The sequence below is a fragment of the Nonomuraea sp. SYSU D8015 genome, from assembly GCF_008065375.1.
In the GTDB taxonomy this organism is placed as follows: domain Bacteria; phylum Actinomycetota; class Actinomycetes; order Streptosporangiales; family Streptosporangiaceae; genus Nonomuraea.
Window position 1 is genome coordinate 112,711 of record NZ_VJYI01000011.1, and the last position, 57,671, is coordinate 170,381.

The window sequence follows — 57,671 nt, forward strand, 5'->3', positions numbered from 1 at the left end:
CCGTCGGCGATCTTCGCCCGCGGCTACTACACCCGCACCACGCTGGTCGCCTACGACTGGGACGGCAGGAGGCTGAAGGAGGTCTGGTACGTCGACAGCGGCCACGCGCCGATGGCCAACCCGTTCAACGCCTCGCCCCACGGCGTCCCCGGGAGCAACCCGAAATATGCCGACATCACCACCCAGGGCTTCCACTCGATGAGCGTGGCCGACGTGGACGGCGACGGGCGGCAGGAGATCGTGTACGGCGCCGCCACCATCGACGACGACGGCGACGTGCTGTACTCCTCCTTCGACGTGGCCCCGCCGCAGAGCAACGTCCCGGGGCAGAACGTCCGGCTCGGCCACGGTGACGCCATGCACGTCGGCGACCTCGACCCGGACCGGCCGGGCCTGGAGATCTGGACCGTGCACGAGGGCGGGGCCTGGGCGCCGTACGGCTGGGCCATGCGGGACGCCGCCACCGGAAAGGTGCTCTTCGGCGGCTACAGCGGCAGGGACACCGGCCGCGGCATGGTCGGCGACATCGACCCCGCGATCCGCGGCATCGAGGCATGGTCCTCCATGCCGCCCAACCAGGAGATCGTCTCCGGCCTCTGGTCGGCCCGCGGCGATCACCTGGGCCGGACCACGCCCGGCACCAACCAGAGCATCCGCTGGGCGGCCGACATGACCACCCAGATGATCAACGGCACCGCCACGACCGTGCTGCAGACCCCGACGATCGACGACTGGAAGCGCGGCACCGTGCTCACCGCCGACGGCACGCTGACGAACAACTGGACGAAGGGCAACCCGAGCCTGGTGGCCGACGTGTTCGGCGACTGGCGGGAGGAACTGCTGGTGCGCACGGCCGACAGCACGGCGATCCGGATCTTCCTCAGCACGGAGGTCACGAACCGCAAGCTGTACACGCTGATGCACGACCCGCAGTACCGGGTGGACGTGGCCAGGCAGCAGACGGGCTACAACCAGCCGGCGTACCCGAGCTTCTACCTCGCCTCGGACATGGACTGGTCGCGGGTGCCGGTGCCCCGCATCCGGACGCCCCGCAGGTGAGCCGCCGGGGCCGACCGGCGGCGGATCAGCCGCCGGTCGACTCGCGCGCCACCACCGTGAAGCGGCTGATGAACTCCCGCGCGACCGGCCGCTTCTTGCCCTTCTCCGCCACCCGCCCGACCAGGAACCGCACGGCCGTGCTGGCCATGAGCGAATGGTCGGGGTCGATCGACGACAGGGAGGGCACGGTGTAGGCGCCCTCGGCGATGTTGTCGAACCCGATCACCTTGACGTCCTGCGGCACGCGCACCCCGCGGTCGGCGAAGCCGCGCAGCACCCCGATCGCGACCGTGTCGGTCACGCAGAACACGCCGTCGACCTCGGCCCCGGAGTCGCTCAGCCGCCGCGCGGCCGCGGCGCCCTCCTCCATCGTGAACGCCTCGATGTGGATGAGGAGCCGCGGGTCGAGGGGGATGCCCGCCTCCTCCAGCGCCTCCCGGTAGCCGTCGAAGCGCAGGCTGGAGACGTCGACCTCGTCGCCCAGCCGGCCTTCGACCAGCGCGATGCGGCGGCAGCCCCGCTCGATCAGGTGCGCGGTCGCCGCCCGCGCGCCCTCGACGTTGGGCATCGCGACGTGGTCGACCGGCCCGTCGAAGATGCGCTCCCCCAGGATGACCATGGGGTAGTCGACCTTGAGCAGGTCGGTGTCGGCCGGCCCGAGCCCGACCGTGCTGAGGATGAGCCCGTCGTAGAGCCGGTTGCGGGACAGCGCCAGGGCGTCGAGCTCGCCCTCGCGCGAGGCGCCGGTCTGCTCGATCGCCACCTTGAGGTCGTGCCGGGCCGCCGCCGCGATGATCGCGGCGGCGAGCTGCCCGTAGTAGGGGCGGTCGATCTCCGCGACGGCGAGCCCGATCGTCCCCGTACGGCCGGTGCGCAGGTTGCGGGCCGCCACGTTGACGCGGTAGTCGAGGTCGGCGATGGCCCGCAGCACGCGCTCGCGGGTCTCGCGCTTGACGTGGGGATGATCGTTGATCACGTGGGACACGGTCATGGCGGACACGCCCGCCGCCTTCGCCACGTCCTGGATCGTCACCATTCGTCGATCACCCGCACGGTCGGCATCCTCTCACGGCCTCAGCCCTTGACGCTTCCCTGCAGGAGCCCGTTGACGATGTGGCGCTGCATCGCGACGAAGAAGATCACCACGGGGATCAGCACGATCACGCTGAGTGTCATGAACGCCGGCCAGTCCACCGAGTATTGCCCGACGGCCTTGTAGACCTGCAGCACCAGGGTCTGCTTGTCGGGCGAGCTGATGAACACGTTCGGCGTGATGAAGTCGTTCCAGATCCACATGGTCTGGAACACGCCGACCGTGATGAGGATCGGCCGGATGAGCGGCAGCACGATCCGCCAGTAGATCTGCCAGGGCCCTGCGCCGTCGATGCGCGCGGCCTCGAAGATCGAGATCGGCAGCGACCGGAGGTATCCCTGGATGAGGAAGTAGCAGAAGATCGAGCCGGCCGCGTACAGGAAGACGAGCCCCTCCAGGGTGTCCACGAGCTCCAGCTCCACCAGGATCCGGTAGACCGGGATCAGCGTGGCCTGCCCGGGCACCAGGAACGCGATCACCAGCAGCACCGCGATCACCCGGTTGACCAGGGTGTGGCGCAGCAGCATCGCGTAGGCCGCCATCGACCCGATGACCAGCATGATCACGATGGACGCGACCGTGACGTAGAGAGTGTTGAGGAACGACTGCAGGATCGGCGTGTTCTCGAACACCCGGATGTAGTTGTCGAGGTAGAGGCTCGTCGGCGGCGCGAGCGGCGAGGACGAGGTCTCGGCTTGCGTCTTGAACGTGTTGACGACGATGTAGTAGAACGGCACGCCGACCACGGCCGCGGCCAGGATCATGAGCAGCGACAGGAGCGGCGAGGAGCGCTGTTTCCTCATGAGACGCGGTCCTCCAGACGGCGGGACAGGACGAGCTGGACCGCCACGATCGCCCCCACGACCAGCATGAAGACCACCGCGAGCGCGGAGGCCTGGCCGAACTTGGCCTGGGCGATGCCGCTCTGGATGATCGACTGGGTGATGGTGAAGGTCGCGTACCCGGGCCCGCCCTTGGTGAGGGTGTAGGGCAGGTCGTAGACCTTCAGCCCGCCGGTCATCAGCAGCAGCGAGCTGACGGTGATCGCCGGGGCGAGCAGCGGCAGCGTGATCCTGAAGAACGACTGGCGCGGCGAGGCGCCGTCGACCCTCGCGGCCTCGTAGTAGTCGCCGGGGATCGACTGCAGGTACGCGAGGTAGAGGATGGCGTGCCAGCCGGTGGAGGACCAGACGGCGACCACGATGACGGACAGCTGGGCGAGCGTGCCGTCCGACAGCCACGGCACGGGCCCGAACCCGCCGACCGCGTCCAGCAGCCAGTTGATGGCGCCGGACCCGAGGGGGGACAGGATGAACCCCCACACCAGGCCCAGGATCGCGATGCTGGGGATGGCCGGGAAGAAGAAGACCGCGCGCACCACGTTCCGGCCGAAGAAGCGCTTGTTGAGCAGCACGGCCAGCGGGATCGCCAGCACCGTGACGATCACGGTGGTGCCGATCGCGTACAGCAGCGTGAACCCCAGGCCCGCCAGCATGGACGGGTCGGTGAAGATCTTCCGGTAGTTCTCCAGCCCGACGAAGTTGACGTCCAGCGAGTAACCGTTGAAGTCGGTCACGCTGAAGTAGAGCGACTGCGCCAGCGGGATCGCGAACAACACCGCGAACACGATCCCGATCGGCACCAGGAACGCCTGCAGCCGCAGCCCTTCGAGCGTCTTCGGCGAGGTGAGCCAGGACAGGGCGCCCGTCAGCGCGGGCGCCCTTCTGCCAAGCGCGGTCATGTCAGCCCTGGGCCAGCCGGTTGTCGAGCGCGGCGGCCACGTCCGCCGGTTTGGCCTGGCCCTGCACCATCAGCTGGAGCTGGGCGACGGCCTCGGTGTTGAGCGCGTCCTGGACCCGCGGCCAGGCGACCTGCGGCAGGTAGAAGTTGCCGTCCTTGAGCGCCTGGAGGTTGGGCTCCAGCACCTTGTCGATCACGGGGGTGACGTCGGACGTGGTGGTCATGGCGGCCGTCTTCTGGTTGAACAGCGTGACGCCCTCCTTGCTGCCGAGGAAGGTCAGGAACGCCTCGGCCTCCTTCTCGTGCTCGGTCTTGGCGTTGATGGCCCAGCCGGGCGAGGCGGCGCCGCCCCAGAACGGCTTGCCGTCGGGAGTGGGCACGCCGGCGAAGACCATGTTCATCTTCGGCGCCTTCTCCCGCAGCGTCGTCACGTCCCACGGGCCCGCGGCGATCATCGCGACGCGGCCGTTGGCGAACTCGTCCACGACCTGCTCGCCTTTCAGGCCGACCACGTCCTTGCTCATCACGCCGCTGGTGAACAGCTGGTTGTAGGTGGTCAGCGGCCCGTTCCACAGGTCGCCGAACTTCTTCTGGCCCGCGAAGATCTGGGCGTCCACGTCGCCGCCCTGGCGCGCGTTCTCGTGGCCGACCAGGGCCGCGACGGTGAGCGGCATGCCCGTCACCGACTCCATGTACGGCGTGATGCCCGCCGACTTGAGCTTCTGGCACAGCGCCATGAAATCGTCCCACTTCGCAGGGAACTCCGTGACGCCCGCCTTGGTGAGGAGGTCCTTGTTGTAGAGGATGCCGGCCGACCACGACGAGATCGACATGCCGTAGGCCTTGCCGTCCACGGACCAGGTCTCGGTGTTGAACTTCGACATGTTCGCCATGAACGGCTTACCGGTCAGGTCCTTGACGAAGCCGCCCTGGACGAGGTTGGTCTTGTTCTCCGCGGCGATCACGAACACGTCCGCCCCGGTGCCCGAGACGAGCCTGGTCTGCAGCGCCGCGATGTACTCGGCCACGGGCGGGGCGTGCGAGAATTCGACGTCGATGCTGGGGTTCTTCTTCTCGAAGGCCTCGATGAGCGGCTTCATCGTCGCCTCGTCCTCCCAGGAGAAGAAGCTCAGCTTGGTCTTGCCGCCGCCGTCGCCGCTTCCCGACCCGCATCCGGTGAGGGTCAGGGCGGCGGCCGCCAGCACGGCAACTGAGCTCGTGAGCAGGGATTTCGTTCTGGGAAGGGACATCCTGCGTAGGGACACCGCTCACCTCTCAGGCACTCGTTCTTACCGTGGGGGGATGGGTGCGCGGATGGGGGTCCGCGCGGGGCTGACCGGTTCGAGATCGCCGTCGGGACGGTGAACGAGCCAGTCGAACATGATCTCTCGGTGGAATCCGTCTCCGCCGGGGATGGCGAAGCGGTGGTAGGCGATGATCCAGCGGTCGCCGTCGCCCGGGGCGCGCAGGATCGTGTGGTGGCCGGTGCCGACGATGCCGCGCCCGGGGCTCTTCTCCAGCAGGACGCCGCGGTCCTGCCAGGGGCCGAGCGGGCCGGGGCCGACGGCGTAGCGGACGCGGTAGTCGGGTTCGCGGGTGTCGTTCTCCGACCACGACAGGTAGTAGCGGTCGTGGTGGCGGTGGACCGTCGCCGCCTCGCGGAAGCCGGTCGGCACCCAGGAGACGACCTGATCGGGGTCGAAGGACATGAGGTCGTCGTGGAGGGGGACGCCGTGGGCGACGCCGTTGCCCCAGTAGAGGTACGTGACGCCGTCGTCGTCGGTGAACACCGACGGGTCGATGGCGACGCCGGGGAAGTCGCCCGCCGCGACCAGCGGCCGCCCGAGGTCCTCGAAGGGGCCGGTCGGCGTGTCCGCGCGGGCCACGCCGATGTTCTGCTCGGCGGTGAAGTAGAGGTAGAAGGCGCCGTGCCGCTCGACGATCGCCGGGGCCCAGGCGTGCCGGGCCGCCCATCGGACGTCCACGCCCAGCCGGAGGACCACGCCCTCGTCCCGCCAGTCGACGAGGTCGGACGAGGAGTACGCCGAGAAGCTCGTGGCTCCCCAGCCGGGGTGGCCGTCGGTCGTCGGGTACAGGTAGTAGCGCCCGCCCGCCACCACCAGGGACGGATCCGCCAGGTGCCGCCCTACCGGCGACGCCGGCTCGGCTATCACGCCGCCCATGTCGGGTTTCCATCCCTTCGCCGTGCTTGTATCGATAAAAACTTGTATCGATAAAAAACGGCGCATGTCAAGGTTGTGTTGCCGGACCTTCAACGGGGAGGATCGGGCCGGTGAGCTTCTCGTGACGATCGCAGGTCAGCTCGTCGCCGCGGATGCGGAGGCGGGCGGCGTGCACGGCAGACCGCCGCCGGTCGCCGTCCGGCCCGTCGACATGGGTGAAGTAGAAGATCAGGGCCTCCTCCCCCGTCACCACCACGTCCGCGTGGTGGCCGGGCGCCGGCCCGTCGAGGATCAGGCCCAGGGGTTCCCAGGTCTCCAGGTCGTCCGATCGGAGCACGCGCTGCCCGTGCCACTCGTCCACGATCATCCAGTGGCGGCCGCCGAGAGCGAAAACATTCGGTCCCTCGTGCGCGGAGACCGTCACCGCCGGGCCCCTGACCTTCCAGGTGTGGAGGTCGTCGCTGTCGGCGGCCCAGGTGTGGGAGCCGTCGGCCTCGTCCTTGTACCAGAGCCGGTGGCCGCCGCCCGGCAGCGCCGCCACGCAGGCGTCGATCACGTACGGGGAGGAGAGGTCGAGGGTGGAGCGGTAGGTCCAGCGGACCAGGTCGGGACTGGTGTAGTGGCGGATGCGGCGCTCGTGCGGGCGCCAGGCGTCGGGGACGCCGCGGATGACGCTGACGTACATGTGGTAGGTGGAGCCGTCGTCGACGATCTCCGGCGCCCAGTACGTGTGCCGGCCCCACTCCAGGTCGAGCCCCTCGATCGTGCCCCGGTACAGCCAGGTCACGCCGCCGTCGGCGGAGGAGGCCACGCCCAGATCGGTGCCGTGGATCCAGCTGACGTCCTCGCGGCGGGGAGCCGTCGCGCGCCTGCTGGTGTAGACGAGCCACCACGTGCGCTCGGCGCGGTTCCAGATCACGGTGGGATCGGTGGCGCCGTCGTGCATGGGGTCGCGGTAGAGCGGCCGGGGGACCTCTGTCATGACCGTCCTTTCCTGTTGATCGGTTTTGTAACGATACAGGCGAGGAGGGCGCCCCCGGCGGGGCGCCCTCCTCGTGGACGGACCTGACGTGGTACGGCTCGGTCAGCCGGCCTGGTTCTTCACCGACACCGTCTTGACCTGCGGCGGCTTGGCCGGGCTGGCGTCCTTCTCGGACCAGGCGCCGGTGGAGAAGGCGACGGGGTGGTTCTTCCTGCCGACGCCGTCACCCCACTTGGTGATGACGTACTGGACCTTGATGTGGCCCTCGCCGCCGACGCCGTCCACACCCAGGGTGTCAGGGTTGAACGTGCCGCCGGTCAGCTCGGCGAAGGTCTTGGCGTCGAGGTCGAGCATGACGCCGCGGCTGGAGGGGTCGCCGGGGCCGCGGTCGCCGACGAAGAAGGGCAGCTTCTTGCCCTTGTAGACGACGTAGCCCTCGGTCATGAGCGGCCAGCTCGGGCTGGCGGCCAGCCCCTTCTGCATGGGCTTGCCGGCGGCCGGCAGGCCGGTGTCGCCGGCGCGGCCGGAGGCGTCGTCCCAGAAGTACGACGCGGTCGTGGAGCCCATGAGCAGGACGTTCTTGTCCGTACCGGTGTCGGCGTGGGCCGCGGCGGAGCCGATGGTGAGGGCGCCGAGGGTCGCTGCCGTGAGCAGGGCGAAAGAACGTACGCGAGCAGACACAGTAAAGCCAGGTCCTTTGTTAGGGGACAACGAACATTGCGCTCACTTGGCGGACGTAGCCGGGCATCATGCCATTACGGTCACTACGCGGAGCGCTGCAGAACCCAGAGGGAACCGGGGTTCTGCTCCCGGTCGAGCCGTGCTTCCCGAAGGTCAGGCACGGGTCACTCGCCGGTCAATGAGTACTACGTTAGCCCTCAAACCGGACAAAAGCAAACAAAACGCCATGAACCAGGCAAAGATCTACCTCAGGGGGTAAAGGCCGGTTCACACAGCGGGGTCGGGTGAACAACGCCCCGCCCGCCACGGCCATTCCCGGCGCCCCGCGCAGCGGGGCGGGGAAGCCGGCGCAGGCCTTTCCCGCGTCCGGATCCCCACCCCGCCGGCCATCGATCAGGTGAGCTGGATGTAGTCGAGTTCGGCGTACCCGGTGCCGCCCGCGAAGTACGGCGAGCCCTTGGCCAGCCGGATCACGTTGTACCCGGCCCGCAGCGTGACCGTGGTGCTGATGGTGGCGCCGAACTGGCCCCAGGCCGGGGTCGGCGGGTAGCTGACGGTGGTCCAGGCCCCGCCGTTGTAGGCCAGGCCCTGGGTGGAGGTGGCGCCGGTGGCGTTGGCGTAGCCGATGGTCATCGTGTACGAGCGTGCGGAGGGCACGTTCACCACGAAGTCGACGTAGCTGTCGGTGCGCGGCGTGCCGGAGTTGTCGATCCGCCCCACGTAGCCGCCGCCGGACGCGCTGGAGGCGCTGAGGCGCTGAGCGCGGAACACCGAGGCGTTCTCGGCCTCATAGCGCTGCTGGTAGGACGGCACCCCGCTGACCGGTTCGACGAGGAGCTGGTAGGCGCTGGTGGCGCTCATGTTCGGCACCGACACGCTGAGCTGCCCGCCGCCGACCGTGCGCGTCGTCGTGGAGATCGTGGTGGGGGCCGTGACCGCGGTGAAGCGGCCGCTGGACGGGGTGGACGTCAGCGTGACGCGCACGCTGGAGCCGAACGCGCCCAGGCCGGTGAGGTTGACGGTGTTGGTGCCCGACTCGTTGCCGAACACCACGTTGACGATCCGGCGCGTGGGGTCGTAGGAGGCGAACCCGTCCAGGCCGGTCTGCGTGGTGGAGGAGGTGGTGACCATGTTGCCGGCCATGTCGCCGTACCACTTGTACAGCCACCAGGTGCCGGTCGGCTGGTTGTTGTTGACGACCAGGCCGTTCATGGTGCCGTACTCGTACCAGAAGGCCCGGTGCGCGGACTCCACGCCGCCGCGTTCCAGCTTGGCCACATAACTGGCGACGCGGCCGGGCACGTCCACCTCGGCGGGGGCGGCGTACTCGTTGATGGAGATGCGGCGCGGGCTGATGCCGAGCGACGCCTCCAGGTTGCGGTAGTCGGCGATGTCGGCGGCGATCCTGGTGGGGTTCTCCAGCTCGTGCCAGCAGATGATGTCGGGCAGCGTGCCGGTGTTCCTGGCGTGGGTGAGGAACGACTGCATCCAGGAGCGGTTGTAGACGGCGGTGCTGGGGCCGACGATCGGCGTCAGGGTGTCCAGCGCGCGCACCGCGCGGAACGTGCGCACCCAGCCGTCGTTGAAGCTGCCCGCGGCGGAGGCGTTCCAGGTCCAGTCGGGCTCGTTCCAGAGCTCCCAGCCGATGATGTTCGTGACCGTGGTGGCCGAGAGGCGGGCGTTGACCATGGTGTTGACCTTGGCCAGCCAGTCGTCCCAGCTCACCCACCGGTACGGGAAGTCGGGATAGATGTCGGGCATCCGGATGAACTCGCCGGCGCCCACCCTGGTGGCCTGCGGCGCCACCAGCAGCGAGTCGCCGCCGGGCGGCTGGCCGTTGGGGCGCTGCCCCACGCCGGGCGCGGGCTGAGTCAGCGAGTTGACCTTGATCGGCAGCAGGGTCGAGTCGGCGGGACGGGAGTTCTCCGCCAGGCCGTACAGGCCGCCGGAGGCGACATGCGTGACGGGACGGAACGGCCGGGCGACGTCGACGGTCAGCGTCGCGCCGGCCGCCGCGGCCGGGGGTGTGGCGGTCACCAGGGTCGTGGCCGTGGTGACCAGGGCTAAGGCGATCACTCGGATGCGGGACATTTCGCGTCACTCTCCTTCGGGGGGTGGGGACACGGGCAACCAGACGCGCATGCGGGACGGGCCGCGATGGGCCCAGGAGTGGTAGGGGCGCAGCGGGACGTCGAACCACTCGGCGTCCCGCGCGAGGGCGGCCGCGCCGGGGCCATAGGCCCACGGCCGGTCGGCGGGGTCACGCAGCCGGGCGCGGACCCGTGCGCCGCCGGGCTCGGCCGGCGGCACGGAGCGGGCGTCGACGGCGAGGGCGTCGAGCCCGTCGGCGTCCGGCAGGTCGTGGGACTCGACGCACAGGACCTCGGGGCCGCGTTCGACGGCGACGCAGCCGCGTACGGCGTCGATGCGCGGATCCGGCCAGGTGAAGCGGGGCTCCATCGGCAGATCGAGGGTGATCACCTCGCCGGCGCGGAACGCCCCCCGGACCTCCGCCATGCCGGGCTCGACCGGCCGCGTCCGCCCGTCCTCGGTCAGCGTGGCGCCGGCGGCCCAGGCGGGGACCCGCAGGGCGAGCGTCCAGGGCTCGGACGCGTCGGCCGCGATCCGGACGCGGACGGTCCCGCTCGCCGGGTAGTCGGTCTCGACGTCCACGGCGACCCGGCGCCCGTCCGGTAGTTCGGCGCGGAGGGCGCTGGGGGCGTACTGGTGGATCCGCAGGCCGTCGTCGTCGGTCGTGGCGAGGTAACCGTTCAGGCCGGCCAGGGTGCGGGCGACGTTGGTGGGGCAGCAGGAGACGTCGAACCAGGCGGCCCTGACTCCTGCCTCGGCGCGCGGGCTCACCTCGTCCGGATCGACCGGCCTGCCCGGCGTGCGCTGGTGGAGGGGGTTGGCGTAGAAGAACGCCCGGCCGTCGGGGCTCGGGGAGGTCGCGATGACGTTGTAGAGCGTGCGCTCGATCAGGTCGGTGTAGCGGACGTCGCCCGTGGCCAGGTGGAGGCGCCAGGAGACCATGATCGAGGCGACGCCGGCGCACGTCTCGCAGTAGGCCCGGTCCGGCGGCAGCTCCCAGTCCTCGCCGAAGCCCTCGTCCTGGTGGCGCGAGCCCATGCCGCCGGTGATGTACGTGCGGCGCGCGACCGAGCGCTCCCACTGCCGCTCCACCGCGCGCAGCAGTTCGTCGTCGCCGCGCTCGACGGCGACGTCCACCGCCGCGGCGGTCAGGTAGAGGGCGCGCACGGCGTGGCCGCGCCAGACTTCGGCCTCCCTGATCGGGATGTCGTCCTGGAAGTAGGCGCGTCCCAGCGGGATGTCCTTGAGCGTCCCGTGCCCGCGGCGGTCGAGGAACAGCCGTGCCTGCTCGACGTAGCGGTCCTCCCCCACGGCGCGGCCGAACTCGGCCAGGCCGACCTCGATCTCCGGGTGCCCGCAGATTCCGGGCATGCCGTCCGGTCCGAAGGTCCGGCACACGTGGTCGGCGGCGCGCCGGGCGATGCGCACCAGCTCGTCCTCGCCGTGCGTGCGCAGCCGGGCGACCGCGGCCTGCAGCAGGTGGCCGATGTTGTAGAGCTCGTGGCCCCCCTCCAGGTCGCTGTAGCGCGGCGGCTGCTCGCCGTGCCCGTAGCAGGTGTTGAGGTAGCCGTCCGGGTCCTGCGCCCGGCCGATGCGGACGGTGAGCCGCTTGATCGCCGCCTCCGCCTCCTGATCGCCGGTACGTGCGGTCTCCCAGGCCAGGGCCTCCAGGAGCTTGTAGACCTCCGAGTCGGAGAAACACCAGCCGGGCCGGTCGGGGCCGGTGGTCCCGTCGGCGACGCGGTCGAAGTTGGCGAGCCAGCCGAGGCGCTCCATCCACTCCTCGCAGTGGGCGAGCGTCGCTGTGGCGTTCACGGCCTGCCGGCTCCCCCAGAATCCGCCGGTGATGGAGACCTGCGCGAGCCCGAGGGGGCGTACCCGGCCGTGGGACGGCAGCACGGGGCTGGTCATGTGGTGAGCCTTTCGATGAATGGTGGTCAGTCCTTCACGGCGCCCGCGGTGACCCCGGCGGCGATGTAGCGCTGCGCGAGGACGAGGAGGAAGGCCGCGGGGATGGACGCGATCACGGCGGTCGCCATGATCGAGTTCCACTGCGTGGTGTTGTTGCCGATGTAGCGGAAGATGCCGAGGGTGATCGGGATGACGTCGCTGTTGCGGTTGAGGGTCGAGGCGAAGATGAAGTCCGACCACGCCCACAGGAACGTGAAGAGCGAGACCGTGATCACCGAGTTGCGGCTCAGCGGCAGGATGATCGACCGGAACGTGCGCCACGTGCTCGCCCCGTCGATCTGCGCCGCGGCCATGAGCTCGGCCGGGATGCTCGCCATGAACGCGCGGAACAGCAGCACCCCGAAGGGCACGGCCAGCGTCGAGTCGGCCACGATGAGGCCCGCGACGGTGTTGAGCATGCCGAGCCTGATGTAGATCGCGTAGAAGCCCATGGCCATGACGACGCCGGGGATCATCTGCGCGACCAGCAGCAGGAAGTCGATCCCGCGCCCGCCGAGCGGCCGCAGCTTGGCCAGGGAGTAGCCGGCGGGCAGGGCCACGACGAGCGTGAGCGCGACCGTGCCGAGGCCGATGAACAGGCTGGTGGCCAGGGCCGGCAGCTGCTGGGTGAACGCCGCGGCGTACCCCTCGAACGTGGGGTCCCAGGGGAACCAGTGGGGCGGATCGGCCCGCATGTCACCCGTCTTGGTGAGCGAGACGTTGAACATCCAGTAGACCGGGAAGAGCATCAGCGCGACGAGGACGACGCCCAGCGCGGTCCTCCACCACGACCTGGGGGTCATGCGCGTTCCTCCTTGCGCTGCAGGTGCACGTGCAGGAGCCCGGCGGCGAAGGCGATGAGGATCAGGATGTTGCCGACGGCCGCCGCGGGTGAGAAGTCGGGCTGGCCGGTGCCGAACGCCTCGCGGTAGGACCAGATGGCGAGCGTCGCCGAGGCGTCCGCCGGGCCGCCCTTCGTCATGATCCAGATGATGTCGACGACCTTGAGCGTGTAGATCAGGCCGAGCAGCAGCGTGATCGCCGACACCGGGCGCAGCAGCGGGAAGGTGATGCGCCAGAACCGCTGCCACGCGTTCGCTCCGTCCAGGCCGGCGGCCTCGTACAGGTCGGCGGAGATGTTCTGCAGCCCGGCGTAGAGGATCACCAGGTTGAACGGGATGCCGAGCCAGATGTTGGCGATGGTCACCGACAGCAGCGAGGTGTCGGGGGACGTGAGCCAGTTGATCTGGCCGATCCCGAACGCCTGCAGGGCCGCGTTGACGATGCCGTTCTCGCTGTTGAGCATCCACGACCAGGTCGAGGCCGAGACGATCAGCGGCAGCAGCCACGGCACCAGGAACATCGCGCGCAGCACCGCGGACAGGCGGAAGTTGCGGTGGAAGAAGACCGCGAGGGCCAGCCCGAGCGCGTACTGCACGGCGATGGAGCCGAGCGTGAACACGGCCGTGTTGCGCAGCGCCCGCAGGAAGGTGTCGTCGGACAGGATGTTCCGGTAGTTCTCCCAGCCGGTGAACTCGGGGTTGCCCTGCACGAACGCGCGCGGCGTGTAGTCGTGCACGCTGAGCTCGATGTTGCGGTAGAGCGGGTAGGCGTAGAAGACGATCAGGTAGACGACGAGCGGCGCGAGGAAGGCGAAGGCCGTCCACCGCGGCGAGCGCCGCCGCGGGGGCGACGGGTGCGCCGCCCGCCGCACCGTGATCGTTCCGGTTTGCGGAGAAGTCATCGGATCAGTTGCCGGTGGCCTGCTTCGCCTGGGCCTGCGCCTCCTTGAGCGCGTCGGCGGGGCTGGCCGCGCCGCTCAGCGACTTCTGCACCGCCGTCCACATCGCCTCTGAGATCTTCGGGTACTTGGTGCCGAGGTTGTCGCTGGTGCGGCCCTTGGCGGACTGCACGGCCTCGACCCACGGCTTCAGGGTCGGCTCCTTGTCGAGGATCGCCTTCTGCCCCTCGGCGGTGGAGGGGATGTAGTAGGCGAACGTCGTGCCGGTCTCCACCAGGCCCTCGGGCGTGGTCATGCACTCGAGGATCTTCTTGGTGGCGGTGTAGCGGCTGGTGTCCTTCTGCACCGGGACCGTGATGAACTCGCCGCCCGTGGGGGTGGGGGCGACCCCGCCGTCCTTTCCGGGGATCTGGACGATGCCGGTGGGGAAGTCGGCCTTCGCGGCGCTGTTGATCTGCCAGGTGCCGTTCTCGGCGAAGGCGAACTCGCCGGTCAGGAACTCCTCCCAGGTGGTGTTCTGGGAGTTGCTGATGACCGAGTTGGGCGCGGTGCCGTCCTTGACCCACGTGGTCCACTGGCTGAGCGCCTCGACGGCCTGCGGCGAGTCGAGCTGGGTGAGCTGCGCCCCGGCGCCCCAGAACCACGGCAGGAACTGGAACGAGCCCTCCTCCGTGCCGATGGCCGAGAACGTGATCGGCTTCTTGCCCGCGGCCTTGACCTTCTTCAGCGCCGCGTTGAGCGAGGCCCAGTCCTTGATGGAGGCCGGGTCGACGCCGGCGTCGTCGAGGATCTTCTTGTTGTAGTAGAGGGCGAGGGTGTTGGCGCCGATGGGGATGCCGTAGGCCTTGCCGTCCAGTTCGCCGGCGGCGATGAGGTTCTTGTCGAACCTGGAGGTGTCCAGGCCGAAGTCGGACATCGTGGTGAGCATGCCGGCGTCCGCGAGCGTCGAGACGGCGGGGTTGTCGAGGAGGATGACGTCCGGCGCGTTGCCCTCCTGGCCGGCGAGCAGGGCCTGGTTGGTCAGCGCGGTCGTGTCGTAGGCGGTGCGCTGGATGGTGACGCCGGCCTGCTGGCCGCAGGAGTTCACCCGCTTGGCCCACGCGGAGTTCGCGTCGTGCTGCGGATAGGGGTCCCACCACGTGTACGCGCCGCCGCCGGAGGCGGTGGCGCCGGTGGTCGTGCCGCCACCCTGGGGAGCGGAGGCGCAGGCGGCGAGAGCGGACAGCGCCAGGACGGCGGTTCCGAAGACGGCCGCCCTCGTGGACATCGACGGACGGTTCATCGATTCCTCCAATGTTAGCGCTCACACGGGAGCGCGCCGGAAGGGATGGGTCGTGGCCCGCGGTCTAACGGGCGTTTCTGGGGGGTGCGGTGCTTCCGCGGGAGACCAGCTCGGGCGAGATGAAGCGCACGACGAACGGCTCGTTTCGCGCCGCGGGCGATTCCACGCGGCGGACGAGCTGGCGCACCGCCATGGATCCGAGGCGGTCGGGCGCGCTCTCGATGAACGAATAGGACAGGGAGAAGGTCGCGGCGAACTCGGCGGAGTAGCGCCCGATGACCGACAGGTCCTCGGGCACCCGCAGCCCTCGCGCGTAGGTGACGGAGGGCAGCGCCGCCGCGGCCGCCTCGTTGTTGATCAGCAGGCCGGTCGCCGCCGGGTAGGCGTCGAGCAGGCCGTTGAGCAGGCGGCCCACGGCCGGTTGCCGGGACTCGCCGTACACCGCGTGCAGGGTGACGCCCAGCTGGCGGGCGCGTTCGAGCGCGGCGTCGCGCAGCCGCCACACGTACGCGCCGCCCCGCTCGACCACGTGCTCCGGGTGCGAGATGAGGATGAGCTCGCGGTGGCCGAGGCGGTGGAGGTGGTCCACCATCACCCGTCCGGCCTCCTCGAAGTCGAGGTCGAACACGTCGAGCCCCGAGCAGTCGCCCGGCAGACCCACCAGGGCGCCCGGCTGGGGCGCCGCGCGCAGGATGGGCAGCCGCGCGTCGTCCTGCGCGATGTTCATGAGGACGACGCCGTCGACCATGCGGGAATCGGTGATGCGCCGCAGAGCCCGCGCGCCGTCGGCCTCGGTGACCAGCAGCGTGTCGTAGCCGAGGTCGCGGGCGGTGTCCGTGACGCCCAGGATGTACTGCAGCATCGCGGGCGCGAACTCGTCTTCGTGGAACTGCGCGAGCAGACCGAGGACCTTGGTCTGGGCTGTGGCGAGCGCGCGGGCGCCGGCGTTCGGCGTGTACGCGAGCGCCTCGGCGGCCGCCAGCACGCGCCGGCGGACCTCCTCCGAGATGGGCCGCTTGCCCGACAGCGCGTACGACGCCGTGCTGCGGCTCACCCCGGCCTCCCGGGCCACGTCTCCGATCGTCGCCACTCTCACCTCCGATCATTGAACCGGTTCGACAGTTGCGTTGCAGACTCCCTCGCATCGCTGACCGGATGGCGCCTTCTCCTGGGGGTTCACAGGCTTACGCCACACCGGCGTCAACGTGCGATCACCGGAGCGAGCGAACCGGTTCAACGATGTGGCTCGACTGTTTCTCCACCAGATGGCAGGCGTCAAGAGCGGACATCGGCGGCGATACCGAATCGTGACACGTAGGAAACACCAAAGATCGGCCCATTGACGTGCGGGACGCGGCTACGTAACCTACGCGAAACCCTCAGTTGCGTTGCTGATCGACTCCCTCAGGTTTGTTAGCGCTCACATTCAGAGGGACATGTGATGACATCTCCGAGCATCACCAAGGCCATGCGCGCCGGGCTCCTCCCGGCCGCCCTCACCATCGCGTTAACCACGGGTGTCGCGGACGCGGCCAGCGCCGATCCGCCCGCTCCCGTGCTCGTCTACGAGTTCGACGCCGACGACGTCACCACCGGATCCGTCACCGACTCCTCCGGCAACGGGCTGCACGGGACGCTGGTCAACGGCTCCACCGCGGCGTTGGTCGAGGGAGCCGGAGGAGGTCACGCGCTCAGCCTGCCCGGCGGGGCTCCCACCTCCAACGGCGCGTACGTGCGGCTTCCACTGGCCGCGATCAAGGACAAGACCGACCTGACCGTGTCGGCGCGGGTGAAGTGGGACGGCACCACCGCCCCCTGGCAGTGGATCTACGCGCTCGGCAAGGACACCAACCGCTACCTGTTCTCCACGCCGTACAACGGCGACGGCCTGCTGCGCACGGCGATCACCACCTCGGGCGGCGGCGGCGAGGCCAAGGTCACCGGGTACGCCCCGCTGCCGGCCGACGCCTGGAAGACGCTGACGGTCACCCTCGACACGGCCGCCAAGCGCGTGACCACCTACCTCGACGGCGCCGCCGTCGCCTCGGCCGCCACGAACGTGACGGCCGCGCAGCTGATCGACGCCGCCACGACGTCCGCCGGGTTCATCGGGCGCTCGTTCTACCAGGACCCGCTGTTCGACGGCGCGATCGACGACTTCCGCGTCTACGGGGCCGCGCTGACGGCCGAGCAGGTGGCAGCCCTCGCCGGCGGTCAGACGCCGGCGGCGACGGGCCTGACGCAGGACACGTTCGCGGTGCGGACGACCATCGGCACCGCGCCGCCCCTGCCGGCCGCGGTCCGCGCCACGTTCTCCGACGGCTACGACCGCGACCTGCCCATCACCTGGTCGCCCGTGAAACCCGAGGACTACGCCAAGGCCGGGACCTTCACCGCGACCGGCACGGCCGGCGGCAAGCCGGTCACGGCGAACGTCACCGTGGTCCGCGAGGGCCAGCTCGTCATCGACCTGGCCAAGGACACCGGCGCCTTCCACGGCGGCGCGTCCGGCACGCTGTACGGGCTGTACGGGCCGGGGGTGCCGACGAACAACCTGATCGAGGGCATGCGCCTGCGCACGGTCTCGACCAAGGCCCAGGACGGCCCGCAGCACCCGGGCGCCGACGCCCTGGAAGTGGTCAAGCCGCTCGCCGACAGCACGAACGGCGACGTGTACATCTACATGACCGACATCCACCGCGGCTTCCCGTACCAGTGGCCGGGCAGCACGCCGCAGGAGAAGATGGACCTGTACAAGGAGAAGATCGCCAAGCAGGTCGACCAGGTTCTCCAGCTTGACCCGAAATATCAGGACAACATCGTCTTCGTGCCGTTCAACGAGCCCGAGGGCAACATGTTCGGCACCGGTGAGTGGAGCTACAACCGCAAGAGCTGGCTCAACGACCCGACGGACTACTTCAAGGCGTGGGACGAGGTCCACGCGCTCATCAAGGGCAAGATGCCCGACGCCCGGATCGCCGGCCCCAACACCAGCGTGCTCTACTCCCAGGTGAAGGGCTTCCTGCAGCACACTGTCCAGGCCGGCACCGTGCCCGAGGTGATGACCTGGCACGAGCTCAGCCACCCCGAGCAGGTGCGGCAGAGCGTCAAGCGCTACCGCGACATGGAGGCCGAGGTCTTCGCCGGCACGAAGTACGCCGGGAAGAAGCTGCCGATCAACGTCAACGAGTACGCCTTCAACTACCACACCTCGGTGCCCGGCCAGATGATCCAGTGGGTGTCGGCCATCGAGGAGTCGAAGGTCGACGCCGACATCGCGTACTGGAACATCGACGGCAACCTCTCCGACTCCGCCGTGCAGGCGAACCGCGCCAACGGCCAGTGGTGGCTGCTCAACGCCTACGGCAGCATGAGCGGGCACACCGTGCAGGTCACGCCGCCGTTCCCGGGGCAGAACTACACCCTGCAGGGCGTCGCCACGCTCGACCCGGCCAAGAAGCAGGCCCGCGCGATCTTCGGCGGCGCGAGCAGCGCCGGGCACATCCGCTTCGAGAACGTCCCCGCCGGCGTCTTCGGCGCCGGCGTGCACGCCTGGATCCGCGAGATCCCATGGACGGGGCAGATCGGCGACTCGGCGCAGCCGGAGATCATCGCCGAGCGTGACGTCAAGGTCGAGGACGGCACCGTGGTGTTCGACTTCGGCAGCGGCGACCTGCCGCGACTGAAGGAGTCGTCGGCGTACGAGATCGTGCTCAGCCCCGCGGGCACGGGCACGGTGACGGCGCCCGCGCCCAAGCTGTGGGAGCAGTCGTACGAGGCCGAGGACGCCAAGTACACCGGCGGCGGCTACAGCCGCAACGGCCCCGAGGGCTCGCCCTCGGACGTGTCGAAGTTCTACACCTCCGGCCGCTTCAACGTCGGCGGGCTGCGGACCGGCTCCGACGGGGTGCTCGACTTCACCGTCGAGGTCCCGCAGGACGGCCGCTACGACCTGAGCGTCTTCGCCAACTCGCTCAACACCTTCGACCGGGTGCGCGAGCAGGGGCCCACCAACGTCTTCCTCCGCGTGGACGGCGCCGCCGAGCAGGAGCTGTTCCTGCCGCTCGGCTACAAGTGGGTCGTGTGGGACCACGCCGACACCACCGTGGAGCTCAAGGCGGGCAAGCACGTGATCTCCCTGGCCGCGCGGAGCCTCGACGGCACGAAGGCGACCAAGGGCGATGCGATCGTGGACCGGATCCGGCTGTCGCTGGCGAACCCGGCGGCGGCGACCTCGATCTACGAGGCCGAGCTGGCCGACCTGGGCGGGGCCCGCATCGCCTACGACGTCAAGGGCGAGGGCGTCGGCGGCTCGGGCGCCGTGGCGGCCGGTCGCGGGAAGTCGGCGACGTTCTGGGTCTACTCCGCCCGGGACGCCGCGGCCACCCTCGACCTGAAGATGCTCCGCGGCAAGGCGGCGGTGGCCGTCAACGGCATCCAGGTGATGGACGACGCCCGGCGCGGCGCCGCCACGAGGACGGTGTCGCTGTCCGGCGGCATCAACAAGGTCACGGTAACCGCCAGGACGGGCGCCAGCCTTATCGACCGTCTGGAGGTGCGCGCGGCCGCCGACGCGCTGCCGGGCACCGCGTACGAGGCGGAGTCCGCCCAGCTCGCGGGGACGGCGAAGGCGTCGCAGCTCACCCTGGCCAGCGGCAAGTCCGCGGTCACCGGGGTCGGCGGCACGCCGGGCAACGCCAACACGCTCACCTTCGCGGTGCAGGCGGACAAGCCGGGCACGTACGCCATGCGTGTCCGCTACTCCAACCCGGAGCAGTCGCCCGCGACGCACTACAACCCGGATCCGCTCGCCCGGCACGCCGACATCTCGGTGAACGGCGCCGCCCCGCAGCGCGTCCTGTTCCCGCACTCCTTCCACGAGAACAACTTCTGGGAGCTCACGGTCCCGGTGGAGCTGAAGGAGGGTGCGAACACGGTGCGGTTCTCCGCCGAGGAGCTGCCGAACTTCGACGGCAAGACGTACGCGTCGGAGACCTTCCCCGGGGTGCTGCTGCGCTCGCAGTACGCCCCGAACATCGACAAGATCACGGTCGCTCCCTACAGCGGCTGACCAGGTGACCGAGCCCGCCCGTGCACCGGAGACCCCGGGGCACGGGCGGGCTCGTCATGGCCGGCGGGCGGCGGGTCAGGAGCTCCGGCCCTCCAGCCCCGCGACCGCGATCGTGCCCGAGGTGGCGCGGAGGCCGAAGCCGTGGCGGTAGCCCGCGCGGGCCTGCGGGGTGGCGAGCGTGTCGCCGATGCCGGCCGTGCGCAGCCGCCGCCACGCGCCGTCCGCGTGGGCGTAGGAGGTGATGGTGTCGCCGGACAGCACCAGCGCGAACCGGTCGCCCGGCTTCAGGGTCAGCGCGGCGTCGCCCGGCGTGTCCAGGAACCGGCCGCCGACCCGCACGTTGATGCCGGACTGTTGGCGCGTGTGGTTGTACCAGGCGGTCACGTAGTTGTCCTTGTCCTTGACCCAGCCGACGAACACGCTGTCCTCCGGGCTGCCGGTCCCGGCGAACGACCCGGCCGTCACCATGCTCATCGCCTCGGCCGACGACGGCCCGGCCGGTCCGGTGACCAGACCGAAGTACGGCTGGGCACCGCTGCCGGCGAACCGGCCGCCGCCGACCGCGATCGCCGGCGCGGCCTCGCCGTCGAAGGGCCGGTGCACGGTGTAGCCCGCCGAGGTGTCCGTGGCGAACGTGTCCCGGACCTCGGCCTTCGGGTAGGCGACCGGGTCGGGCGCCACCTCCACCTGCGCGTACGCGCTCACCGCCCGCGCCGCCCGGTCGTAGGTCGCCAGGGCCCGCACCGGGTACATGCCGGCGCGCAACGTGGTCCCGGGCGGCGGCGACACCCGCCAGCGGACCGTGAACTCGCCGCCGGGCCGCACGACGGGCGTCTCCGCGCGCCCGACCGGCTCGGCGGACCAGCCCGGCAGCACGGCCAGCGCCGTCTTGACCCGGGTGGCGGGCTTGCCGCCGCGGTTGGCGAATGTCGTGGCCACGGTCGCGGGCGCGCCGGGCCGGGCGTGCTCGGTGACGACCGCGTCCAGCCGCGTGTCGCCGGCGGTGGGCGACCAGGCCTGCAGCTCGGTGACGCCGACGTACGCGCCCGGCGGGTTGGCGAAGACCAGCCGGATCCGGGTCGTCGTCAGCTCCGGGAAGGTGATCCGGTTGAGCTCCGCTCCCGCCGGCCGCTCCGGCGTGAGCACCTGACCCGGCACCTCGCGCCAGGCCGCGCCGTCCCAGAACTCCAGCCGGTACGACGCCGGCGCCCGCACCCCGCCACCGTCGTCGTAGGCGTGGAACCGTACGTCGCTCACCCGGGTCGGCACCCCGAAGTCCACGCCGAGATGGTCCTCGGGGTTCGGGGAGCGGTAGTTGGTCCACCGGCTGTGCGGGATGTCGTCGTAGAAGATCCGCCCGTCCACGGCGTCCCACACGTCGTCGAAGCCGTTGGTGTACGAGGCGAACGGCCTGGGATGGCCGGTGCCATGGGGGTTCGCGGCGTCGTTGACGAGCCGCTCGCGGCGGTCCGGGGCGACGGCGGCCGGCACGCGGGCGGTCAGCTCGCCGAGCCCGGGCCGCACGGCGGCGAGCCTGCCGTTCACGTAGAGGCGCAGGCCCTTGCCCTGGCCGTACCTGGTGCCGTCGCGGTCCCACAGGACGGTCACGTTGTGACCGTGGTAGGGCACGTTCTCCAGCGCGAAGTGATCCCATTCGGCAGGTGCCAGCGGGTTCACCACGACCTTTCCGTCCGCCCGCGGGCGCAGCCCGATCAAGCCGCTGATCACCAGGTCGTTGAAGGTGGAGTGGTTGTAGTGCTCGCTGTGCCCGGGGCCGTCGTAGATCCAGCGCGGCTCGTCCGGGTGGTGCGCCTCGGCCACGTACGGGCGGCCGTTCTTGTACTGGGTCAGCGCGTAGCCGCGCAGGATTTGGTAGTAGTCGGCGGCCGTGACCACGTCCTGGTCGCGGTCGTTGAGCAGGTTGGCCAGCGCGGTGAGCGTGGTCGAGGTGGAGTACGGCCAGCTCGGGCCGTTCCAGCGGCAGCAGCCGACGAACGCCTCACGCATGAAGAACGGGCTGCGCCGCTCGGCGGTCGCCGGCCCGTACGGCGCGGCGAACCCCTGCGGGTCCAGCAGCTGTGCCCACGCCCGCTCGGTGCCGGGCTCGGCCATGCCGAACGCCCACGGCGCGAACCCGATCTGCTCCCGGGTCGACACGAGCTTGCGCTGCGGGTCCAGGTCGGCGCGGGCCTTGTGGTAGAAGAACGAGCGCTCCGGGTCCCACAGGTGGCGGTGCAGCGCGTCGCGCAGCGACTCCGCCCGCTTCTCGAACGTCCTCGCCAGAGCCTGGTCGCCGCGCATCCTGGCGATGGCGGCGATCGCCTTGGCATCGCCGTACTGGTAGGCGTTCAGCGTCGGGCGGTAACCGGCGCCGCCGTGGTAGGGGTCGGCGGGGTCGGTCTCGTACGAGGAGGCGGTGTACTCCATCGCGTCCCACACCGGGACCGACCAGTAGAGGCCGAGCTCCTTGTCGTACTGGCCGCCCCATTTGTCGTACTGGCGGACGAGGTCGGGCAGCAGGCCCTCGACGAAGGACGCCTCGCCGGTGACCAGATAGCGCTGGTAGGCGGCGTCGGCCGCCCACCAGGCGTACTGGTGCGCCCAGTCGTCGGTGTCCTCATTGACGTAGTCCTCCTTCGGCTTGGGGCCGGCGCCGGGTCCCTGCAGCCAGTAGGCGAGGTAGTCGTCGATCGGGCGGCGGTCGCGCAGCCAGCGGCCCTCGTACACGTGGTGGCCGGCGGCGGCCACGATGCCGCCGAGCGGCGCGGCGTACCCCGGGGCGTGGTGGAACTCGGTGATGACGTGGCCGGTGGCGGAGTCGGTGTAGCGGATGTGCCGTTTGAAGGTGCTCCAGCGGTAGTAGTAGACGTCCTGGATCTCCCGGTCGGGCACCTCCAGGAAGGGGATGTTGGCCTCGTACCACTCGGGCTCGGCGAGGCCCGACAGCAACGCGCGATGGTCGAGGAACGCGGTGCCCCTGCCGACCTCCGGGTACGCCGGAGGCGGCGCCTTGGGGGTGGCGGAGGCGGGGCCGGGGATCAGGGCGGTGGGCGCGACCAGCGTCGCGAGCAGGGCGAGCGCAGCAGCCGTGCGTCTCATGGTCACCTCAAGCTGGCTCCGGGGGGTGACGGGAATCAGTCAGATCCGGTCGCAAGGGCGATCGAATCTGACTGATTGTGTTTAACTATTGGCCATTCGCGAGCGAAAGACAAGATCCTTCGAGGTGACCACTGACCGATCTCGATCCTTCGCCTCGGGATCACCAACCGTTGTATGGCCAGGCCCGATGCGTCGACGGTCTGCGCCATCCGTCCCGTGCAAGATACGATGCGCCATCGGTGTATCCCATGCGGCTGGCCAGGTGACCGATGGCACGTCCCAAGAACAGACTTCCAGGCCTGTTGCTGGTGCTGGTCAGCCTTCTTGGGGTCCTGGTAGGCCTGCCGGTCAATGTCGTGAGCACCTACCTTCCGGCCGCCGTGGTGAGCTACAAGGTGGTCTGGGTGGCGGGCCTCGCGCTGCTGGCCCTGGCGATCAGCTCACTCACGTGGATCGTCCCGTGGCTGCAGGAGCGGCGCCGCGCGGGCGCGCTGTTCAGCGTGCCCGCAATGGAGTCCTGGGTTGATCGGCCTGAACTTGCGGCGACGATCAGAGCATTGATGGGTGATCAGGGCCGATTGTCCTCTCTTGCCGGTTCCATAAAGGAAGAGCGCGAGCGCGTGTTTCAGCCCCTCGATGCTCGCATCGTCCTCGACAAATGGGCGAATGTACACCATCCGGCCGGTAGCACGAAGAACGTCTTCGTTGTGGGGATATTCGGTCATGGCGGGTCAGGAAAGACCAGCTTGGCCGCCGCTGTCTGCTTCCGACCTGATGTTCGCCGCTTTTTCAAAGGCGGAATCCTCTGGATGACGTTGGGCCGCGACAAACAAGACCGGGATCTGGTAGAGCGTCTCAATGACGCAGTGGGCGTGATGACCGGAGAACGACCAGCCACCTCTGATCCCGAACAGGCGAGCCAATACCTCAGGCAAGCTCTCTCCGAGCGTAAAAGGACGCTGCTGGTCGTCGATGACGTATGGGACGACCGCGCTCTCGAGCTGCTCGTGCCCAATGAGCCGTCCTATTCCCTCTTGTTCACGACCCGGATGCGCACCCTCTTATCTGTTTCCACCCGAGCGGTAGACGTGGACCGACTGTACGACGACACGGCCTCACGTATTCTCGGCAGCGGTCTACCAGCACTTCCGAGGAGGGCAGAAGTCGAATTGCTCGACGCCACGGGCCGCCTGCCCTTGCTGCTGAGCCTGGTGAACCGGCGCCTGCGCGAGGATCTGGCGAGAGGAAGCGACATCAGCCTTGCCGCAGACCAGGCCATTGGACATCTCAGGGAAAGAGGCCCGGTCGCCTTCGATGCGCGGTCACGATCGAGGCGGGAAAAGTTGGTTGCCGACACAATGGAGTACAGCGTCGAAACTCTTGGGCCAGATGAGCGACAGCGATTTCTGGAGCTTTCGATATTTCCCGAGGACACGGCGATACCGACGAGCGTGGTGGAATTTCTCTGGGCACGCACAGGAAGATTGGCAGCCAAGGAGACAGCCCAACTCTGTGAACGCCTGGAGGAGCTGTCGCTTGTCTCAAGGAGATGGAGTGACGGCCTCCAACTCGTCCAGCTTCACTCGATCATTCGCAGATACGCACGAATGACGTTGACGGAGCAGGGTATCGCCCGCTGCAACGAGCTTCTCCTTGAGGCAATTCAGGTCTCCTCACATGAGGCGTCGAGGAACCGACGATGGTGGCGGTCGCCGATCGGTTCCGACTACTTCATGGACAACCTTGTCTACCACTTCAAGGAAGCCCGCCTGGCCGACCGACTGGAGCGCCTCGTCAGCGATTTCGAGTGGCTCAGGGATAGAATTACTCGCTCCGGAGTATTCGCCGCCGAGAAAGACCTGGCGGAGATGCGGACCCCGCTCGCCGAGAAGCTCGGCAGCGCTATTCTGCAAAATGCTCATCTTTTCAACACCGCCGACACGGGCGACATCGTGGCAGGCACATTGCTGACTCGCCTGCACGATATACCCGAGTTCTCCAAGAGTATCCATGACCATCTGGCACGATCGTCGGCATGGCGTTTGAGGCCACAATGGCCGTTCGCGGATGAGGCTCCCAACTCATGGTTGTCGACTCGAGGACATCGCTCCGCCGTAGCCGCGATAGCTGTCGCGCCGGAAGGGTCGTGGTTCGTGTCGGCGGGACTTGACGGAGTGCTCAATAAATATAGCGTGGGCGGACTCGAGCAGACGACACTTATTCGACATAGTGCCGGGATGACGTCTGTGGCCATCGCGCCCTCCGGCGACTGGGTGGTGGCCGGAGACGACAAGGGCGCCATTCACATGATGTCTGCGGACGGAACCGGACTCTTGTCGTTGAAGGCTCACCAGGGGCGGGTCAATTCCGTTGCCGTATCGCACGACGGCTCCTGGCTCGCGTCCGCTGGAAATGATGGAACCATTTTGCTGTGGGAGATCGACGGCTCACGGCGAGGGCGTCTGCACGCCCGCAGCGGCGAGGTCCAGAGTTTGGCCATTCCCGCTCGGGGGCCATGGTTGGTTTCGGCGGACTCGGATGGCGCGGTGCGACTGTGGGACCAGAACGGAGGCATCAGCCGGGTGCTCTTCGGACGCTCCCGGCGCTTGTCCGACTTGGCGGTGTCGCCAGATGGCGGTTGGCTCGCCGCAGCGGGCGACTCGGGCATCATTCAGCTTTGGCAGGCAGACGGACGTGAGCGCGCGATCTTGCGCGGACATCGGGGTACGGTGCGTTCCGTAGCCATATCTCCCGATGGTGAATGGATCGCGTCGGGAGGGCTCGATGGATCTCTTCGGTTGTGGACGGCGGACGCGACGAAAAAGCGTGTCGCCCAATACAACTGTGGTGGGGTGTCGACGGTGGCGATCGCACCTCATGGCATGTGGCTCGCGTCGGGGGGCCTGGATGGAAGTCTTCGGGTGTGGATATCCGGGACCCTCTGGCAGGCGGGATCCGCCAGTCGCGGTGTGGACATCAGATCGGTCGCCGTTTCGCCCGATGGCACCTGGCTCGCGTCTGCTTGCAGTGACGGCTCCGTCCGCCTTTGGGACGCGAACGGAACACCTCGAGAGATATTGAATCAACACGATCGCTGGGTCAATCAGGTGTCGATAGCAGCTGACGGATCCTGGCTCGCCTCGGCGGGCTGGGACGGGAAGGTTTGCATCTGGGGGTCGGACGGTTCTCAAGGCGGGGCGCTGATCGGGCACCCCGGCGGCGCCACAGCGGTGGCGATCGCGCCTGACGGGTCGTGGCTGGCCGCGGCAGCGTGGAACGGCTCGGTTCATGTCTGGGATATGGCCTACCGAGAGCCGCGTGAGGTGTTGTCCGGCAGCCGATTATGGGTGAATTGCATCGCGATCGCACCCGATGGCACCTGGTGGGTTACGGCCGCGGAGGACGGGAGGTTGCTCACGTGGAACGCCGACGGAACGCCTCGGGGCATCCTCCATGGACACAAGAGCGGCGTTCGATCGGTGGCGATCGCTCCGAATGGCTCGTGGCTCGCCTCTGCCGATATGAGCGGCGAAGTGCGCCTGTGGGATGCGAAGGGAATCCTCAAGTGCGTTCTCAAGAGGGATGACTCCGCCATAGCGAGCGTCGCGATTTCCTTCGATGGCGCCTTGCTGGCAACAACGTATTCCGACGGCTTGATGCGTCTTTGGGATCCAAAACGCGCTATCAGCTTGACGGCGGCAAGACTCCCAGGACCGTTGCGCTCCTGCGCGTGGTTTCCGGATGCCGACAGCCTGTGCGTCAGCGGTGCAAAAGGCCTGTACAGATTCGCGGCCGAGGGCCCGAACTCGGCCTGATGCCGCGGGGCGGATGATCCGGCGCGGCGAAGGAACCCGTGGAGGAGGAGCCTGAATGGGTGAACGCCTGCGATCGGTGCTGAGCGCGTGGCACGGGCCCATGGAGTCGGTGGAGCACGCCGGTGGGTGGAACTCGTAGACCTGGCTGGTCCGCTCCCCCGCCGGGGACCCGTACGTCGCCAAGCTCGCCGACACCGAATCCTCCGCGGCGTCCCTCGGCGGCCTGCGCGTGGCCGTCCGGGTCCAGAGGGGCGGGGTCCCCAGTGACGTGCCGGTCCCCCTGCCCGACGGGCGGCTGGCGCTCCACCTGGAGGAGGGCGTGATGGCCTTGCTGGAGTACGTGCCCGGCGGGGCGGCGGACGCCAGGTCGAGACAGGACCTGCGCCGGGCGGGCGCCGTCCTGGCCAGGGCGCATGGCGTCCTCGGGGACGATGCCGGCGGTATCGGCGAAGAGCACAGGTGGCCGTGTGCCGACGCCGGCCTCCGGGACGTTGCCATGCCGCCGCGCATCCGGGATGCCGCGGCGCGGGGTGCTGGACGAGGCGCGCAGGGCCGGGGCACGGCTGCGGATCTGGGTGGTGAAGGGGGATCCGGGACTCGATGGGTTCCACTTGAGCGAGGACTCGCCCGCCACGGACGGTCTCGTCGACCGGGCGGCCGCTTTGGAGGCGCCGTTCCTGTACGACCTGGCGTGCGTCGCCGTCCTCACCCGGGACAAGCGTCGTGCGATCCGGCATGTCGTGGAGGGCTACCGGTCCCTCCATCCGGAGGTCGAGGGCGAGCTGGAGCATCTGGACACGTTCGTCCGGCTGCGGTGGATGGCCAACGCGATCTATTTCGCCGACAGGATCGAGCGCGACGTGTTCAGGGGCAGCGTCGATCCGGAGGCCAATCACAAGGGTCTGGCACAGGCGTACGCCGGCATCCGCTATCGCTGAGCGGTGCTGGCCCGGACGATGAGCGTGGTGGCGAGCTCGATGCGGGTGCCCGCCGGCCCTCTCGGATGGGTGAGTTCCTCGGAGATCAGGCGGACGGCCTCGTTGGCCATGTCGTCGAGCGGCTGGCGCACCGTCGTGAGCGGCGGCGACAACATCTCGCACAGCGGCGAGTCGTCGAACCCGACCACGGACAGGTCGTCGGGGACGCGCAGGCAGCGCTCGGCCGCCGCCTGGTAGACCCCCGCCGCCTGCAGGTCGGACCCGGCGAAGATCGCGGTGGGCGGGTCGTCGCGGTCGAGCAGCTCGCCCCCATGCCGCTTGCCGCCGGAGACGAGGAAGTCGCCGTAGCGGGTCAGCTCCGGGTCGGGCTCGATGCCGAACGTGCGGTGCGCGGCCAGATAGCCCTCGTAACGGTCGAGCGTGCACTGCACGTCGAGCGGCCCGCCGATGAAGCCGACCCGGGTGTGGCCCAGCTCCAGCAGGTGGGTGGTGGCCATGACGCCGCCCGACCAGTTCGTGGCCCCGACGGTGGACATGCGCGGGTCGCGCTGCCCGACCGGGTCGAGCAGCACCAGGGGCACGTGCAGCAGCTCGCTGATGGCCGCGATCTCCTCGGAGTTGGCCCGGGACAGCACGAGCACGATCCCGTCGGTGCCGCGCTTGCGCATGATGCCGATCCAGCGGCGCAGGTCGAAGTCGGGCCGCGCGGACGAGGTGACGACGAGCGAGAACCCCCACCGCGCCGCAGCCTTCTCCGCCCCCCTGATGAGCACCTGGGCCCAGGGCGAGCCGAGCCCGTCGATGAGCAGGTCGACGAGGCCGACCCGGGGCGTGCTGGGCGGGCGGGGGGCTTCGTATCCGAAGGCGCGGACTGCTTCGAGGACCTTGTCCCTGGTGGCGGCGGAGACGTGTTTCTTACCGCTCAGGACCTTGGAAACCGTGGGCACCGACACTCCGGCGGCCGCCGCGACGTCGGCGAGCGTGGCTCGGCGCACAGGACCTCCCGCTGGCGCGGTGCCGCCATCCGGCCGACACCGGCGAGTGACAACTTTCGGAAAATGTCATGAAAGCCGGATATCCCGCTGAACTGGGACGACCGGCGCACCTCTGCTGTTCGTCGGGGACTGTTGACAGTGTTGCGAGCCGCAGCTTAGCGTAACGCTTCGGCAATGTCACGGTAACGTTTCGGAAAGCCAACCAGAAACTTTCCGACCCGGATTCCCCCAGCGAACGAGGGTGTATGCCTGCACGTGTTGAGCAGCCGACGTCGGAGACCGCCGAACGCCGATCACGGCGGGTCGAGGAACTGCTGGCGGACATGTCACTCGACGAGAAGCTCGCTCAGCTCGTCGGCATGTGGCTGAACGTCAATCGCGACGACGGCGTGGTGGCGCCGCTCCAGGACGCGATGCAGGGCGAGGAGGTGGAGTTCGAGGCCTTCGCCCGCCACGGCCTGGGCCAGATCACCCGCCACTACGGCACCCGCCCGGTCGATCCCGAATGGGCGAGCCAGGTCCTGGCCGCGCGGCAGCGGTGGATCCGCGACAACACCCGGCTCGGCATCCCCGCGCTCGCGCACGAGGAATGCCTGACCGGGCTGGCGGCGTGGAAGGCCGCCGTCTACCCCGTGCCGCCCGCCTGGGGCGCCTCGTTCGACCCCGGCCTGGTGGAGCGCATGGCGCGGCGGATCGGCGAGAGCATGCGGGCGCTCGGCGTCCACCAGGGCCTGGCGCCCGTCCTGGACGTGATCCGCGATCAGCGGTGGGGCCGGGTCGAGGAGTGCATCTCCGAGGACCCGTACGAGGTCGCGACCATCGGCGCCGCCTACGTGCGCGGCCTGCAGTCCGCCGGCGTGATCGCCACGCTGAAGCACTTCGTCGGCTACTCCGCCTCCCGCGCCGGGCGCAACCTCGCGCCGGTGCACGCCGGAGCCCGCGAGGTGGCCGACACGCTGCTGTTCCCCTTCGAGGTCGCGGTCCGGGACGCGGGCGCCGGGTCGGTCATGAACTCCTACGCCGAGATCGACGGCGTCCCGATCGCCGCCGACGCCCACTACCTGACCCGGGTCCTGCGCGACGAATGGGGCTTCGACGGCACCGTCGTGGCCGACTACTTCTCGGTCGCCTTCCTCCACACGCTGCACGCCGTGGCCGCCGACGCCGAGGACGCCGCCGTGCAGGCGCTGACGGCCGGCATCGACGTCGAGCTGCCCACCGGCGTGGCCTACCTGGAGCCGCTGAAGAGGGCCGTCACGTCGGGCCGGGTCGACGAGGCGCTCATCGACCGGGCGCTGCGCCGCGTGCTGCGGCAGAAGGCCGCGCTCGGGCTGCTCGACGACGACTACGAGCCGCCCGTGCCCACCGGCCCGATCGACCTCGACGACGCCGGGTCGCGCGAGGTGGCGCGGCGGCTGGCCGAGGAGTCGATCGTGCTGCTGACCAACGACGGCCTGCTGCCGCTCGGCGACGCCGCGGGCAGGCGGATCGCCGTCGTCGGCCCCAACGCCGACAGCGTCGCCGCGTTGTTCGGCTGCTACTCGTTCGTCCAGCACGTCCTGCCGCACTTCCCCGAGGCCGCCACCGGCATCGCCGCGCCCACGCTCCTCGACGCCCTGCGTGAGGAGTTCCCCGGCGCGGAGATCCGGGCCGAGCGGGGCACGGGCGTGGACGACGGCGACCGGTCCGGGATCGGCGCGGCCGCCCGGCTGGCCGCCGGGTCCGACGTCGCGATCCTCGTGCTCGGCGACCGCTCGGGGCTGTTCGGGCGGGGCACGTCCGGCGAGGGCTGCGACGTGGAGAGCCTGGAACTGCCCGGCGCGCAGCGGGAGCTGGCCGAGGCGGTCCTGGCCACCGGCACGCCGACCGTGGTGGTGCTCATGACCGGCCGGGCGTACGCGGTGCCGGGGATCATCAGCGACGCGGCGGCCGTCGTCCAGGCGTTCTTCCCCGGTGAGGAGGGCGCGGGCGCGGTCGCCCGCGTGCTGAGCGGGGCGGTGAACCCGTCGGGCCGGCTGCCGATGAGCCTGCCCCGCGCCGCCGCCGGCCAGCCCTACGGCTACCTGCACCCGCGGCTGGGCGGGGCCGGCTCGGTCAGCAACATCGACCCCGCCCCGGCGTTGCCGTTCGGTCACGGGCTGAGCTACACGCGCTTCGCCTACGAGGACATGTCGGCCGATGCGACGGCCGGGTCGATCCGCTGCTCGGTGACAGTGCGCAACGTGGGCGACCGGCCCGGCGCGGAGGTCGTCCAGGTGTACGCCGCCGACCGCATCGCCTCGGTCACCAGGCCGGTCGCGCAGCTCGTCGGGTACGCCCGCGTCGAGCTGGCCCCGGGCGGGAGCGCGCGGGTCGGCTTCGACGTGCCGACGCGGCTGCTGGCGTTCACCGGCCGCGACGGACGGCGGATCGTCGAGCCCGGCGAGGTCGGGGTGTCCGTCCGCCGCTCGGTCTCCGACGTGGTGGAGGAGCGGACCGTGACGATGACCGGCCCCGTACACGAGATCACGGGCGCCGAGCGGCGCCTGACCGCCGTGTCCGTGGAACTGACACAGGGAGCACTGAGATGACCCGTATGGACGCCTTCAGGAACCGGGTGGGCGGCCTCGCCTACGGCGGCGACTACAACCCCGAGCAGTGGGATCCCGCCGTCTGGCGGGAGGACGTGCGCCTCATGCGCGAGGCGGGCGTCAACACCGTCTCGCTCGGCGTCTTCGCCTGGGCGTCTCTGGAGCCGGAGCCGGGCAAGTACGAGTTCGGCTGGATGGACGAGATCATGGATCTCCTCCACGAGAACGGCATCAGCGTCAACCTGGCCACGCCGACGGCGGCGCCGCCTGTCTGGCTCACGCAGCTGCACCCCGAGGTGTTCCCGATCATGGCGGACGGGGAGCGGTTCGGTTTCGGCAACCGGCTGCACTACGACCCGTCCTCGCCGATCTACCGCGAGTACGCGGCCAACATCACGACCAAGCTGGCCGAGCGATATTCGTTCCATCCTGCGCTGGCGATGTGGCACATCAGCAACGAGTACGGGCCGACCGCCTACAACGAGGCCGCGTCGGTCAACTTCCGCCGCTGGCTACGCCGGAAGTACGGCAGCCTCGACGCACTCAACGAGGCGTGGACCACCCGCTTCTGGAGCCAGGTCTACACCGACTGGGACCAGATCGAGGTGCCGCACATCCCCCGCACCTGGATGAACCCCACCCGCCGGCTCGACTTCAAGCGCTTCACCTCCGACGCGCTGCTGGAGTGCTACCTCGCCGAGCGCGACATCGTGCGCTCCTTCCGCGACGACATCCCGGTCATGACCAACTTCATGCGCTTCTTCCGGCATGCCGACTACTGGAAGTGGGCGCCGGAGGAGGACGCGGTCGCGCTCGACATCTACCCCAACCCGGCCGACGCCGACTCGCACGTCTCGGCGGCGTTCCAGTACGACCTGTTCCGCTCGCTCAAGGGCGGGCAGCCGTGGATGCTGATGGAGCAGGCGGCGAGCGCGGTCAGCCAGTGGCCGCTCAACGTCGTCAAGGAGCCGGGGCGGATGCGGCTCGGCTCGCTGCAGGCGCTGTCGCGGGCGGCCGACTCGGTGATGTTCTTCCAGTGGCGGGCCAGCCGGGGCGGCCAGGAGCGCTTCCACTCGGCGATGCTGCCGCACTCCGGTCCTGACTCGCGCACGTTCAAGGAGGTCGTCGGCCTCGGGCGGGAGCTGAAGCTGCTGGCGCCGGTGGCCGGGACGACGTCGCGCTCGGAGATCGCCATCCTGTTCGACTGGGACGGCTGGTGGGGGCTGGAGGAGACGGCCGGCCTGCCGCGCAACGACTTCGGCTACGCGGACACGGTGATGCGGCACTACACGCCGCTGTGGGAGCGGCACTACCCGGTGGACGTGGTGTCGTACGGGTCGGCGCTGGACGGGTACAAGGTGCTGGTGGTGCCGAACGCGTACCTGATCCACGACGAGGGCGTACGGCGCGTCACCGAGTTCGCCCGCGACGGCGGGACGGTGCTCATGTCGTTCTTCTCCGGCGTGGTCGACGGCAGCAACCGGGTGCGGCCCGACGGCTACCCGGGGGCGTTCCGCGAACTCGTCGGCGCCAAGATCGACGAGTACTGGCCGGCGCGGCCGCACGAGGAGTTCGCGATCGCGTTCGCCGACGGGCGGCGCGCCACATCCACCTGGTGGCGTGAGGACCTCCACCTGGAGACCGGCACCGCGCTGGCCACGTACGCCGACGGACTGCTTGCCGGGCGGGCCGCCGTGGTCGAGAACCGGTACGGCGCCGGCCGCGTCGTCTACGTGGCGACGCTGCTGGAGCAGGCCGCGTTCGACACCCTGGTGGCGGAGACCGTCGCGGCGGCGAGCGTGCGGCGGCGCTTCGAGGGCGTTCCCGCCCACGTGGAGTGCTCGGTGCGCGGCGACGAGACGCACGAGTACGTGTTCCTGCTCAACCACAGCGGCGAGCTGAGCGCGTCCGTCCCCGTGGGCGGGGAGGGGACGGACCTGCTCACCGGGCAGCCGGTCGCCGGTGAGGTCGAGCTGGCGCCGCTGGGCGCGGCGGTGATCCGGCTGGCTCACACTTGACGCGCTCCCCGGCACCGGCGCTAGGGCTGGCGTACCGCTCACCGTCCGGCTACGTCCGACGCGTTTCCGGGCGGAGCCGAGCGATCTCGACGCGATGGCCAATCTGTACGTGCGACTGCTGGTGACCGGATCCCATGGCAGACGAGCCCGGTCGACCACGGTGACTCGACCGGGCTCGTCGGGTGGAGACGGGTCAGGCGAGGTCGAACCGGTCCAGTTCCATGACCTTGGTCCAGGCTGCGACGAAGTCGGTCACGAACTTGTCGCGGGCGTCCTGGCTGGCGTAGACCTCCGCGAGGGCTCGTAGCTGGGAGTTGGAGCCGAAGACGAGGTCGACCGCGGTGGCGGTCCACTTCACCTCATCAGTGGCCACGTCCCGGATCTCGTACACATTCTCCTCGGAGTCCGACGCCTTCCACCGGGTGCCCGGGGAGAGCAGGTTGGTGAAGAAGTCGTTGGTGAGCACGCCGGGCCGGTCGGTGAGGACGCCGTGCTGAGTACCGCCGAAGTTGGCTCCGAGGCAACGCAGGCCGCCGATCAGGACGGTCATTTCGGGCGGGGTCAGATTGAGCATGTAAGCACGATCGACGAGCAGCGCCTCAGGTGGGGTCTTCTCGCCGGAACGCAGGTAGTTGCGGAACCCGTCGGCCCGCGGCTCGAGGACCCGGAAGGACTCGACGTCCGTCTGCTCCTGAGTGGCGTCGGTGCGGCCCGGGCGGAACGGGACCGTCACCGCCACGCCGGCCTCGTATGCCGCCTTCTCGACGGCGGCCGAGCCGGCCAGCACGATCAGGTCGGCGAGCGAGATCTTCGCGCCACCCGCCTCGTTGAACTCGCGCTGGATGCCCTCGAGGGTGTCCAGGACCGTCGCGAGTTGCTCGGGCTGGTTGACCTCCCAGCTGCGCTGCGGCTCGAGACGGAGCCGGGCGCCGTTGGCGCCGCCGCGCTTGTCGGTGGACCGGAAGCTCGCGGCGGAGGCCCAGGCGGTGGAGACCAGTTGAGCGGTCGTGAGGCCGGACTCCAGGACCTTCGCCTTGAGGGCAGCGACGTCGGCGTCACCCACGAGTTCGTGGTCGACGACCGGCACCGGGTCCTGCCACAGCTGGGGCTCGGCGACCCACGGTCCGAGGAAGCGGCTGACCGGACCCATGTCGCGGTGCAGCAGCTTGTACCAGGCCTTGGCGAAGGCCAACGCGAACTCGTCGGGGTGCTCCAGGAAGCGGAGGGAGATCTTCTGGTACGTCGGGTCGACGCGCAGCGCCAGGTCGGTCGTGAGCATCGTCGGCTTGTGCTTCTTCGACGGGTCGTAGGCGTCCGGGATGATCGCCTCGGCGTCCTTCGCGACCCACTGCTTCGCGCCGCCGGGGCTCGTGGTGAGCTCCCACTCGTAGCCGAAGAGGATCTCGAGGAAACGGTTGCTCCACTGCGTCGGCCGGTCGGTCCACGTCACCTCGAGACCGCTGGTGATCGTGTCACCGCCCTTGCCGGTGCCGTAGCTGCTCAGCCAGCCCAGGCCCTGCGCCTCCAGCGGCGCGGCCTCGGGCTCCGGCCCCACGTGGTCGTCCGCGATGCCGGCACCGTGGGTCTTGCCGAACGTGTGGCCGCCGGCGATGAGAGCGACGGTCTCCTCGTCGTTCATCGCCATCCGCCGGAAGGTCTCGCGGATGAAATGCGCCGCCGCAGCCGGGTCCGCGTTGCCGCGGGGACCCTCCGGGTTGACGTAGATGAGACCCATCTCGGTCGCGCCGACGTGCGGCATCATCTCGGTGTCGGTGACGTAGCGCTCGTCGCCGAGCCAGGCGTCCTCCGGACCCCAGAAGATCTCCTCTGGCTCCCAGACGTCCTCACGGCCGAAGCCGAAGCCGAAGGTCTTGAAACCCATCGACTCCAGGGCGACGTTGCCGGCGAGCACGAGCAGGTCGGCCCACGAGATCTTCTGGCCGTACTTCTGCTTGACCGGCCACAGCAGCCGGCGGGCCTTGTCGAGGTTGGCGTTGTCGGGCCAGCTGTTGAGCGGCGCGAAACGCTGAGCCCCATCGCCGGCCCCGCCGCGACCGTCGTGGATGCGGTAGGTGCCCGCGGCGTGCCAGCTCATCCTGATCATGAGACCGCCGTAGTGGCCGAAGTCGGCCGGCCACCAGTCCTGCGAGGTGGTGAGCACCTCGATGATGTCCTGCTTGAGGGCCTCGACGTCGAGCTTCTGGAACTCCTTGGCGTAGCTGAAGCCCTCTGCCAGGGGGTTGCTCTTGGACGAGTGCGCGCGCAACATCGACAGGTCGAGCTGGTTGGGCCACCAGTCCCGGTTCGTGCGCGGACGACCGCCGGTCTTCGGAGTCGGCGAGTCGATTGCCGGGTTCTCGCTCTCGCTGCCATGCGCCGTCACGGAGTCATGCGCGACCGGGCAACCGGCCGCCGCCTTCTGGTCGACGCCCTGCGCGCTGGAGGGGGCGTTGTCCTGAGTGTCGCTCATCTGCTTCCTCCGAACTGCCGGATCACGGGGCAATGCGTCTAGTAGCACAGTGGGGTCAGATGGCCCCAGTAGACGACCTTCTCCTTGTCGGCCAATCGCGGCCGGGTCGCGCGCAACGAAACCGCTCGCGACTGCGCCTCGAAGTCAGACGCCATAAGGTCAACATATCGACCCCCCACGAAGAGGAGATACGCGGCCCTGCCCTGCCGTCTGGCTCGCGCTTCGGCCAGGGGTGCGGCCTGAGAGGTCGCCTCCCTCCGGACGCCGTTCCTCCGGACGCCGTTGAGGAGGTCCAGAATGCTTTATCGCACGGGAGGGCGAAGAGCCTGGTCTCGGTCCGTCAACCCCCGAGAGACTTCGGGGCGGCACCACTGAGGCACGCTAGACGAGGCGGGGAGTGAGCGCCGACCCGGGGACGAAGGCCAGGAAGACGCAGAGCACGAGGTACAGGGTCAGCACCACGAGGCGCCACCACCGGGAGATCCTGGGCGCGGTCACCAGGGCGGCGAACGGGTAGGCGAACACACCGCTCATCACGATGGCCGCGTCCACGAGCTCGCCGACGAGCACCCAGACGGGCAGCAGGAACAAGGGCGCCGCGAGCGCGACCCGCCAGGCCGGGCGCACACGCAGGAGGTGCAGCAGTGGCCAGGCGAGGACGAGCGCCACCCAGTGGCCCGACTCCCATGCCTCGATCATCCGGCCGACGCAGCCGAAGTGGCCGCATTGCGAGTCGTCGGCCAGGGCGCCGACGAGAAGCATCCAGCCGAACAGGACGAACGGCAGAATCCCTCCGGCCAGCCCGGCGAGGGCGACCCGCTCGGAAAGCCTGTCATCCGCATACGCCGTCGATGGGTCCACACACCAAGCATGCGGTACGGCACCATCGCTGGCTACATGAGTATGGAGGCTTGCGACAGGATGAATTCCGCATAGCCGTCCACGGGATCGTAGGCCCAGTGGCGGGGGTCGCCGGAGTACGGCGCGTGCCGCCCGGTCCGCACCGGGCGGGACTCCTTGCGCACCACGCTGAACGGCACCTCGGCGCCCTCGCGCAGAGCTGTCCCGGACAGCCGGGTGACGGCGCCGTGGCCGCCCCGGTGCTGCCGTTGATCGCCTTGCTCCGGCACGTCAGCACCGTGCCGCCCGTCCGTCCAGGACGGCGTCGAGCACCGGCGCGGGCAGGCGGCCCTCCGAGGGCCCGGTGGTCACGGAGCGTCGTGACGGGTGCCGAGCCAGTCGTCCACCTCACGGCGGAGACGGACCTTGAGCGGCTCGGGCGCGAAGGAGGCGTCGATGGACGCGCGGGCCAGGGAGGCGAGGTCGCGGTCGTCGTAGCCGAAGACGTCGCGCAGCCGGGCGTACTCGCCGGCCAGCGCGGTCTCCCCGTCGGTGTTGACCGTGACCACCAGCCCGGCGGCCCGCAGCCTCGGCAGCGGGTGCTCGGCCAGCGAGGGCACGAGCCCGAGCAGGACGTTGGAGGTGGGGCAGACCTCCAGCGGGATCCCGCGCTCGCGCACCTCCGCCACCAGCGCGTCGTCGTCGAGCACCCGGATGCCGTGCCCGAGCCGCTCGGTGTGCCCGAGGTCGAGCGCCTCGCGGATGCTGTCCGCCCCGGCCGCCTCTCCCGCATGGTGAACCAGGCGCAGCCCGGCGTCCCTGGCCGCGTCGCACACCTCCGCGAACGGGGCGAGCGGGTAGGCCTCGTCGCCGGCGAGCCCCATGCCGATCACGGCGTCGTAGCGGGTGGCCAGCTTGAACGTACGCCACAGCCGCTCGACCGGCCGCCGCCTGGAGTGGTCGAGCAGGACCCGGCATTCGACGCCGTGTCTGGCCCCGCCCTCGGCGAGCCCGTCGAGCACCGCCTCCAGCGGCGCCTCCAGAGCCCCCAGGCGCTCGCCGTGGGAGGCCGCGGTGAACATCACCTCCACGTAGCGGGTGCCCTGCGCGGCTTCGTCCTCGCAGAACTCCACCGCGATCCGCCGGAAATGCTCGGGCGTCCGCAGCAGCTCCCGCACCCGCGCCCGCTGATCGGCGAACTCCCTGAAGCTGGCGAACCCGCTCTCGGGCTCGCGCACCCCGCCCAGCTCGCGCACGGTCTCCGGCCGTACGGTGCTCTCCAGGTGAACGTGCAGGTGGGCTTTGGGGAGTGACCGTACGTCTCGCACGCCCCAACCCTAAGGACGGGCACTCCCCTCACGCAGCCCGTTTTCCACCAGGCCGGACGCCGGGCGGCACGTGCGGAGACGTGGCTAGTCGGACGACCTCTTGGTGAGGCGGATCTTGGACTGCTTGTGCGGCAGCCGCTCCCAGTCCTCCATGAACGTCGCCGTGAATCCGTACTTCTCGGCCAGGGCGACGAGCGTCTCGGTCCGGTAGTAGAAGTCCTCACGCAGCACCTGGTGCTCCTTGCCCTCGGTCCGGTCGAAGGTGAAGTCGAACCAGGCGTTCGGCTTCATGATGCGGCCCACGTGCGCGAAGCATTCCTCGATGACGTTCAGCGGCGAGTGCGAGAAGACGCTGTGCGCGTGCACGACGTCGAAATGACGGTCGGGCAGGAACGCGAAACGGAGATCGCGTACCGGGGTGAGATACGGCATTTTGTCCCGAAGGCCCTGCCGGACGAGGGTGTCCTGCGCCGCCATGAGGATGTCGGGCGAGATGTCGATTCCGTAGTAGTTGCCGGTGTGCAGGTAGTCGATGAACAAATGACCGGCCCGGAGATTGCCGCACCCGATTTCCAGCATGCGGCATTCCGGCTTGAGCCCGTGCTCGACGAGGTAGTCGAACTGCATGCGGCCCAGCGCCAGCCACCGCTTGTGGGTGTGCGAGCCGACCGCGCCCTCGGGATCGCGGGCGGTGTCGGATCTCATGACGGCTCGGTAGTAGGAGATGTGGTCTCGCGTACGCAGCCTGAACCACGTGTCGCGGGCCAGCCGCCGCAGATGGGGGACGATCTTCCGCGGATTCTTGATCGCGTACGTCACTTGGTGGACGAGGCTCGAACGGGCGCGTTTCACGCCATGGAATCTAGGCCACCCTCCGGTCCTTCCCAAGGGCTGTGGCGGAACTCTTGAGTTCTCGTTTGCGCAGGCTTTCTCCGCGGCCTCGAATTCCTCCGGAAATCGCCCCTTTTGTATGGCCGCCGGGCTAAAGGAGAGGCCGTGTACGCAGTGGGGCGCTTATTCCTCCGGCCTGCTGCCGATCGAGCTCTGACGCGTATTCCGCGCATTGCGGGTCCCTGAGGGCGAAGACGGGGCCTAGCTGAGATAGTCGCGCAGCGCCAGTGAGCGGGACGGGTGGCGAAGCTTGGACATCGTCTTGGCCTCGATCTGGCGGATCCGCTCGCGGGTGACGCCGTAGACCTTGCCGATCTCGTCGAGGGTCCTCGGCTTGCCGTCGGCCAGGCCGTAGCGGAGGCTGATGACGCCTGCCTCCCGCTCGGAGAGCTGGTCGAGCAGGAGGCGCAGCTGCTGCTGGAGCAGGGTGAACGAGACCGCGTCGGCCGGGGAGACGGCCTCGGTGTCCTCGATGAGGTCGCCGAACTCGCTGTCGCCCTCCTCGCCCAGCGGCGTGCTGAGGGAGATCGGCTCGCGGCCGTACTGCTGGACCTCGATGACGCGGTCCACCTCGAGGTCGGTCTCGGCGGCGATCTCCTCCGGGGTGGGCTCGCGCCCGAGGTCGCTCTGCAGGCGCCGCTGCACCCGCGCCACCTTGTTGATCAGCTCCACCATGTGCACGGGGATGCGGATCGTCCGGGCCTGGTCGGCCATGGCCCGCGTGATCGCCTGCTTGATCCACCAGGTCGCGTACGTGGAGAACTTGAAACCGAGCCGGTAGTCGAACTTCTCGATCGTCCGGATCAGGCCCAGGTTGCCCTCTTGGATGAGGTCGAGGAAGAGCATGCCGCGGCCGGTGTAGCGCTTGGCGATGGAGACGACCAGCCGCAGGTTGGCCTCCAGCATGCGGCGCTTGGCGCGGACGCCGTCGTCGGCGATCCACTCCAGGTCGGCCCGCAGGTCGGCCGGCAGCCCCGGCTCGGTGTCGAGCCGTTCCCTGGCGAACAGGCCGGCCTCGATGCGCTTGGCCAGGTCGATCTCCTGCTCGGCGGTCAGCAGCGGTACGCGGCCGATCTCCTTGAGGTATGCCCTGACCGAGTCGGCGCCGACGGCCCCGCCGCCGTCGGCGATCTCTTCGTCCAGTTCGAGAACCTCTGCTGCTTCGGACAAAACTCTCTCCTCGCTGGCGTTGGATGGACGGACGAAAGCTGAACTTCGCGGAGGACTGTGGCTATGGGCATCGACACCTTGGACTCGAGGAACAGGCCTGCAGACCGTCTCTGCCCACGCTACCCAACCATTCCCGGTGCGTGCCTCCACCGATCAGGTCGTCGTGGACTTCCGGGGCGGTAGCCAGGTGATGCTCCCCTCCTCGACACCGGCGAAGGCCATCAGGCGCGTGCCCTCGGCGGCCAGCTCCTCCATCACGCCGTCCGGCAGCGGGTGGAAGGGCTCGACCGTCAGCACGCCGTCCTTAAGGTCCCACATCCCACCGACAGTTCCGTCGACGAGGAAGGTCGGGTAGATCACCGCGCCCACGCACACCTCCTTGCGCTGCTCGGCGGTCATCAGCCGGCTGCGGTCGGCGTACGCGACGACGAGGTTGTCGAACCAGGGCAGGAAGCGTACGGGTGCGGGGACGTCCTCGTCGGCGAGCGGGGCGTCGGGCAGGTCATAGAGGACCCGCCCCTCGGTGTCCTGATATTTCCGTAAAAAGCTCATGGCCTCCATGACCGGCCGCAGCCGCGTCAGCCCCGACCACATCTGCACGTCCATCGCGCTCGCCGGCCCGAAGGCCGCCAGATACCGCACCACCAGCCGCTCCACCGAGGGAGACTCCTCCAGCGGCCGCCCCAGCCACTCCTCGGCCAGCGTGAACGGCGTGGCCCCGCCGGTCCCCCAGATCCCGTTCGGAGGCGTGTGCACGATCGGCAGCAGCGCCTGCGCGGAGAAGCCGAGCGCCGTCCCGTCGACCTCCGGCCACCGCTGCCGCAGCAGGTCCCGCAGCTGGGGACGGGTGAGCGTGCGCCCGGTCAGGTGCTCGCGTGCCAGCTTGGCGAACTCCTCCAGGTCCACCTCGCGCATGAGCCGCCCGAAGGCCGCCTGTCTGGTCCTGGAGAGGATCACCTGGACCAGCGGCCGGATCCACACGTAGTCGTCGGCGAGCGTCAGGTGCTGGGTTCCGCGCAGCAGCGACCCGCGTACCACCTGCTTGCCGTGGAGCAGCGCGGCCAGATCGTCCTGGGTGAAGGACGCCAGGCGCGACCACAGCCCGATGTACGGCGCGTCGATCTCCTGCCCCTGCACCGCGACCAGGCGCGAGATGGCCTCCGCGGGCGTCATGGCAGAGCGGGCGAGCAGCAGCTGGCGGTCGAGCGCGGTGCGGTTGAGCACCCGGCGGTTGAGGATCATGCGCTCAGCGTAGGAGTCAATGCGGCAAGGATGATTCCGCGTTCCGCAGTTCTTCGAGGGCGTCGCGCAGGTGGCCGGCCAGTTCCCAGGCGTCCGGGATCATCTGCCGGTCGGTGACGACGCCGATGTCGAGCGAGCCGTCGTACGAGAAGGCGGTGATGTTCACGCCGCCGCTCACGTCCGTGATCACGGAGACCGGGTAGAAGGTCAGCAGCCGCCTGCCGCACACGTACAGCGGGAACTGGGGCCCCGGCACGTTCGAGACGATGACGTTGATCGGCGGGACGGTCTCCCCCACCAGCCCGAACGCCGACCTCGACGCCAGCCCCATGAGCGCGGCCGGCATCGACTCGCTGAACTCGCGCAGCCAGCGCGCGGGCGCCAGCGAGAACCTGTCCTTGATCCGGTGCATGGCCTGCCGCACCTGGTACAGCCGCGCGACCGGGTCGGCGACGTGCACGGCCAGCGGTGCCGTCATGATCGCGACCTGGTTGCCGCGCCCCTCCACGCCGGCCTCCCGCAGCGAGAACGGCACCCCGGCCACCAGCGGCCGGCCCGGCACGCCGCCGTGCGCGGCCAGCCACCGGCGCAGCCCGCCCGCGCACACGGTCATGACCACGTCGTTGACCGTGACCCCGAACGCCTTGCGCACCCGCTTGATCTCCTCCAGCGGCAGCGACACGAACGCGAAGCGCCGGTGCTGCGACACCGGGCCGCTGAACGGGGTCTTGGGCGCGGGGAGGGTCGGCAGTTCGGGCGCCTGGCCGGCGCCGGCCAGCTGGCGGGCGAGGCCGGAGACGAAGCGGCTGCCCGGGAGCCGGGACACGATGGGGATCTCGTCCAGGTGCGGCGCCGCCCTGGCCGCGAACCGCACGGCGTGGGCCGGGTTGAGCGCCAGCCTGGCCAGCCCGCGCACGACCATCTCCGCCGGTCCGGGCGGCGGCTCGTCGCGTTCGGGCGCGACCGCGGGCGGCGGCGCGGGCTCGGGGCCGAGGTCGAGCAGCGCGGCCAGCACGTCGGCGCCGCCGATCCCGTCCACTGCGGCGTGATGGATCTTGGTGTAGAGGCCCACGCGGCCGCCGGACAGGCCGTGGATCAGGTAGATCTCCCACAGCGGGCGGCCGCGGTCGAGGCGGCGGGCGTGCAGGCGGGAGACCTGCTCGGCGAGCTGCCGGTCGTCGCCGGGCGGCGGCAGGCCGATCTCGCGTACGTGGTAGTCGAGGTCGAGATCGTCCTCCTGCACCCAGTACGGATGGTCCAGCCCGAAGGGGACCTGGGCGAGCCTGCGCCGCAGTGCGGGCACGTACGGGAGCCGTTGTTCGAGCAGATTCTGCAGGTCGGTCCGGTTGAGGTCGCCGTCGAGCACGGCGAGGCCGGCGATGTTGGCGACGTTCGTGGCGGTCTCGAAATGGAGGAACTGCGCATCCAGCGCGGTCAACTGCGGCATGGGTGACACCTCCGCTCCGAACCAAACCAGACTATGCCCGCCGCTTCAAGGATCATCTCAAGAGCACGTCAAGGGAGCACTTCGAGCGAGAACGAGGCGGCGTCGCGCTCGGCGAACGCCAGCAGCCGCAGCCCCTCCTCCGGCCGGGGCACGGGGTCCAGGTCGATGCCGGGCAGCCCGGACGCCGGGTCGCGCGGGAAGCTCCACCGCTCCTCGGCCGGCGCGATGACCAGCGGTGTCAGCACGCGCACGGCGTACCCGAGCGCCCGGTCGCAGGCGTCCGGGACGTCCGCCGCCTCCCCCTTGTGGCGTTCGAGAAGGTGCTGGCGGGCCAAGGTGGCACGGTTGAGGTCCCGGGGGGTGAGCATGTACATATCATGCCTTTCCCTATCAGTCCGGTACGCGCTTCTTATCCCGCCCTGCTGGACGGCTACGCCTACCTGGACGGCGCCGCCGGAACCCAGACCCCCCGATCGGTGATCGACGCCATCTCCGACGCCTACCGCTGCGGGATCGGCAACGTGGGCGGCGCCTTCCCGGCCAGCCACCGCTCCGACGCGATCGTGGCCGCCTGCCGCGCGGCCGTGGCCGACATGGTCGGCGGCCACCCGGACGGCGTGATCCTCGGCCCGAACATGACCACCCTGACCTACCGGCTGTCCAGGGCGATCGCCGGCCCCGGCGACGAGGTGGTGGTCTCCAGGCTGGACCACGACGCCAACGTCCGCCCCTGGACGCAGACCGGCGCGACCGTCCGCTGGGCCGAGGTGGATCCGGTGACCGGGGAGCTGCCGGTCGAGCAGTACGCCGGCCTGATCAACGAGCGCACCAGGGTCGTGGCGGTCACGGCGGCCAGCAACATTCTCGGCACCCGCCCGGACGTGCCCGCGATCGCCGAGCTGGCGCACCGGGCGGGCGCGCTCGTGTACGTGGACGGCGTGCACGCCACCGCGCACGGCCCCGTGGACATGCGCGCGCTGGGCGCCGACTTCTACGCCACCAGCGCGTACAAGTGGTCGGGGCCGCACATCGGCGCCGTCGTGGCCGACCCGGCGCTGCTGGAGACGATCCGCCCGGACAAGCTGGCCTCCTCGCCGGACACGGTGCCGGAGCGGTTCGAGACGGGCACGGCGGCCTTCGCCGACCTGGAGGGCGTGACGGCGGCCGTCGACCACCTGGCGGCCATGGTCCCCGGCACCGGCACCCGCCGCGAACGCCTGCTCGCCTCGATGACGGCGGCCGAGGAGCACGAGCTGGAGCTGTTCGCGGTGCTGCTGGAGGGCCTGGAGACGCTGCCGGACGTCACCGTGTACGGCAAGCCGGCCCGGCGCACCGCCACGGTGTACTTCAACGTGGCCGGGCACACCCCGCGCCAGGTCGCCGAGCACCTGGCCGCCCTCCGCGTGAACGTCTGGAACGGCCACAACTACGCCTGGGAGCTGACCGCCGCGCTGGGCATCCGCGACACGGGCGGCGCGGTGCGCGCGGGCCTGGTCCACTACAACGACCGCTCGGACGTGGACCGCCTCCTCGACGGGATCTCCAGCCTGTAATGAGCGCGACCCCGCCGACGGGGCGCGCTCATGGCAACGCCGATGACCGTCGGCATCCGCTGCCCTGCGTCCTCCGACGGCGACGGCGCCCCGGCTGGGGTGCTGTCCGCCTGGACGGCGTGATCGCGAGGTGCGCCAAGGAAGCCGGTGTCCCGTGCCCTGGCGCGGGACACCGGAACCGCTGAGGCCGGGAGCGGCCGCGTCAGGCGAGCGGTCGGGGGGCGGGGAGGCGGAGGCGGTCGACGGCCTCGCGGCGGGTGCGTTCCGGGCGGCGGTCGTAGCGGGCCGTCGTGGCCGGGGAGGAATGGCCGACCAGGGCTTGGGCGGTCGCCAGGTCCACGCCCGCGTCCAGCAGCTCGCCGATGAACGTCCGGCGGAAGTCGTGGGCCGTGCGCCGGGCGGCGCCCGCCGCGCCCAGCCGGCGCGCCAGAATGTCCGCGATGCCCTGCCCGGTCAGCCCCACCGGCCGCCCGTCCCGCATCCGCAACCGCCCGAACTTGCTGATCGGGCTGAACAACGCCCCGGGAGCGGACCCGCGGACCGCCAGCCACCGCTCCACCAGCCCGATCGCATCGGTCGTCAGATAGACCAGGCGCTCCTTGTCGCGCTTGCCGCGCACCCGCAGCGACCGCGCCCCCGGATCGTAGTCGGCCAGCGTCAGCCCGCCGAGCTCGGCCCGCCGGCAGCCCGTCGAGTACAGGACGGCGATCAGCGCCGCGTCACGCACCCCGGCAGGGGAGTCGTCGCAGGCCGACAGGGCGGCGCCGACGACCTCCGGCGGCACATGGTGCCCCGACGGCAGCCGGCTCTGCCGTACGGGAGCCAGGTCGGCGGCGCGGGCGAAGTCTTCGGCGCTGGTCTGCCCGAGCCGCCACGCCTCCTTCAGCACCCGCCGCAACGCCACCAGGTGCTTGTTCACATAAGCCGCCGACCAGCCCTGATCGGTAAGCATCGTGCGGATGCGCACGGTGTGCTCGTACCGCAGCAGGTGCCACGGCTGCCCCGCGCCCGTCGCGGTCTCGTCACCGGTGAGCAGGCGGGCCAGCCGGTCGAGGCAGCCGCGCATGGTGCGGCGCGACTCGGGGCTGGTGAGCGAGTCGAGATAGACGTGGTACGGGTCACGCGCCGGCTCGACCGGCGGCGTGCCCAGATCGGATACGGCAGGCAGGCTCACCTGGACGATCTTAGAAGGGTCCGGTGAGCTCGCCCAGCTTGCCGGTCAGTTCGAGGTTGGCCGAGTAGTCGACCGGCACCGCGATCACCGACACCACGTCGTCGGCGAGCGCCTTGCGCAGCGTCGGCAACAGCTCGCCGGCGGCGCCGATCCGGTAGCCGCGGGCGCCGAAGCTCTCGGCGTACGTGACGAAGTCGGGGTTGCCGAAGGCCACGTGGGAGTTGCGGCCCAGCTCCAGGTCCATCTTCCATTCGATCAGCCCGTAGGCGTCGTCGACCCAGACCAGCACCACGAACGGGATCCGCTCACGCACGGCGGTCTCCAGCTCCTGAGAGTTCATGAGGAACGCCCCGTCGCCGGTCGCCGCCACCACCCGCCGCCCCGGGAAGGCCAGCTTGGCGGCCAGCGCGCCAGGCACCGCGAACCCCATGGCCGACAGCCCGTTGGAGACCAGCATGGTGTTCGGCTCGTACGTGGGGTAAAGGCGGGCCATCCACATCTTCACCGCTCCGGTGTCGGCCAGGACGATGTCCTCGCGCCCCATCGCCTCGCGCAGGTCGGCCACCACCCGGCGCGGCGACAGCGGGAACCCGCTCTCGGCCCTCCCCTGTGCCAGCTCCTCGGCGAGCATGCGGCGGATCTCGCGGCCGGTGCCGTTGATCGTGAAGCGCCGGTCGACGGCCGCGCCGAGCGCGTCCAGCGACCGCGAGATGTCCCCGTGCACGCCGACCGCGACCGGGTAGTGGTCGTCCACCTCGGCGGGGAAGCGGTGGAGGTGGATGATCTGCTTGTCCCGCATCGGGTTGACCTTGGCGGGGTCGAACTCCTGCAGCTCGTACCCGACGCTGATCAGCACGTCGGCCTCGTCGAAGCCGAAGTTCACGTAGTCGTGCCGCATGAAGCCGGCCGCGCCCAGCGCGTGCGGGTGGTCGTCGGGGAAGACGCCCTTGCCGTGGAACGTGGTGGCCACCGGCAGGCCGAGCCGCTCCGAGAACCGGACGAGCGCCGCCGAGGCGCGGTCGCGGGTGGCGCCGTGACCGGCCAGCACGATCGGGCGGCGGGCCGTGGCCAGCACGTCGGCGGCGCGGGCGATCTGGGACGGCGAGGGGTCATGCGGGCGCACCACGTTCACCGGGAGCGGGCGCAGGTCGGCGGGGACCTGCGCGGACTCGACGTCCTCGGGAATGGCGAGGTAGACGGCGCCCGGCCGCTCGGTCTGGGCGGTCTTGAACGCCTTGCGGATCAGCTCGGGCAGCGCCTGCGCCGAGGGCGCGAGCTCGGCCCACTTGGTGATCGGCCTGAACATCGACACCAGGTCCACGACCTGGTGCGACTCCTTGTAGATGCGGTCCAGCCCGACCTGGGCGGTGATCGCCACCACGGGGGTGCTGTTGGTGGTGGCGTCGGCCACCCCGAGCTGGAGGTTGATCGCGCCGGGGCCGAGCGTGGCCGACGCGACGCCCGCCTTGCCGGTCAGCCGGCCGTAGATCTCGGCCATGAAGGCCGCGCCCTGCTCATGTCGTACGAGGACGTAGCGGATGGAGGAGTCGTTGAGCGCGTCGACGAAGTGGATGTTCTCCTCGCCGGGGATGCCGAAGACGTACTCGACGCCCTCCGCCTCCAGTGCCTGCACGATGAACCGGGCCGCGTCGGCCTGCCGGGACATGGGAAACGCCTTCTTCCATGAACGACTTCCTTCGTGCAAGCACCACGCGGTCGTCGTTCATTCCGCCGTCTTCCCCTCTCCTGATGCGGCGGACAAGAGCGCGAACGCGCGTTCGGCGGCGCGGACCGCCTCTGCCTCCACCTCGCGCAACGGCCGTCCGTCGGCCAGCAGCCGCCAGGTGCGCCGGGCCAGCACCCGCTGCGCGGCCAGCACCTGCGCGGCGAGCAGGGCGGCGGTCAGGTCGTCCATGGATTCCGCCAGCGCGTCGGCCAGGGCCGCCTCGTCGTGCGAGATGTGCTGGAACAGCCGCGCCGCCAGGCTGGGCGTGGAGAACACCAGCCGGTGGAAGGCCACCACCTCGGGGTGGTCGTTGAGCCCGGTGACGGGGTCGCGTCTGGCGAGCCCGTCGAGGAAGTGCCGGCGCAGCGCCGCCAGCGGCTCCTCCCCCGCGGCCCGCTGCCGCACCACGCGGGCGGCCTCGCCCTCGTGATCGGCGAACCGGTGCAGGACCAGGTCCTCCTTGGTCGGGAAGTACTTGAACAGCGTCGGCTTCGACACCCCCGCGGCGGCCGCGATCTCGGTCACGGGCACCTCGTCGAAGCCCCGCTCCAGGAAGAGCGAGATCGCCGCCGCCGAGATGGCGTCGTGCACGCGCTGCCGCTGGAGCTCCCGTAGTCCCGTCATGAAACACACCCTAGCAAAATGTTAACCTGGTTAATCTCTTAACCGAGTTAACGGAATCGGGGAGGTGCGATGGGGACGCTCGACGACGAGCGGCAGTACGTCGAACGCTGCAAGGCGGGGCTGCGCAGGATGCTCGAGGGCGCGCGGAACAACGTGATCATCGGTGAGACCGTGGCCGGCGACCGCTACAGCGCCGAGCGGCTGGGCCGCCACCTCAAGAGCCTGGCCAAGGAGCTGAGCGAGGAGCCCGAGGGACCGCCGTTCTTCGGCCGGCTGGACTTCGGCGAGAGCTCGGCCGAGCACCGGGGGCGCGCGTACCACATCGGCAGGCGGCACATCACCGGCGAGCACGGCGGCCCGCCCGTGGTGATCGACTGGCGGGCGCCGGTCTCGCGGGCGTTCTACCGGGCCAGTGCCCGCGACCCCCAGGGCGTCGCGGTGCGCCGCCGCTTCGGCTGGTCCGGCATGACCCTGACCTCGTACGAGGACGAGCGGCTCGAACAGGGCGAGGAGGGCGGGGGCCGGCTCCTGGCCGCCGAGATCGAACGCCCTCGCGTCGGGCCCATGCGCGACATCGTCGCCACCATCCAGCCCGAGCAGGACGACCTGGTCCGCGCCGAGCTGGACACCTCGATCTGCGTCCAGGGCGCGCCGGGCACCGGCAAGACCGCGGTCGGCCTGCACCGGGCCGCCTACCTGCTGTACGCCCACCGCCAGCGGCTGCAGCGCGCCGGCGTGCTGGTGCTCGGCCCGAACCGGGCCTTCCTCGGCTACATCTCCGCGGTGCTGCCCGCGCTGGGCGAGGTGGACGTCGAGCAGACCACGCTGGAGCGGCTGCTCGCCACGGTCCCGGTCACCGGGACCGACAGCGAGGCGGCCGCGGTCGTCAAGCACGACGCCCGCATGGCGAAGGTGCTGCGCAGGGCGTTGTACGGGCGGATCAGGAAGCCGGTCGAGCCCGTCGCGGTGGCCGACGGCTCCTACCGGTGGCGGGTCCGGGAGGACGAGCTGCGCCGGATCGTGGACGACGCCCGGAGCGAGTCCATCCCGTACGGCGTGGGCCGGGAGCGGGTGCGGGCCCGGGTGGTGGCCTCGATCCGACGCCAGGCCGAGGCCCGCGGGCAGACCGCGACCGCGGCCTGGACCCGCAGGATGGCCCGCGCCGTCACCCCCGCCCTGGACGCCCTCTGGCCGCCGGTCAAACCCGAGGAGGTCCTGTACGAGGTCCTCCGCGGCCCCTCCGACGGCGGCCCCTCCGACGGCGGCGCGTCCGACGGCGGCCTGTCGCGTGCCGTGGTGGCGGACCCGGCGGAGGGCCTGCTCACGGACGCGGAGCGGGTGGCGATCACCTGGGCCAGGCCGCCGCGCAGCCACAAGAGCGCCAAATGGACCGCGGCCGACCTGGTCCTGCTGGACGAGCTCGCCGCCCTGATCGAACGCCCGCGCGGCTACGGCCACGTCATCGTGGACGAGGCCCAGGACCTGTCCCCCATGGAGTGCCGGGCCGTCGCCAGGCGCAGCGAGCACGGCTCCCTCACCGTGCTCGGCGACCTGGCCCAGGGCACCACGCCGTGGGCGGCCACGTCGTGGCCGGAGCGGATGGCGCTGCTCGGCAAGCCGGACGGCGAGGTGATCGCGCTGACGACCGGCTTCCGGGTGCCGGGCGCGGTGGTCGAGATGGCCAACGCGCTCCTGGCGGCGCTCGACGTGGAGGTGCCGCCGACCCGCTCGTACCGATCGGACGGCAGGCTGCGCGTGACCAAGGTGGCCGGCCTGGAGAAGGGGGTGGTCGCCGCGGTGCGCGACGCGCTCGGGTTCGAGGGGTCGATCGGGGTGATCGCGGCGGACGCCGACGTCGAGGCGCTGACGTCCGCGCTGTGGGACGAGGGGTTCGACCTCGGCGGGCGGCTCAGCGTGCTGCCCGCGTCGCTGGCCAAGGGCCTGGAGTACGACCACGTGGTCGTGGCCGAGCCGGCGGCCATCGCCGAGGCGGAGCGGCGCGGCCTGAACCGCCTCTACGTCGCCCTCACGCGGGCGGTCTCCCGGCTCGACGTCGTTCACACGCGCCCGCTCCCCCGCGAGCTTTCACGTTCGGAACAAGCGGCCTGAAATGGGCAGATGTCCTGGTTGCTGCGGCTCGACAGGTCCACGGGCTTGGGTGTGTGATGTGGTTCCCGTCTCAAGAGGAGCGCTCGTGACCTCTGCGCAGGACCCGCCCCCCGGCAAGGACCCGGACGCCCCTCCAGACGACACACCCGGCGCTTCTCCAGACGACGCATCAGCCGCCTCTCCGGGCGACGCACCGGACGCCTCTCCAGGCGACGAGCCGGACGCCTCTCCAGGCGACGAGCCGGACGCCCGCGACGATGCCTGGACGCTGCCCTCGCCCCGCCCGCGCCCTCCCTACCGGATGCGCGTGACCGACCAGGTCCTGTCGGTCGTCGGGCTGGTCTGCGCCGCGGTGTCCGTACTGTTCAGCCCGGTCCTGTTCGGCCTGGCCGGCATCGTGCTGGGCATCGTCGGTCACACGAAGGGCGAGCCGCTGGGCAAATGGGCCGCCGTGGCGGCGGGCGTGGGCATGATCATCGGTACGATCCTCAGCGCCGTCCTCGAGAGCCTGCTGTCCTGAAATATTCGGGCCCGCTGTCGATTCCGGCCCGCGTCGCGCGTCATGGTTGCGAGAAGGAGGGAAAGCAATCATGAAATATGTGCTGTTCGCCGTCGGCGACGAACGCCCCTGGGCGGAGGCGGGGCCAGAGGAACGCGAGCGCGTCTACGCCCAATGGGGCGCCTTCGAGCGGATGCTCCACGAACGCGGCGCCCACCTGGGCGGCAACGAGCTGGCCCACTCCTCCACCGCCACCACGATCAGGAAGGACGGCGGCCGGATCCTCGTCACCGACGGCCCCTACGCGGAGACGGTCGAGCAGATCTCCGGCTACGTGCTGGTCGAGGCCGGCAGCCTGGAGGAGGCGATCGAGCTGGCGACGGCGATGCCGTCCGACGAGGTCGAGATCCGCCCGGTGCCCGCCGGGGAGGCGCCGTGAGATACCTGCTGCTCATGTACGGCGACGACGGCGACCGGCCGGGCTCCGGCGACGAGCGGCACGCCGCACACGGCGCCTTCATCGAGCTGCTCAAGTCCCGTGGCGCCTACCTCGACGGGGAGGAGCTGACGGGCCCGCGCCGGGCGGTCTCCCTGCGCAAGCGGTCCGGCGAGGTGCTGCGCGCGGACGGGCCGTTCGTCGAGACGGCCGAGCACTTGAGCGGCTTCTACCTGATCGAGGCCCGCGACCTGGACGAGGCGATCGGCCTGGCCAAGGCGTGCCCGGAGCGCATCGTCGAGGTGCGGCCGGTGGTGGAGCAGATGGGATGACCACCGATCGGTCGTGGCCCGAGGCGGGGTGGGGCCGATGAACGCGGTCGAGCAGGCGTACCGGGAGCACTGGGCGCGCCTGCTCGCCCTGCTCACCGCCGAGCTGCGCGACCTGGACCTGGCCGAGGAGGCGCTGCAGGACGCGTTCACGGCGGCGGTATCGGCGTGGCCGCCGGCGCCGGACAACCCGCCGGCGTGGCTGCTCACCGCGGCGCGCCGGCGCGCGTACGACCGGCTGCGGCGGGCGGAGGTGGCGGCGCGCAAGCTGCCGCTGCTGATCGTCGAGGAGACCCCGGGGCCGTCGGACGACCGGCTGCGGCTGATCTTCACGTGCTGCCATCCCGCCCTGTCGATGGAGGCCAGGGTGGCGCTGACGCTGCGCTGTGTCGGCGGGCTCACGACGCGGCAGATCGCGCGCATGTTCCTGGTGAGCGAGGCGACCATGGCGGCCCGGCTCACCCGCGCCAAGAAGAAGATCAGCCACGCGGGCATCCCGTACCGGGTGCCGTCGGACGCGGAGCTCGCCGAGAGGCGCGACGGCGTGCTGGCGGTCATTTACCTCATCTTCACGGAGGGATACAAGGCCACCGAGGGCGAGCGGCTGATCCGCGACGAACCGGCAGCCGAGGCCATCGCGCTGGCCCGGATGCTGGCCGAGCTGATGCCCGCCGACAGCGAGGTACGCGCCCTGCTGGCGTTGATGCTGCTGCACCACGCCCGCAGGGACGCCCGCCTGGACGCCGAGGGCCGCATCGTCCGGCTGCCGGACCAGGATCGGTCGCTGTGGCGGCACGACGAGATCGCCGAGGCGCTGTCCATCCTGACGCCGGGCCCGCCGGGTCCGTACCTGCTGCAGGCCGCCATCGCCGCCGAGCACGCCTCGGCCGCCCGCCCCGAGGACACCGACTGGGGTGAGATCGCCCAGCTGTACGAGCTGCTGGAGCTGCTGACGGGGTCGGCCGTGGTGCGGCTGAACCGGGCCGTCGCGGTGGCGGAGGCGTACGGCGCCGAGCGCGGGCTCGACCTGCTCGCCGGCCTGGACGACGCGCTGCCGCGCCACCACCTCCTGCCCGCGACCCGCGCCGACCTGCTGACCCGCCTGGGGCGCATGGAGGAGGCCGTGGCGGAGTACGGCCGGGCGCTGGAGCTCGTCGGGACGACGCCGGAACGCGAGTTCCTCCGCTCCCGCCGCCTCGCGGCCCAGGACGCCCTCAGCCCATAGCCCGCCCCGCCGGACCCACCGCCCACCTCTGCCCGACGCTCGCCCATGACCCGGCACATCACACACCACGGCCCGCACCACACCGCAGGCTCGCGGCACCACACACCACGGCCTGGACCTCAGAGCACGCGGCGCCTCACAGCACGACCCAGCGCCTCACCGGGGCCCAAACCACTCACAGGGGCCCGGCGCCCACGCGGGCCGTGGCCGCCGCCGGCCGGTGCCAGCCAGCGCGCTGGCGGTTCCGGTCGTCCCGTCGATGGCGGGGCGTCGTGGTGAGAGGGAAGGTCCGGGTCCACGGCAGCGGGGCGAGGGCTCGTGGGATGCTGGCTGGCGAAGCGGGGCGTCGGAGCCGGTCAGGTGGTGGACAGGGCGACCGTCGGGGACAAGCGGGCCGCGCGCATCGCCGGGTAGATGCCCGCCGCCGTCCCGATGAGCAGGGTCGCCGCGACCGCGCCGCCGAGCGCCCACGGCGGCACCACGGGCGGCCAGTCCCGCGACAGCGCGTACGCGGCGGTGGCCAGCGCGCCGAGCACCGCGCCCGCCACCCCGCCGAGCGCGGACAGCAGCAGCGACTCCGCCAGGAACTGCAGCCGCACCTGCCCCCGGGTGGCGCCGAGCGAGCGGCGCAGGCCGATCTCCTTGCGGCGTTCCAGCACCGAGATGACCATCGTGTTGGCCACCCCGACCCCGCCCACGAGCAGCGCCACCGCGCCCAGCCCGAGCAGCAGGTTGGTGAACGCGCCCGCGGCGGCGGCCTTGGCCTCCAGCGCGTCGGACGGCCTGCTGACCGTGACCTCCTCCGGGTTGTCCGGGTTGACCGTGCGCGGCAGCACCGCGCGCACCGACTCCACCGCTTCGTCGGACGAGCGCTCGTAGATGGTCGTCGGTGAGCCGTCGAACCCGAGCAGTTCTTCGGCGGCCGGGAAGCCGACCAGCGCGGAGCGTTCGATCTCCGGTGCGAGCGGCATCGGCCCGAGGATCCCGATGACGGTGAACCAGCGCCCGCCCATCCACACCTGCACGCCGGTCCTGGTCAGTCCGAGCCGCTTGGCCGCCTCGGCGCCGAGCACGACGGCCGGCTGGGCGGCGGTGGCGTCGTTCAGCCAGGCGCCCTTGACCACGGCGCCCTCCAATGTGGTGAGCAGGCCGGTGCTGGCCGCCTGCACCGAGATGCCGCCGGTGATCGTCTCGGGGATGTGGTTGTTACGCCGCACGCTCGCCTCGACGGCTCCGGTGGCGGCCGCCGTGCGGACCGGCCGGATGCGCTGGACCATGGCCAGGGCCGTGGTGGGCAGCTTGGCGTCGTCGCCGAACATCGTCTTGCCCGGCGTGACGGTCAGCAGATTGGTGCCGAGTTCGTCGAGCTGGCGCAGGAGCTGCTCGCGCGAGGACGACGAGATCCCGATCACCGCGATCATGGTCGCGATGCCGATGGCGATGCCGAGCGCGGACAGGATCACCCGGGCCGGGCGGGCCCGCAGCCCGGCGGCACCGACGCGCAGCACGTCCCCGGGGCCGAGCCGCCCCGGCGTGAGCCCGGTGCGCCGGCTCATCGTCCGGCTCCCTTCAGCAGCGCGACCGGCCCCCGGTCGTCGTGGTCGTGGCCGTCGACGATCAGGCCGTCGCGCAGGCGTACCTGGCGATGGCACCAGCTGGCGATCTCGGCGTCGTGGGTGATGACGGCGACCGTCGTGCCGGACTCGTGCAGGCCGGCCAGGACGGCGAGCACGTCGGCGCCGGCCGAGGAGTCCAGGTTGCCGGTCGGTTCGTCGGCGAGCAGCAGCGGCGGGTCCCCGGCCACCGCGCGGGCGACCGCCACCCGCTGCTGCTCGCCGCCGGACAGCTGGGACGGCTTGTGGCCCAGCCGGTGGCCGAGTCCGACGCGTTCCAGGGCGGCGGCGGCGCGCTCGCGGCGGGCGCGGCGGTTGGTGCCGGTGTAGAGGAGGCCGTCGGCCACGTTGTCCAGCGCGCTGACGCCGGGCGCCAGGTGGAACTGCTGGAAGACGAACCCCAGGTGGCGGGAGCGCAGCGCGGACAGCTCGCGATCGGACAGGGCGGCGACGTCGTGTCCGGCGACGCGTACGGTGCCGGTGGCGGGCCGGTCCAGCGTCCCGATCATGTGCAGCATGGTCGACTTGCCGGATCCGGACGGGCCGACGATCGCCAGCAGGTCGCCGCGGGCGATGGTCAGGTCCACGCCGCGTAGCGCGTGCACGCCGCCGGGGTAGGTCTTGGTGACGGCCACCAGTTCGACGATGCCGGTCATGGGGCGGGCACCCCGACCTTCATCCCCTCGGCCAGGCCCTCGCCCTTGATCTCCACCAGGCCGCCGCCGAACGCCCCCGTCTCCACGGCCACGATCCTCGTGGCCGCGCCCTCGACGACCTCGACGCCGAACCCGCCCTCGCGGAGTGCCAGCAGCGCCTCCACGGGGACGGCGAGCACGTCCTCGTGCCGTTCGCTCTGCATCTCCACCTCGACCGGAGCCTGGTCCAGCTTGGTCTTCGGCGGCTTGGCGAGGGTGATGTCGACGTCGATGGTGGTGCTCGCGTCCGGCTCCTGGCCGGTGACCTCGGCGACCGTGCCGACCGACGTGACCGTGCCGCCGGCCTGCTCGCCGCCGGGGAGCGTGACGGTGACCTCGGCGCCCTTGCGGGCCAGCGACTGGTCGTCGGTGTCGAGGTCCACGTGCACCAGGCGGCGGATGCCGCTGACGGTGAGCGCCTGCTGCCCCGGCGCGGTCTTGAGGCCGACGGCGGCCTTGGCCTCGGTCACGCGTACGGCGGCGGGCTGGAACACCACCTGGGCGGCGTCCACCTGCCCGGTCTCCTCCAGCCCGCGGTCGTCCTGCCACTCTTTGACGGCCTGCTGGGTGGCGTAGCTGAAGTGGTCGTCCACGGTGAGGTAGTCGCCGTAGCCGAGCGCCTTCAGGTTGCGCTCCAACTGATCGACGTCGGGGCCGTCGGACATGCCGAGGCGCAGGGTGCGGTAGAGCGGCAGCTCGCCGTACATCAGTACCAGCGGCTTGCGGTCGACCTTGAGCAGCGGCCGGCCGCGCCTGATCACCGCGCCCTCGGCGGCCACCCAGGTCACGGTGCCGGAGGCGCCCGAGGTGAGCTGCCGCTCCCCCGCGTACGTCAGCGACCCCTCGACGGTCTTGGTCTCCACCAGGTCCTGCCTGGTGATCTCGGCTGTGGCCGGGACCGGGGGCACGGCCGGCACGGCGGCTCCGGTGCTCCCGTCGTTCATGACGGCCACCGCGGTCCACGTGGCGGCGACGGCCAGGACGGTGCCGCCGCCCAGCAGGAGGCCTTTCCTCACGGCTTGCCTCCGCTGGTGACCTTGTCACCCTTGCCGCCGGGCTGGAACTGCTCGCAGGCCTTGTGCGCGGCGTCGAGCTTCTCCTTCGAGCCGCCCTTCATCCGGATGCGCATCCCCTCGCCCGGCTTGGGGTCCGGCATGTCGATGCCCTGCTGGCGCATGCACTGCGCGAACTTGACCATCCGGTCGTAGTCCTCCGCGCTGGGCGTCTCCCCCGCGGGTGCGGCCGACTCCAGGAAGTGCTCGCACGATTTGTGGGCCTTTTCGAGTTTGTCTTCGGACACGCCCTGCGGGCGGATGAACTGTATGCCGCCGCCCTGGGGCTTGGGGTCGGGCATGTCGATGCCCTGCTGCCGCATGCACTGGGCGAACTTCAGCGCCGCCTCGCCGGGGTCCAGCGAGGCCGAGGAGGTGGCGGCGGGTACGGTCGCCGCGCCGCTCGCACCGGTCGCGCTGGCCACGCCGTCGTCGCCCGCCTTCGCCCCGCCGCAGGCGGCCAGCCCGAGCACCAGCAGTGCGGCGGCCGGCAGCAGTCGGATGTTCATGGGTTTCGCTCCTTCGCGCCGCGGGTCCTTCGCCCGAGGCGCGGCCTTACTCCAGCCCATGGGGTGCTAGAACCGGATAAACCCTTATCCGCGGCTAACAGGTGATCCGTCACGCTCGTGGCCGAGGAAAGGGGCGGCGATGCGGGTGCTTGTCGTCGAGGACGAAGAACGGCTGGCGGACGCGGTCGCGCACGGGCTGAGGCTGCACGCGATCGCCGTGGACGTGGCCTACGACGGGCAGGACGCCCTCGACCTGGCCGCGTACGTCGACTACGACGTGGTCGTGCTCGACCGGGACCTGCCCGAGGTGCACGGCGACGACGTGTGCCGGCGGCTGCGCGCCACCGGCGGGGGCGGCCGGGTGCTCATGCTGACGGCGGCCGGCCAGATCCGCGACAAGGTCGACGGGCTGGCGCTGGGGGCCGACGACTACCTGGTCAAGCCGTTCGCGTTCGCCGAGCTGGTGGCCAGGGTCAGGGCCCTGGGCCGCCGCGCGCCGCGGTCGTCGGAGCCGCCGCTGGAGCGGGCCGGGATCAGGCTCGACCCGGCCCGCCGCACGGTCACCAGGGACGGGCGCGCGGTGTCGCTGAACCGCAAGGAGTTCGACGTGCTGCACGTGTTGCTCCGGCGCGACGGCGAGCTGGTCACCTCCGGTGAGCTGCGCAGGAGCGTGTGGGACGAGCACGCCGACGCCGGCACCGGCGCGCTCCGCGTCACGATCACGTCGCTGCGCAAGAAGCTCGGCCTCCCGCCGGCGATCCAGAACGTGCCCGGAAAGGGGTACCGCCTTTGACGTCGTGGTGGCAGGGGAGACGGCTGCGGGTGCGGCTGACGCTCCTGTACGGCGGGCTGTTCCTGGCGGCCGGTTCGCTGCTGCTCTGGCTCACCTGCCTGATCACCGCGGACGCGATGAACCAGGAGTTCGTGGCCGGGGTCAACAGGATCCTGTCCGTGCCGCCGGGTGAGCCGTTGCCGCCGGCGCCCGGCCAGGTCGTCAGGGTCTCCGGCGAGATCTCCGACCGGGCCGAGATCGTGCTCAGCCGAGTCGTGCGGTCGTCGGTGATCGTGCTGATCCTCGTCGGGATCGTCGCCCTCGTGCTCGGATACGTGGTGGCCGACCGGGCGCTGCGGCCGCTGGACCGGGTGACCGAGACCGCGCAGCGGCTGTCGGAGGGCACGCTGCACGAGCGGATCGGGCTGCGCGGCCCGCCGGACGAGGTCAGGCGGCTGGCCGACACGTTCGACGCGATGCTCGACCGGCTGCGCCGGGTGTTCGACGCGCAGCGGCGCTTCATCGCCAACGCCTCGCACGAGCTCCGGACGCCGCTGGCGATCAACCGCACGGTGCTGGAGGTGTCGCTGGAGGAGCCGGAGGCGTCGGACGACCTCAAGGCGCTGGCCCGGGCGCTGTTGGGGACCAACGCGCGCTAC

Annotated in this window: 44 protein-coding genes and 1 pseudogene (2 of these 45 only partly in view); 14 read left to right on the forward strand and 31 right to left on the reverse strand. The window is 70.5% G+C overall.

Annotated features, from left to right (window positions below; translation table 11 throughout):
• Nucleotides 1–1,059: the 3' portion of a rhamnogalacturonan lyase gene (locus ID574_RS36825; protein ID WP_188193630.1), read on the forward strand. It extends 1,266 nt beyond the left edge of the window; the window shows 1,059 of its 2,325 coding nt (coding positions 1,267–2,325); its start codon lies beyond the left edge, outside the window; the stop codon is at nt 1,057–1,059.
• Nucleotides 1,060–1,084: 25 nt separating this feature from the next.
• Here the strand turns inward: ID574_RS36825 and ID574_RS36830 are convergent, their stop codons facing one another.
• The 13 genes from ID574_RS36830 to ID574_RS36890 form a co-directional block, all read right to left on the reverse strand.
• Nucleotides 1,085–2,095: a LacI family DNA-binding transcriptional regulator gene (locus ID574_RS36830; RefSeq protein WP_188193631.1), complete on the reverse strand. Its 1,011-nt coding sequence runs from the start codon at nt 2,093–2,095 to the stop codon at nt 1,085–1,087.
• 38 nt (nt 2,096–2,133) lie between these two features.
• Entirely contained in the window at nt 2,134–2,955 is an 822-nt protein-coding gene (locus tag ID574_RS36835; protein WP_188193632.1) for a carbohydrate ABC transporter permease, read from the reverse strand.
• The gene (locus ID574_RS36840) at nt 2,952–3,893 is read right to left on the reverse strand and encodes a carbohydrate ABC transporter permease (RefSeq protein ID WP_188193633.1); all 942 of its coding nucleotides are present in this window, start codon (nt 3,891–3,893) and stop codon (nt 2,952–2,954) included. The genes ID574_RS36835 and ID574_RS36840 overlap by 4 nt, the downstream gene beginning before the upstream one ends.
• Before the next feature lies 1 nt (nt 3,894).
• A complete protein-coding gene (locus ID574_RS36845) occupies nt 3,895–5,142 on the reverse strand; it encodes an ABC transporter substrate-binding protein (protein ID WP_188193634.1) in 1,248 nt (415 codons plus the stop codon).
• Nucleotides 5,143–5,181: 39 nt separating this feature from the next.
• Nucleotides 5,182–6,075, reverse strand: a complete 894-nt coding sequence (locus ID574_RS36850) for a family 43 glycosylhydrolase (protein ID WP_188193635.1) — start codon at nt 6,073–6,075, stop codon at nt 5,182–5,184.
• A 67-nt stretch (nt 6,076–6,142) separates the two neighbouring features.
• On the reverse strand, nt 6,143–7,057 hold the full coding sequence (locus ID574_RS36855) for a glycoside hydrolase family protein (RefSeq protein ID WP_188193636.1): 915 nt from the start codon (nt 7,055–7,057) through the stop codon (nt 6,143–6,145).
• Nucleotides 7,058–7,159: 102 nt separating this feature from the next.
• Nucleotides 7,160–7,738: a hypothetical protein gene (locus ID574_RS62490; RefSeq protein ID WP_188193637.1), complete on the reverse strand. Its 579-nt coding sequence runs from the start codon at nt 7,736–7,738 to the stop codon at nt 7,160–7,162.
• A gap of 393 nt (nt 7,739–8,131) precedes the next feature.
• Nucleotides 8,132–9,829, reverse strand: coding sequence for a carbohydrate-binding protein (locus ID574_RS36865; protein WP_188193638.1), 1,698 nt, complete (start codon nt 9,827–9,829; stop codon nt 8,132–8,134).
• Nucleotides 9,830–9,835: 6 nt separating this feature from the next.
• The gene (locus ID574_RS36870; RefSeq protein WP_188193639.1) at nt 9,836–11,740 is read right to left on the reverse strand and encodes a glycoside hydrolase family 127 protein; all 1,905 of its coding nucleotides are present in this window, start codon (nt 11,738–11,740) and stop codon (nt 9,836–9,838) included.
• Nucleotides 11,741–11,766: 26 nt separating this feature from the next.
• Entirely contained in the window at nt 11,767–12,582 is an 816-nt protein-coding gene (locus ID574_RS36875) for a carbohydrate ABC transporter permease (protein ID WP_188193640.1), read from the reverse strand.
• The gene (locus ID574_RS36880) at nt 12,579–13,523 is read right to left on the reverse strand and encodes a carbohydrate ABC transporter permease (RefSeq protein ID WP_188193641.1); all 945 of its coding nucleotides are present in this window, start codon (nt 13,521–13,523) and stop codon (nt 12,579–12,581) included. Before ID574_RS36880 ends, ID574_RS36875 begins: the two co-directional genes overlap by 4 nt.
• A gap of 4 nt (nt 13,524–13,527) precedes the next feature.
• Nucleotides 13,528–14,802, reverse strand: a complete 1,275-nt coding sequence (locus tag ID574_RS36885; RefSeq protein WP_223167458.1) for a sugar ABC transporter substrate-binding protein — start codon at nt 14,800–14,802, stop codon at nt 13,528–13,530.
• A gap of 64 nt (nt 14,803–14,866) precedes the next feature.
• Nucleotides 14,867–15,892, reverse strand: a complete 1,026-nt coding sequence (locus ID574_RS36890; RefSeq protein WP_188193642.1) for a LacI family DNA-binding transcriptional regulator — start codon at nt 15,890–15,892, stop codon at nt 14,867–14,869.
• A gap of 351 nt (nt 15,893–16,243) precedes the next feature.
• On the opposite strand from ID574_RS36890, the gene ID574_RS36895 reads away from it, so the two are divergent.
• A complete protein-coding gene (locus ID574_RS36895) occupies nt 16,244–19,873 on the forward strand; it encodes a LamG-like jellyroll fold domain-containing protein (protein WP_223167459.1) in 3,630 nt (1,209 codons plus the stop codon).
• A 75-nt stretch (nt 19,874–19,948) separates the two neighbouring features.
• Here the strand turns inward: ID574_RS36895 and ID574_RS36900 are convergent, their stop codons facing one another.
• Nucleotides 19,949–22,972 carry an MGH1-like glycoside hydrolase domain-containing protein gene (locus ID574_RS36900; RefSeq protein WP_188193643.1) on the reverse strand — a complete coding sequence of 1,008 codons (3,024 nt, stop codon included), beginning with the start codon at nt 22,970–22,972 and terminating at the stop codon, nt 19,949–19,951.
• Nucleotides 22,973–23,241: 269 nt separating this feature from the next.
• Here ID574_RS36900 and ID574_RS36905 point away from each other — a divergent pair, with 269 nt between their 5' ends.
• Together ID574_RS36905 and ID574_RS36910 are read left to right on the forward strand one after the other, a co-directional pair.
• Nucleotides 23,242–26,787, forward strand: a complete 3,546-nt coding sequence (locus tag ID574_RS36905; protein WP_188193644.1) for an NB-ARC domain-containing protein — start codon at nt 23,242–23,244, stop codon at nt 26,785–26,787.
• A gap of 467 nt (nt 26,788–27,254) precedes the next feature.
• Complete coding sequence (locus ID574_RS36910; RefSeq protein WP_188193645.1) at nt 27,255–27,725, forward strand: aminoglycoside phosphotransferase/kinase family protein; 471 nt, start codon at nt 27,255–27,257, stop codon at nt 27,723–27,725.
• Here ID574_RS36910 and ID574_RS36915 read toward each other — a convergent pair.
• A complete protein-coding gene (locus tag ID574_RS36915) occupies nt 27,716–28,720 on the reverse strand; it encodes a LacI family DNA-binding transcriptional regulator (protein ID WP_188193646.1) in 1,005 nt (334 codons plus the stop codon). The genes ID574_RS36910 and ID574_RS36915 overlap by 10 nt on opposite strands.
• A gap of 245 nt (nt 28,721–28,965) precedes the next feature.
• Here ID574_RS36915 and ID574_RS36920 point away from each other — a divergent pair, with 245 nt between their 5' ends.
• Nucleotides 28,966–31,290: a beta-xylosidase/alpha-l-arabinosidase gene (locus ID574_RS36920; RefSeq protein WP_188193647.1), complete on the forward strand. Its 2,325-nt coding sequence runs from the start codon at nt 28,966–28,968 to the stop codon at nt 31,288–31,290.
• Entirely contained in the window at nt 31,287–33,308 is a 2,022-nt protein-coding gene (locus tag ID574_RS36925; RefSeq protein WP_223167460.1) for a beta-galactosidase, read from the forward strand. The genes ID574_RS36920 and ID574_RS36925 overlap by 4 nt, the downstream gene beginning before the upstream one ends.
• Before the next feature lie 193 nt (nt 33,309–33,501).
• On the opposite strand, the gene katG is transcribed toward ID574_RS36925, so the two are convergent.
• The 9 genes and pseudogenes from katG to ID574_RS36970 all read right to left on the reverse strand — a co-directional run bounded on the left by katG (nt 33,502) and on the right by ID574_RS36970 (nt 43,064).
• Nucleotides 33,502–35,778, reverse strand: coding sequence for a catalase/peroxidase HPI (gene katG / locus ID574_RS36930; RefSeq protein WP_188193648.1), 2,277 nt, complete (start codon nt 35,776–35,778; stop codon nt 33,502–33,504).
• A gap of 381 nt (nt 35,779–36,159) precedes the next feature.
• On the reverse strand, nt 36,160–36,639 hold the full coding sequence (locus ID574_RS36935) for a hypothetical protein (protein ID WP_188193649.1): 480 nt from the start codon (nt 36,637–36,639) through the stop codon (nt 36,160–36,162).
• Between the two features lie 32 nt (nt 36,640–36,671).
• Entirely contained in the window at nt 36,672–36,908 is a 237-nt protein-coding gene (locus tag ID574_RS36940; RefSeq protein ID WP_188193650.1) for a hypothetical protein, read from the reverse strand.
• Nucleotides 36,909–36,986: 78 nt separating this feature from the next.
• A complete protein-coding gene (gene add, locus ID574_RS36945; RefSeq protein WP_188193651.1) occupies nt 36,987–37,946 on the reverse strand; it encodes an adenosine deaminase in 960 nt (319 codons plus the stop codon).
• A gap of 84 nt (nt 37,947–38,030) precedes the next feature.
• Nucleotides 38,031–38,798: a class I SAM-dependent methyltransferase gene (locus ID574_RS36950; RefSeq protein ID WP_223167461.1), complete on the reverse strand. Its 768-nt coding sequence runs from the start codon at nt 38,796–38,798 to the stop codon at nt 38,031–38,033.
• Between the two features lie 240 nt (nt 38,799–39,038).
• A pseudogene (locus ID574_RS36955) lies at nt 39,039–39,941 on the reverse strand (RNA polymerase sigma factor); the annotation flags it as partial.
• A 219-nt stretch (nt 39,942–40,160) separates the two neighbouring features.
• The gene (locus ID574_RS36960; protein ID WP_188193653.1) at nt 40,161–41,249 is read right to left on the reverse strand and encodes a winged helix DNA-binding domain-containing protein; all 1,089 of its coding nucleotides are present in this window, start codon (nt 41,247–41,249) and stop codon (nt 40,161–40,163) included.
• A 16-nt stretch (nt 41,250–41,265) separates the two neighbouring features.
• A complete protein-coding gene (locus tag ID574_RS36965) occupies nt 41,266–42,696 on the reverse strand; it encodes a WS/DGAT/MGAT family O-acyltransferase (RefSeq protein ID WP_188193654.1) in 1,431 nt (476 codons plus the stop codon).
• A gap of 68 nt (nt 42,697–42,764) precedes the next feature.
• Nucleotides 42,765–43,064 carry a hypothetical protein gene (locus tag ID574_RS36970; RefSeq protein ID WP_188193655.1) on the reverse strand — a complete coding sequence of 100 codons (300 nt, stop codon included), beginning with the start codon at nt 43,062–43,064 and terminating at the stop codon, nt 42,765–42,767.
• Nucleotides 43,065–43,073: 9 nt separating this feature from the next.
• On the opposite strand from ID574_RS36970, the gene ID574_RS36975 reads away from it, so the two are divergent.
• Nucleotides 43,074–44,249 carry a cysteine desulfurase-like protein gene (locus tag ID574_RS36975; RefSeq protein WP_188193656.1) on the forward strand — a complete coding sequence of 392 codons (1,176 nt, stop codon included), beginning with the start codon at nt 43,074–43,076 and terminating at the stop codon, nt 44,247–44,249.
• A gap of 202 nt (nt 44,250–44,451) precedes the next feature.
• On the opposite strand, the gene ID574_RS36980 is transcribed toward ID574_RS36975, so the two are convergent.
• From ID574_RS36980 to ID574_RS36990, 3 genes are read right to left on the reverse strand one after another with little or no spacing between them, the layout of a single operon-like run.
• Nucleotides 44,452–45,423 (reverse strand): tyrosine-type recombinase/integrase, encoded by a 972-nt coding sequence (locus ID574_RS36980; RefSeq protein WP_188193657.1) that lies wholly within the window; start codon nt 45,421–45,423, stop codon nt 44,452–44,454.
• A 10-nt stretch (nt 45,424–45,433) separates the two neighbouring features.
• Nucleotides 45,434–47,089: an acetolactate synthase large subunit gene (locus tag ID574_RS36985; protein ID WP_188193658.1), complete on the reverse strand. Its 1,656-nt coding sequence runs from the start codon at nt 47,087–47,089 to the stop codon at nt 45,434–45,436.
• Nucleotides 47,090–47,146: 57 nt separating this feature from the next.
• Nucleotides 47,147–47,773, reverse strand: coding sequence for a TetR family transcriptional regulator (locus ID574_RS36990; RefSeq protein ID WP_188193659.1), 627 nt, complete (start codon nt 47,771–47,773; stop codon nt 47,147–47,149).
• A gap of 69 nt (nt 47,774–47,842) precedes the next feature.
• On the opposite strand from ID574_RS36990, the gene ID574_RS36995 reads away from it, so the two are divergent.
• From ID574_RS36995 to ID574_RS37015, 5 genes are all read left to right on the forward strand, one after another.
• The gene (locus ID574_RS36995) at nt 47,843–49,882 is read left to right on the forward strand and encodes a HelD family protein (protein ID WP_188193660.1); all 2,040 of its coding nucleotides are present in this window, start codon (nt 47,843–47,845) and stop codon (nt 49,880–49,882) included.
• Nucleotides 49,883–49,967: 85 nt separating this feature from the next.
• Nucleotides 49,968–50,402: a hypothetical protein gene (locus ID574_RS60485; RefSeq protein ID WP_223167462.1), complete on the forward strand. Its 435-nt coding sequence runs from the start codon at nt 49,968–49,970 to the stop codon at nt 50,400–50,402.
• A 70-nt stretch (nt 50,403–50,472) separates the two neighbouring features.
• A complete protein-coding gene (locus ID574_RS37005; protein ID WP_188193661.1) occupies nt 50,473–50,820 on the forward strand; it encodes a YciI family protein in 348 nt (115 codons plus the stop codon).
• Nucleotides 50,817–51,149: a YciI family protein gene (locus ID574_RS37010; protein ID WP_188193662.1), complete on the forward strand. Its 333-nt coding sequence runs from the start codon at nt 50,817–50,819 to the stop codon at nt 51,147–51,149. The genes ID574_RS37005 and ID574_RS37010 overlap by 4 nt, the downstream gene beginning before the upstream one ends.
• A 37-nt stretch (nt 51,150–51,186) precedes the next feature.
• Entirely contained in the window at nt 51,187–52,371 is a 1,185-nt protein-coding gene (locus ID574_RS37015; protein ID WP_188193663.1) for an RNA polymerase sigma factor, read from the forward strand.
• 356 nt (nt 52,372–52,727) lie between these two features.
• On the opposite strand, the gene ID574_RS37020 is transcribed toward ID574_RS37015, so the two are convergent.
• Genes ID574_RS37020 through ID574_RS37035 form a run of 4 tightly spaced genes read right to left on the reverse strand, consistent with a single transcriptional unit; the run spans nt 52,728 to nt 56,240 of the window.
• The gene (locus tag ID574_RS37020; protein WP_188193664.1) at nt 52,728–53,927 is read right to left on the reverse strand and encodes an ABC transporter permease; all 1,200 of its coding nucleotides are present in this window, start codon (nt 53,925–53,927) and stop codon (nt 52,728–52,730) included.
• Complete coding sequence (locus ID574_RS37025; RefSeq protein WP_188193665.1) at nt 53,924–54,640, reverse strand: ABC transporter ATP-binding protein; 717 nt, start codon at nt 54,638–54,640, stop codon at nt 53,924–53,926. Before ID574_RS37025 ends, ID574_RS37020 begins: the two co-directional genes overlap by 4 nt.
• Nucleotides 54,637–55,695 (reverse strand): peptidoglycan-binding protein, encoded by a 1,059-nt coding sequence (locus ID574_RS37030; protein WP_223167463.1) that lies wholly within the window; start codon nt 55,693–55,695, stop codon nt 54,637–54,639. The genes ID574_RS37025 and ID574_RS37030 overlap by 4 nt, the downstream gene beginning before the upstream one ends.
• Nucleotides 55,692–56,240 (reverse strand): hypothetical protein, encoded by a 549-nt coding sequence (locus ID574_RS37035; RefSeq protein ID WP_188193666.1) that lies wholly within the window; start codon nt 56,238–56,240, stop codon nt 55,692–55,694. The genes ID574_RS37030 and ID574_RS37035 overlap by 4 nt, the downstream gene beginning before the upstream one ends.
• Before the next feature lie 139 nt (nt 56,241–56,379).
• On the opposite strand from ID574_RS37035, the gene ID574_RS37040 reads away from it, so the two are divergent.
• Complete coding sequence (locus tag ID574_RS37040) at nt 56,380–57,033, forward strand: response regulator transcription factor (protein WP_188193667.1); 654 nt, start codon at nt 56,380–56,382, stop codon at nt 57,031–57,033.
• Between the two features lie 29 nt (nt 57,034–57,062).
• Nucleotides 57,063–57,671, forward strand: partial view of a sensor histidine kinase gene (locus ID574_RS37045; protein ID WP_188193668.1) — the 5' portion only. Its footprint extends 510 nt past the window's final position; 609 of the gene's 1,119 nt are visible here — the first part of the coding sequence; its start codon is at nt 57,063–57,065; its stop codon lies beyond the right edge, outside the window.

Coding starts and splice junctions, on each gene's coding strand:
- ID574_RS36990 (WP_188193659.1), bottom strand. CDS start 47,773: ATGACGGGACTACGGGAGCTCCAGCGGCAGCGCGTGCACGACGCCATC.
- ID574_RS37015 (WP_188193663.1), top strand. CDS start 51,187: ATGAACGCGGTCGAGCAGGCGTACCGGGAGCACTGGGCGCGCCTGCTC.
- ID574_RS36835 (WP_188193632.1), bottom strand. CDS start 2,955: ATGAGGAAACAGCGCTCCTCGCCGCTCCTGTCGCTGCTCATGATCCTG.
- ID574_RS36870 (WP_188193639.1), bottom strand. CDS start 11,740: ATGACCAGCCCCGTGCTGCCGTCCCACGGCCGGGTACGCCCCCTCGGG.
- ID574_RS36855 (WP_188193636.1), bottom strand. CDS start 7,057: ATGACAGAGGTCCCCCGGCCGCTCTACCGCGACCCCATGCACGACGGC.
- ID574_RS36905 (WP_188193644.1), top strand. CDS start 23,242: ATGGCACGTCCCAAGAACAGACTTCCAGGCCTGTTGCTGGTGCTGGTC.
- ID574_RS36920 (WP_188193647.1), top strand. CDS start 28,966: ATGCCTGCACGTGTTGAGCAGCCGACGTCGGAGACCGCCGAACGCCGA.
- ID574_RS36880 (WP_188193641.1), bottom strand. CDS start 13,523: ATGACTTCTCCGCAAACCGGAACGATCACGGTGCGGCGGGCGGCGCAC.
- ID574_RS36875 (WP_188193640.1), bottom strand. CDS start 12,582: ATGACCCCCAGGTCGTGGTGGAGGACCGCGCTGGGCGTCGTCCTCGTC.
- ID574_RS36840 (WP_188193633.1), bottom strand. CDS start 3,893: ATGACCGCGCTTGGCAGAAGGGCGCCCGCGCTGACGGGCGCCCTGTCC.
- ID574_RS36845 (WP_188193634.1), bottom strand. CDS start 5,142: ATGTCCCTTCCCAGAACGAAATCCCTGCTCACGAGCTCAGTTGCCGTG.
- katG (WP_188193648.1), bottom strand. CDS start 35,778: ATGAGCGACACTCAGGACAACGCCCCCTCCAGCGCGCAGGGCGTCGAC.
- ID574_RS37020 (WP_188193664.1), bottom strand. CDS start 53,927: ATGAGCCGGCGCACCGGGCTCACGCCGGGGCGGCTCGGCCCCGGGGAC.
- ID574_RS37040 (WP_188193667.1), top strand. CDS start 56,380: ATGCGGGTGCTTGTCGTCGAGGACGAAGAACGGCTGGCGGACGCGGTC.
- ID574_RS36865 (WP_188193638.1), bottom strand. CDS start 9,829: ATGTCCCGCATCCGAGTGATCGCCTTAGCCCTGGTCACCACGGCCACG.
- ID574_RS37025 (WP_188193665.1), bottom strand. CDS start 54,640: ATGACCGGCATCGTCGAACTGGTGGCCGTCACCAAGACCTACCCCGGC.
- ID574_RS36975 (WP_188193656.1), top strand. CDS start 43,074: ATGCCTTTCCCTATCAGTCCGGTACGCGCTTCTTATCCCGCCCTGCTG.
- ID574_RS37005 (WP_188193661.1), top strand. CDS start 50,473: ATGAAATATGTGCTGTTCGCCGTCGGCGACGAACGCCCCTGGGCGGAG.
- ID574_RS36995 (WP_188193660.1), top strand. CDS start 47,843: ATGGGGACGCTCGACGACGAGCGGCAGTACGTCGAACGCTGCAAGGCG.
- ID574_RS36895 (WP_223167459.1), top strand. CDS start 16,244: ATGACATCTCCGAGCATCACCAAGGCCATGCGCGCCGGGCTCCTCCCG.
- ID574_RS36960 (WP_188193653.1), bottom strand. CDS start 41,249: ATGATCCTCAACCGCCGGGTGCTCAACCGCACCGCGCTCGACCGCCAG.
- ID574_RS36925 (WP_223167460.1), top strand. CDS start 31,287: ATGACCCGTATGGACGCCTTCAGGAACCGGGTGGGCGGCCTCGCCTAC.
- ID574_RS36985 (WP_188193658.1), bottom strand. CDS start 47,089: ATGTCCCGGCAGGCCGACGCGGCCCGGTTCATCGTGCAGGCACTGGAG.
- ID574_RS36970 (WP_188193655.1), bottom strand. CDS start 43,064: ATGCTCACCCCCCGGGACCTCAACCGTGCCACCTTGGCCCGCCAGCAC.
- ID574_RS36850 (WP_188193635.1), bottom strand. CDS start 6,075: ATGGGCGGCGTGATAGCCGAGCCGGCGTCGCCGGTAGGGCGGCACCTG.
- ID574_RS36965 (WP_188193654.1), bottom strand. CDS start 42,696: ATGCCGCAGTTGACCGCGCTGGATGCGCAGTTCCTCCATTTCGAGACC.
- ID574_RS37035 (WP_188193666.1), bottom strand. CDS start 56,240: ATGAACATCCGACTGCTGCCGGCCGCCGCACTGCTGGTGCTCGGGCTG.
- ID574_RS36900 (WP_188193643.1), bottom strand. CDS start 22,972: ATGAGACGCACGGCTGCTGCGCTCGCCCTGCTCGCGACGCTGGTCGCG.
- ID574_RS36885 (WP_223167458.1), bottom strand. CDS start 14,802: ATGAACCGTCCGTCGATGTCCACGAGGGCGGCCGTCTTCGGAACCGCC.
- ID574_RS36830 (WP_188193631.1), bottom strand. CDS start 2,095: ATGGTGACGATCCAGGACGTGGCGAAGGCGGCGGGCGTGTCCGCCATG.